The 57,671-nt window shown below is 75.8% G+C and carries 49 protein-coding genes (2 of these 49 only partly in view); 37 read left to right on the top strand and 12 right to left on the bottom strand.

The genetic code is table 11. The features are described from left to right. The 3 genes in view from BMW27_RS05830 to BMW27_RS05820 are tightly spaced (each overlapping or abutting the next) and all read right to left on the bottom strand, a layout consistent with a single transcriptional unit that may run on beyond the window. Nucleotides 1–135 carry the start of a phytoene desaturase family protein gene (locus BMW27_RS05830; protein WP_091440502.1) on the bottom strand. The gene continues 1,503 nt to the left of window position 1, outside the view, so the window shows 135 of its 1,638 coding nt (coding positions 1–135); its start codon is at nucleotides 133–135; its stop codon lies off the left edge, out of view. Then, nucleotides 132–719 (bottom strand): GNAT family N-acetyltransferase, encoded by a 588-nt coding sequence (locus tag BMW27_RS05825; protein ID WP_091440500.1) that lies wholly within the window; start codon nucleotides 717–719, stop codon nucleotides 132–134. Before BMW27_RS05825 ends, BMW27_RS05830 begins: the two co-directional genes overlap by 4 nt. Then, nucleotides 716–1,231 carry a YbaK/EbsC family protein gene (locus tag BMW27_RS05820; RefSeq protein ID WP_091440499.1) on the bottom strand — a complete coding sequence of 172 codons (516 nt, stop codon included), beginning with the start codon at nucleotides 1,229–1,231 and terminating at the stop codon, nucleotides 716–718. Before BMW27_RS05820 ends, BMW27_RS05825 begins: the two co-directional genes overlap by 4 nt. A gap of 239 nt (nucleotides 1,232–1,470) precedes the next feature. Between BMW27_RS05820 and BMW27_RS05815 the strand changes: the two genes are divergently transcribed. From BMW27_RS05815 to BMW27_RS05785, 7 genes are all read left to right on the top strand, one after another. Continuing rightward, complete coding sequence (locus tag BMW27_RS05815) at nucleotides 1,471–1,797, top strand: DUF6504 family protein (RefSeq protein ID WP_091440498.1); 327 nt, start codon at nucleotides 1,471–1,473, stop codon at nucleotides 1,795–1,797. Beyond that, nucleotides 1,797–2,282, top strand: coding sequence for an SAV_6107 family HEPN domain-containing protein (locus tag BMW27_RS05810; RefSeq protein WP_091440497.1), 486 nt, complete (start codon nucleotides 1,797–1,799; stop codon nucleotides 2,280–2,282). The genes BMW27_RS05815 and BMW27_RS05810 overlap by 1 nt, the downstream gene beginning before the upstream one ends. Further along, on the top strand, nucleotides 2,279–6,088 hold the full coding sequence (locus BMW27_RS05805; protein ID WP_091440496.1) for a DNA polymerase III subunit alpha: 3,810 nt from the start codon (nucleotides 2,279–2,281) through the stop codon (nucleotides 6,086–6,088). Before BMW27_RS05810 ends, BMW27_RS05805 begins: the two co-directional genes overlap by 4 nt. A 181-nt stretch (nucleotides 6,089–6,269) precedes the next feature. Continuing rightward, a complete protein-coding gene (locus BMW27_RS05800; protein ID WP_091440495.1) occupies nucleotides 6,270–6,749 on the top strand; it encodes a VOC family protein in 480 nt (159 codons plus the stop codon). A gap of 139 nt (nucleotides 6,750–6,888) precedes the next feature. Beyond that, entirely contained in the window at nucleotides 6,889–7,647 is a 759-nt protein-coding gene (locus BMW27_RS05795) for a class I SAM-dependent methyltransferase (protein ID WP_091440494.1), read from the top strand. 179 nt (nucleotides 7,648–7,826) lie between these two features. After that, a complete protein-coding gene (locus BMW27_RS05790; RefSeq protein ID WP_245743326.1) occupies nucleotides 7,827–8,903 on the top strand; it encodes an alkaline phosphatase family protein in 1,077 nt (358 codons plus the stop codon). 101 nt (nucleotides 8,904–9,004) lie between these two features. Then, nucleotides 9,005–10,249, top strand: coding sequence for a serine hydrolase domain-containing protein (locus BMW27_RS05785; protein ID WP_091440491.1), 1,245 nt, complete (start codon nucleotides 9,005–9,007; stop codon nucleotides 10,247–10,249). A gap of 12 nt (nucleotides 10,250–10,261) precedes the next feature. Here the strand turns inward: BMW27_RS05785 and BMW27_RS05780 are convergent, their stop codons facing one another. From BMW27_RS05780 to BMW27_RS23250, 3 genes are all read right to left on the bottom strand, one after another. Next, the gene (locus BMW27_RS05780) at nucleotides 10,262–11,203 is read right to left on the bottom strand and encodes a ferredoxin family protein (RefSeq protein ID WP_091440489.1); all 942 of its coding nucleotides are present in this window, start codon (nucleotides 11,201–11,203) and stop codon (nucleotides 10,262–10,264) included. Between the two features lie 43 nt (nucleotides 11,204–11,246). Continuing rightward, nucleotides 11,247–12,245, bottom strand: a complete 999-nt coding sequence (locus BMW27_RS05775) for a cupin domain-containing protein (protein WP_342707420.1) — start codon at nucleotides 12,243–12,245, stop codon at nucleotides 11,247–11,249. A 308-nt stretch (nucleotides 12,246–12,553) separates the two neighbouring features. Further along, nucleotides 12,554–12,832 (bottom strand): BatC protein, encoded by a 279-nt coding sequence (locus BMW27_RS23250; RefSeq protein WP_091441461.1) that lies wholly within the window; start codon nucleotides 12,830–12,832, stop codon nucleotides 12,554–12,556. Between the two features lie 215 nt (nucleotides 12,833–13,047). On the opposite strand from BMW27_RS23250, the gene dinB reads away from it, so the two are divergent. From dinB to BMW27_RS23245, 3 genes are all read left to right on the top strand, one after another. Continuing rightward, a complete protein-coding gene (gene dinB, locus BMW27_RS05765) occupies nucleotides 13,048–14,256 on the top strand; it encodes a DNA polymerase IV (protein WP_091440488.1) in 1,209 nt (402 codons plus the stop codon). A 173-nt stretch (nucleotides 14,257–14,429) separates the two neighbouring features. Beyond that, a complete protein-coding gene (locus tag BMW27_RS05760; RefSeq protein ID WP_245743325.1) occupies nucleotides 14,430–14,906 on the top strand; it encodes a DUF3040 domain-containing protein in 477 nt (158 codons plus the stop codon). A gap of 90 nt (nucleotides 14,907–14,996) precedes the next feature. After that, the gene (locus BMW27_RS23245) at nucleotides 14,997–15,332 is read left to right on the top strand and encodes a DUF2750 domain-containing protein (RefSeq protein ID WP_091440486.1); all 336 of its coding nucleotides are present in this window, start codon (nucleotides 14,997–14,999) and stop codon (nucleotides 15,330–15,332) included. A gap of 87 nt (nucleotides 15,333–15,419) precedes the next feature. On the opposite strand, the gene BMW27_RS05750 is transcribed toward BMW27_RS23245, so the two are convergent. From BMW27_RS05750 to BMW27_RS05740, 3 genes are read right to left on the bottom strand one after another with little or no spacing between them, the layout of a single operon-like run. After that, complete coding sequence (locus BMW27_RS05750) at nucleotides 15,420–17,798, bottom strand: transglutaminase-like domain-containing protein (protein ID WP_091440485.1); 2,379 nt, start codon at nucleotides 17,796–17,798, stop codon at nucleotides 15,420–15,422. After that, nucleotides 17,795–19,156, bottom strand: a complete 1,362-nt coding sequence (locus tag BMW27_RS05745; RefSeq protein ID WP_091440483.1) for a DUF58 domain-containing protein — start codon at nucleotides 19,154–19,156, stop codon at nucleotides 17,795–17,797. Before BMW27_RS05745 ends, BMW27_RS05750 begins: the two co-directional genes overlap by 4 nt. Nucleotide 19,157: 1 nt before the next feature. Continuing rightward, on the bottom strand, nucleotides 19,158–20,138 hold the full coding sequence (locus BMW27_RS05740) for an AAA family ATPase (RefSeq protein WP_091440482.1): 981 nt from the start codon (nucleotides 20,136–20,138) through the stop codon (nucleotides 19,158–19,160). Nucleotides 20,139–20,598: 460 nt separating this feature from the next. Between BMW27_RS05740 and mraZ the strand changes: the two genes are divergently transcribed. The 19 genes from mraZ (at nucleotide 20,599) to BMW27_RS05645 (ending at nucleotide 41,384) form a co-directional block, all read left to right on the top strand. After that, nucleotides 20,599–21,033 carry a division/cell wall cluster transcriptional repressor MraZ gene (gene mraZ / locus BMW27_RS05735; RefSeq protein WP_091440481.1) on the top strand — a complete coding sequence of 145 codons (435 nt, stop codon included), beginning with the start codon at nucleotides 20,599–20,601 and terminating at the stop codon, nucleotides 21,031–21,033. 499 nt (nucleotides 21,034–21,532) lie between these two features. Continuing rightward, complete coding sequence (gene rsmH, locus BMW27_RS05730) at nucleotides 21,533–22,525, top strand: 16S rRNA (cytosine(1402)-N(4))-methyltransferase RsmH (RefSeq protein WP_091440480.1); 993 nt, start codon at nucleotides 21,533–21,535, stop codon at nucleotides 22,523–22,525. Nucleotides 22,526–22,973: 448 nt separating this feature from the next. Further along, complete coding sequence (gene ftsL, locus BMW27_RS05725; RefSeq protein ID WP_139206831.1) at nucleotides 22,974–23,393, top strand: cell division protein FtsL; 420 nt, start codon at nucleotides 22,974–22,976, stop codon at nucleotides 23,391–23,393. Nucleotides 23,394–23,395: 2 nt separating this feature from the next. Further along, a complete protein-coding gene (locus BMW27_RS05720) occupies nucleotides 23,396–25,216 on the top strand; it encodes a peptidoglycan D,D-transpeptidase FtsI family protein (protein WP_091440478.1) in 1,821 nt (606 codons plus the stop codon). A gap of 191 nt (nucleotides 25,217–25,407) precedes the next feature. Next, entirely contained in the window at nucleotides 25,408–26,979 is a 1,572-nt protein-coding gene (locus BMW27_RS05715) for a UDP-N-acetylmuramoyl-L-alanyl-D-glutamate--2,6-diaminopimelate ligase (RefSeq protein ID WP_091440477.1), read from the top strand. Nucleotides 26,980–26,984: 5 nt separating this feature from the next. Then, nucleotides 26,985–28,385 (top strand): UDP-N-acetylmuramoyl-tripeptide--D-alanyl-D-alanine ligase, encoded by a 1,401-nt coding sequence (locus BMW27_RS05710; RefSeq protein WP_245743356.1) that lies wholly within the window; start codon nucleotides 26,985–26,987, stop codon nucleotides 28,383–28,385. Next, on the top strand, nucleotides 28,382–29,461 hold the full coding sequence (gene mraY, locus BMW27_RS05705; RefSeq protein WP_091440474.1) for a phospho-N-acetylmuramoyl-pentapeptide-transferase: 1,080 nt from the start codon (nucleotides 28,382–28,384) through the stop codon (nucleotides 29,459–29,461). The genes BMW27_RS05710 and mraY overlap by 4 nt, the downstream gene beginning before the upstream one ends. Nucleotides 29,462–29,529: 68 nt before the next feature. Further along, nucleotides 29,530–31,068, top strand: coding sequence for a putative lipid II flippase FtsW (ftsW, locus tag BMW27_RS05700; protein ID WP_245743324.1), 1,539 nt, complete (start codon nucleotides 29,530–29,532; stop codon nucleotides 31,066–31,068). Further along, on the top strand, nucleotides 31,065–32,162 hold the full coding sequence (murG, locus tag BMW27_RS05695; protein WP_091440469.1) for an undecaprenyldiphospho-muramoylpentapeptide beta-N-acetylglucosaminyltransferase: 1,098 nt from the start codon (nucleotides 31,065–31,067) through the stop codon (nucleotides 32,160–32,162). Before ftsW ends, murG begins: the two co-directional genes overlap by 4 nt. After that, the gene (gene murC, locus BMW27_RS05690) at nucleotides 32,159–33,628 is read left to right on the top strand and encodes a UDP-N-acetylmuramate--L-alanine ligase (RefSeq protein WP_091440466.1); all 1,470 of its coding nucleotides are present in this window, start codon (nucleotides 32,159–32,161) and stop codon (nucleotides 33,626–33,628) included. The genes murG and murC overlap by 4 nt, the downstream gene beginning before the upstream one ends. Further along, nucleotides 33,625–34,428 (top strand): cell division protein FtsQ/DivIB, encoded by an 804-nt coding sequence (locus tag BMW27_RS05685; protein ID WP_245743323.1) that lies wholly within the window; start codon nucleotides 33,625–33,627, stop codon nucleotides 34,426–34,428. The genes murC and BMW27_RS05685 overlap by 4 nt, the downstream gene beginning before the upstream one ends. Before the next feature lie 104 nt (nucleotides 34,429–34,532). After that, on the top strand, nucleotides 34,533–35,117 hold the full coding sequence (locus BMW27_RS05680; protein ID WP_091440464.1) for a peroxidase-related enzyme: 585 nt from the start codon (nucleotides 34,533–34,535) through the stop codon (nucleotides 35,115–35,117). Between the two features lie 358 nt (nucleotides 35,118–35,475). Next, nucleotides 35,476–36,768, top strand: a complete 1,293-nt coding sequence (ftsZ, locus tag BMW27_RS05675; protein ID WP_091440460.1) for a cell division protein FtsZ — start codon at nucleotides 35,476–35,478, stop codon at nucleotides 36,766–36,768. Between the two features lie 89 nt (nucleotides 36,769–36,857). Beyond that, the gene (gene pgeF / locus BMW27_RS05670) at nucleotides 36,858–37,589 is read left to right on the top strand and encodes a peptidoglycan editing factor PgeF (RefSeq protein WP_217638050.1); all 732 of its coding nucleotides are present in this window, start codon (nucleotides 36,858–36,860) and stop codon (nucleotides 37,587–37,589) included. Nucleotides 37,590–37,702: 113 nt separating this feature from the next. After that, entirely contained in the window at nucleotides 37,703–38,443 is a 741-nt protein-coding gene (locus tag BMW27_RS05665) for a YggS family pyridoxal phosphate-dependent enzyme (protein WP_091440457.1), read from the top strand. Between the two features lie 31 nt (nucleotides 38,444–38,474). Further along, entirely contained in the window at nucleotides 38,475–39,272 is a 798-nt protein-coding gene (locus tag BMW27_RS24270) for a cell division protein SepF (protein WP_091440454.1), read from the top strand. Between the two features lie 46 nt (nucleotides 39,273–39,318). Beyond that, the gene (locus BMW27_RS05655) at nucleotides 39,319–39,618 is read left to right on the top strand and encodes a YggT family protein (RefSeq protein WP_012949290.1); all 300 of its coding nucleotides are present in this window, start codon (nucleotides 39,319–39,321) and stop codon (nucleotides 39,616–39,618) included. A gap of 103 nt (nucleotides 39,619–39,721) precedes the next feature. Next, nucleotides 39,722–40,450, top strand: coding sequence for a DivIVA-like cell division protein Wag31 (wag31, locus tag BMW27_RS05650; protein ID WP_091440450.1), 729 nt, complete (start codon nucleotides 39,722–39,724; stop codon nucleotides 40,448–40,450). 148 nt (nucleotides 40,451–40,598) lie between these two features. Continuing rightward, complete coding sequence (locus tag BMW27_RS05645; RefSeq protein WP_091440447.1) at nucleotides 40,599–41,384, top strand: hypothetical protein; 786 nt, start codon at nucleotides 40,599–40,601, stop codon at nucleotides 41,382–41,384. A 68-nt stretch (nucleotides 41,385–41,452) separates the two neighbouring features. Here BMW27_RS05645 and ileS read toward each other — a convergent pair whose 3' ends face one another. Then, nucleotides 41,453–44,623, bottom strand: coding sequence for an isoleucine--tRNA ligase (ileS, locus tag BMW27_RS05640; protein WP_091440445.1), 3,171 nt, complete (start codon nucleotides 44,621–44,623; stop codon nucleotides 41,453–41,455). 130 nt (nucleotides 44,624–44,753) lie between these two features. Between ileS and BMW27_RS05635 the strand changes: the two genes are divergently transcribed. Beyond that, nucleotides 44,754–46,265 carry a potassium/proton antiporter gene (locus tag BMW27_RS05635; protein WP_091440443.1) on the top strand — a complete coding sequence of 504 codons (1,512 nt, stop codon included), beginning with the start codon at nucleotides 44,754–44,756 and terminating at the stop codon, nucleotides 46,263–46,265. A 162-nt stretch (nucleotides 46,266–46,427) separates the two neighbouring features. Here the strand turns inward: BMW27_RS05635 and mqo are convergent, their stop codons facing one another. Further along, a complete protein-coding gene (mqo, locus tag BMW27_RS05630; protein WP_091440440.1) occupies nucleotides 46,428–47,921 on the bottom strand; it encodes a malate dehydrogenase (quinone) in 1,494 nt (497 codons plus the stop codon). Nucleotides 47,922–48,026: 105 nt separating this feature from the next. On the opposite strand from mqo, the gene lspA reads away from it, so the two are divergent. From lspA to BMW27_RS05600, 6 genes are all read left to right on the top strand, one after another. Further along, nucleotides 48,027–48,764, top strand: coding sequence for a signal peptidase II (lspA, locus tag BMW27_RS05625; protein ID WP_245743322.1), 738 nt, complete (start codon nucleotides 48,027–48,029; stop codon nucleotides 48,762–48,764). 168 nt (nucleotides 48,765–48,932) lie between these two features. Next, entirely contained in the window at nucleotides 48,933–49,880 is a 948-nt protein-coding gene (locus BMW27_RS05620) for an RluA family pseudouridine synthase (protein ID WP_091440438.1), read from the top strand. Nucleotides 49,881–49,911: 31 nt separating this feature from the next. Further along, a complete protein-coding gene (locus BMW27_RS05615; protein ID WP_091440437.1) occupies nucleotides 49,912–50,706 on the top strand; it encodes a CPBP family intramembrane glutamic endopeptidase in 795 nt (264 codons plus the stop codon). Further along, on the top strand, nucleotides 50,703–51,128 hold the full coding sequence (locus tag BMW27_RS05610; RefSeq protein ID WP_091440436.1) for a GNAT family N-acetyltransferase: 426 nt from the start codon (nucleotides 50,703–50,705) through the stop codon (nucleotides 51,126–51,128). The genes BMW27_RS05615 and BMW27_RS05610 overlap by 4 nt, the downstream gene beginning before the upstream one ends. A gap of 184 nt (nucleotides 51,129–51,312) precedes the next feature. Beyond that, nucleotides 51,313–54,870 (top strand): DNA polymerase III subunit alpha, encoded by a 3,558-nt coding sequence (gene dnaE, locus BMW27_RS05605; protein WP_217638049.1) that lies wholly within the window; start codon nucleotides 51,313–51,315, stop codon nucleotides 54,868–54,870. 181 nt (nucleotides 54,871–55,051) lie between these two features. Beyond that, nucleotides 55,052–55,735 (top strand): hypothetical protein, encoded by a 684-nt coding sequence (locus tag BMW27_RS05600; protein ID WP_091440435.1) that lies wholly within the window; start codon nucleotides 55,052–55,054, stop codon nucleotides 55,733–55,735. Here BMW27_RS05600 and BMW27_RS05595 read toward each other — a convergent pair. After that, nucleotides 55,732–56,529: an LON peptidase substrate-binding domain-containing protein gene (locus tag BMW27_RS05595; protein ID WP_091440432.1), complete on the bottom strand. Its 798-nt coding sequence runs from the start codon at nucleotides 56,527–56,529 to the stop codon at nucleotides 55,732–55,734. The genes BMW27_RS05600 and BMW27_RS05595 overlap by 4 nt on opposite strands. 108 nt (nucleotides 56,530–56,637) lie before the next feature. On the opposite strand from BMW27_RS05595, the gene hisD reads away from it, so the two are divergent. Beyond that, nucleotides 56,638–57,671: the 5' portion of a histidinol dehydrogenase gene (gene hisD / locus BMW27_RS05590; protein WP_091440430.1), read on the top strand. The gene runs 271 nt beyond the window's last position; only the first 1,034 of its 1,305 coding nucleotides appear in the window; its start codon is at nucleotides 56,638–56,640; the stop codon falls past the right edge of the window.

Raw genomic sequence — 57,671 nt, 5'->3', positions numbered from 1 at the left:
CGCACCGCCGAGCACCTCGTCGCGCTCGAGGACCTCCACCCGCAGCCCGGCGCGGGCCAGGTAGCAGGCGGCGACCAGCCCGTTGTGCCCGGCGCCGACGACGACCGCGTCGACGGAGGTGTGACCGTCGTTCACGCGCGGTCGGACCGGGGTGCAGGGGGCGCGAGCGGCAGGGGGGCGCCGAGGATCGCGAAGGGGCGCGAGTCGCCGGGGAAGCGGTGGTTGCGGGCCAGGTCGACGAAGCCGTCGGCGTGGTACAGCCGGAAGGCCTTGGTGTCGTTGTCCGGGGTCGACAGCAGCGCTGCCGGGTAGGGCAGGCCGGCCACCAGGGCGTGCAGCAGCTGGCGGCCCAGCCCGCGGCTCTGGTGGTCGGGGTGCACGTGCAGCTCGCAGACCTCGAAGGCGCCGGGCAGCCAGCGCTTCGCCGTCCGCCGGTCGAGTGCGGCGCGCACCTGGTCGTGCCACCACTGGCCGGGGGCGATGAGGTAGCCGTAGCCGAACCCGACGAGGACCTCGCCGTCGCGGGTCTGCAGGAAGGCGCCGACCGCGCGGAAGCCGGGGCGCTCGGTGTGCTGGATGGCGTAGCCGTACCGGCCGGCGACCACCGAGGGGCTGTAGCCCATCGCCTCGCCGTAGATGGCCAGGGCCTCGTGCATGTGGTCGCGCAGCCACCCGGTGGGCAGCTCGGTGACCCGCGCCGCGGGCGTCGTGCCGGTCATCGGGCCTCCACCGTCTCGGGCCGGACCTGCGGGCCCTCGCCGACCTCCGCGGCGGTCCCGCCGGTCAGCCGCAGCAGCTCCTCGTAGCTGGTCGGGAAGACCGCGTGCGGGTGGCCGGCGGCGGCCCAGACCCGGTCGTGCCGGGCCAGTTCGACGTCGACCAGCGTGCCGATCGGCTCCGGGTGGCCGATCGGCGCGACGCCGCCGATGGGCTGGCCGGTGTGCCGGCGCACGGAGTCGGCCGACGCCGGGCGCACGGCGCGGACGCCGAGCAGCGCGGCCACCTTGGCGACGTCGACCCGGTGCGCGCCGCTGGTGAGGACCAGCAGGGGCGCGCCGTCGACGTCGAACAGCAGGCTGTTGGCGATGGCCCCGATCGGGACGCCGAGCTCTCCGGCCGCCTCGGCGGCGGTGCGGGCGCTGCCGGTGAGCTCGAGCACCTGACCGGCCACGCCGGCCTCGGCCAGGAGCGAGGAGACGGCGGCCACCCGCGGGTGCTCGGGTCGGCTCATGCACCGATCCTGCCACCGGCCCGGACGGTCCGCTCCCGACCCCGGGCTCCCCGGAGGGCCCGGAGGCCACCCCGCACACCGATCGCGCGCCCGCTTGACGCCGTCGGTGCCGTCGGGTGTACTCGACGCTGTTCGAACAGGCGTTCGAACACGTCGGCCTCCCGCCGCACCCGGGTCCTTCCCCACCCGGTGCGGCGGGCCGGGGCCGGTGGGGCGGCGCAGCGGGTGGGGAGTCTGTCATGAGCCGGGTGCTGAGCGGGGTCGGCGGGCGGGTCGGCGAGGAGGTGCAGGTCGAGCGCGGGCCGCTCGGGCCGGCGCAGTTCTGGCGCGGGCAGTCGCGGTACGTCGTCGGTGAGCTGCTCGACTCCTGGGTGGAGACCGTCCCGTGGTGGCAGCGCGGTGCCGGGGTGACCGGTGGCGCCTCCGCCGAGCTGGTCGCCGGCCGCGAGGTGTGGCGGGTCGAGGCGGTCCGGGCCGGCCGGTCGCGGATGAGCTTCGCCGGCGTCTTCGACCTCAGCTGGGAGTCGGCGGACAACCGCTGGTCGCTCGTGCGGGTGCACGACTGATGGGAGCCGTCCGCGTCATGGCCGACCAGCTGCCCCTGCCCCCGCCGCTGCCGCAGGCCGCCCGCCAGCTGCTCGACCAGGCATCCCGGGCGCTGACCGAGGCGGCGGCGAGCACCGACGCCCGGCAGCGCTACGCCACCGCCCACCTCGGCGCGCTGCGCGCCGCCGCCGCGGTGCTGGCCGCGCGCACCCGGCCGGAGTCCGGGCGGCGCCGCCCGCGCAGCGCCTGGGTCCTGCTCGGCCAGGTCGCGCCCGAGCTGGGCGAGTGGGCCACCTTCTTCGCCGCCGGCGCCGCCAAGCGGGCCGCCGCCGAGGCCGGGCTGTCCCACGCCGTCACCGACCGCGAGGCCGACGACCTGGTCCGCGACGTGCGCTCCTTCCTCGACGTCGTGGAGAGCACCCTGGGCAGCGCGCCACCGCCGGAGTCGCCCCGGCGCGCGCGTCCCCGGGTGGTCGGCGGGTCCGAGCACCGGAACGGGCGGTGAGGGCCGACCCCTTCGTCCACCTCCACGTCGCCTCGGGCTACTCCATGCAGTACGGGGCCAACCACCCGGCCGACCTGGTCGAGCGGGCGGCCGAGCACGGCATGCGGGCCCTGGCGCTCACCGACCGCGACGGGCTCTACGGCGCGGTGAAGTTCGCGCTGGCCTGCCGCGCGGCCGACCTGCGCCCGCTGTTCGGGGTGGACCTGGCGGTGACGCCCTCGGTGGACACGGCCGTGCCGCCGGCCCTCGCCCCCGTGGTCGGCGGTGCGCACTCGGCGCAGCGCGCACGGGCTCGCCGGCCGGGGGCGCCGGACGACGCACCCGGCCGCGCCGGACGCCGGTCGCCGGCCCGTGGCGGGGCCAGCGTCGACCCGCGGCTGCCCCGGGTCACCTTCCTCGCCCGGGACGGTGCCGGCTGGCGGTCGCTGTGCCGGCTGACCAGTGCCACCCACCTGCGCAGCACGCGCGGGGAACCGGTGAGCTCGCTGGCGCTGGCCGCCGAGCACGCGCCCGGGCTGGTGGCCCTGCTCGGTCCCGACTCCCCGGTGGGCCGGGCGCTGGCAGCCGGCCGGGCCGACGTGGCCTCCGCCCGGCTGGCCGCCTGGCGCGCGGTGTTCGGTCCCGGCTCGCTGGTGCTCGAGGTCGTGCACCACCGCGGCCGGGGCGACCGCTCCCGGGCGCAGGCGCTGCTGCGCTTCGCCGCCGCGGAGGGGGTTCCGGCGGTGCTGACCAACGCCGTCCGCTACGTCGACGCCCTGGACGCGCCCACGGCCGACGTCCTGGACGCGGCCCGCCGGCTGGTCCCGCTGGACGCCCGGCACGTCGACCGGCGCACCGCCGAGGGTCACCTGAAGTCGGGCAAGGAGATGGCCGAGGTCGCCGAGGACCTCGTCGGCCCCGACCGGGACGCGGCGCTGCAGCTGCTGGAGCGCACCGCCCGGCTCGCCGAGCAGTGCGTGGTCGACGTCCGGGCCGACCTCGGCGTCGGCACCGTGCGCTACCCCGAGCTGGACGTGGTGACCACCCCGGCCGAGCAGGGGATGGACCCGTCGGCGGTGCTGCGCGCCCGCTGCGAGGCCGGGCTGGGCCGGCGCGGGATGCCCCGCACCGCGGAGGTGGCCCGGCGACTCGACGACGAGCTGGCGGTCATCGACGTCCTCGGCTACCCGTCCTACTTCCTCACCGTCGCCGACGTGGTCGACCTCATCAAGAGCCTGAGGGTCCGGGCCGCAGCGCGGGGGTCGGGCGCCGGCAGCCTGGTCACCTACCTGCTGGGCATCTCCGACGTCGACCCGATCCGGTACGGGCTGCTGATGGAGCGCTTCCTCTCCCCGCTGCGCCACCAGCTGCCCGACGTCGACATCGACGTGGAGTCCGCCCGCCGGATGGAGGTGTACGACGCGGTCCTCGACCGCTTCGGCGTCCACCGGGTCAGCTGCATCTCGATGCTGGACACCTACCGGGTGCGGCACGCCATCCGCGACGTCGGGGCCGCGCTCGGGCTGCCGCCCGCCGAGGTCGACGCGGTCGCCAAGGCCTTCCCGCACATCCGGGCCAACCAGGTGCACGCCGCGCTCAAGGACCTCCCGGAGCTGCGGGCCAGCCGGCTGGGCTCCGAGCGGGGCGGCGGCACCGGCGACCTCGACCTGCTCTTCGACCTGGTCGCCCGGCTCGACGGGCTGCCCCGGCACATCGCGCTGCACCCGTGCGGCGTGCTGCTCTCCGACGCCACGCTGCTCGACCGCACCCCGGTGGAGAACAGCTACCTGGGCTATCCGATGAGCCAGTTCGACAAGGACGACGTCGAGGAGCTCGGGCTGCTCAAGCTCGACCTGCTCGGCATCCGGATGCAGTCGGCGATCGCGCACGCCCTCGACGAGGTGGTCCGGGTCGACGGGGAGACCGTCGACATCGACGCCGTCCCGCGCGACGACCCGACGACGTTCGAGCTGATCCGCTCGACCCGCACGCTCGGCATGTTCCAGATCGAGTCGCCGGGGCAGCGGGAGCTGGTCGGCAAGTTCGGGCCGGAGACGTTCGAGGACATCGTCATCGACATCTCGCTGTTCCGGCCCGGCCCGGTGAAGAGCGACATGGTCACCCCGTTCCTGCTGGCCCGGAACGGCTGGCGCGCGCCGGTCTACCCGCACCCCGACCTCGCCCCGTACCTGGAGCAGACCGCCGGGGTGGTCGTCTTCCACGAGCAGGTGCTGCAGATCGTCGCCCAGATGACCGGCTGCGACCTGGCCCAGGCCGACGAGGCGCGCCGCGCGCTGGGCGACCGGGAGCTGCACCCGGAGGTGCGGGCCTGGTTCATGCCCGAGGCGGTGCAGCGCTACCCGGTGGAGGTGGTCGAGCAGGTGTGGGAGGTGCTGGTCGCCTTCGGCTCCTTCGGCTTCTGCAAGGCCCACGCCGCGGCGTTCGCGCTGCCCACCTACCAGTCGGCATGGCTGAAGACCCACCACCCGGCGGCCTTCCTCGCCGGGGTGCTCACCCACGACCCGGGCATGTACCCGAAGCGGCTGATCCTCGACGACGCCCGCAACTTCGGCGTCCGGGTGCTGGGCCTGGACGTCAACGCCTCGGCCGGCACCTACCGGGTCGAGCGCCTCGGCACCGACCCTGACGCTCCACCTGAGGTCGAGACCGAGGACGGGTGGGCGCGGCCGGACTGGATGCCGGCGGCGATGCCCGACCCGTCCCGCTACGGCATCCGGCTGTCCCTGGCCGACGTGAAGGGCATCTCCACCGAGGAGGTGGAGCGGGTCGTCGCCGGGCAGCCCTACCGCTCGCTCACCGACTTCTGGCACCGGGCGTCGGTGTCCCGGCCGGTGGTGGAGCGGCTGGTGCTGGCCGGCGGCTTCGACTCCCTCTACGGCTTCGGGGTCCGCGACCGCGAGGCCGGCCGGCCCACCCGCGGCCGCCGGCAGGTCACCCGCCGCGACCTGCTGCTGCAGATCGGCGAGCTGGACCGGTGGAGCCGCAGCGGCGGGGAGGCCGCCACGACCGGGCAGCTCAGCCTCGACCTCATGGGCCTCGAGATGGAGGGCACGGAGCTGCCCGGCGAGGGGGAGGCAGAGGAGCCGGGGCTGGACTGGGCCGAGGGCAGCGGGCTGCCGGAGTTCACCGACGCCGAGCTGGTGCGCGCCGAGCTGGAGGTGCTGGGCCTGGACGCCAGCCGGCACGTCGTCGACTTCTACCGGCCGTTCCTCGCCGCGATCGGCGCGGTCCCGGCCGGCGAGCTGCTCGGCAGTCGCAGCGGAGCCGAGGTGCTGGTCGCCGGGGTCAAGGTGGCCACCCAGACGCCGCCGATCCGCTCCGGCCGCCGGGTGGTCTTCGTGACCCTCGACGACGGCACCGGCTGCACCGACTCCACCTTCTTCGAGGACGCCCAGGGTCCCTACGCCTCGACGGTCTTCCACTCGTGGCTGCTGGTGGTCCGCGGGGTGCTGCGGCGCACCGGCCCCCGCGGGGTCTCCCTGCGGGCCACCGGCGCGTGGGAGCTGCCGGCGCTGTACGAGGCCTGGGAGACCGGCGGGCTGGAGGCGGTGGCCGAGCAGATGGCCGCTCCTGGCGGCTACACCGAGGAGGCGATCGCCGGTGCGGCGGCCTCGCGCGGCTCGCGGCCGGTGGTGGTCAAGCCGGTGCTGGTGCACCCCACGGGGTTCCGGATGTCGCCCTACGCCGACATCAAGCCGGCGGGGGAGGACGCCATGACCGTGGCGCGTCGCGACGCCACCCGCCGGGGGACGTCGTCGGCGCCGCGCAAGCTCTGGCACTCCAGCCCGGGCAGCCCCGGCCACTGAGGAAGGACCCCGTCCTCCTCACCGCTCGCAGGCTCGCGGTGAGCCTCTGGACGGGGCCGGCCCGGGCCGACACCGCGGTCGCAGCCCAACCCGCGCGGCGGCGACCGATGACCTGCGGGCCGGACGGCGGTCTACTCCTCGGCACCCGCACCGGCCGCCCCGCCCACGAGAGGACACCCCGATGCCCAAGCAGATCCCGTGCCTGTGGTTCGACGGCGCGGCCGAGGAGGCCGCCGGCCACTACACCTCGATCTTCCCGAACTCCGCGATCGGCGAGGTCACCCGCTACGGGCCCGGCATGCCGATGCCCGAGGGCACCGCGATGACCGTCTCGTTCACCCTCGACGGCCAGGAGTACGTCGGCCTCAACGGCGGACCGCAGTTCCCGTTCACCGAGGCCATCTCCTTCCAGATCATGTGCGCGGACCAGGAGGAGGCCGACCACTACTGGACCCGGCTGACCGACGGTGGCGAGGAGAGCATGTGCGGCTGGCTCAAGGACCGCTTCGGCGTCTCCTGGCAGGTCGTGCCCACCGAGCTGACCACCCTGCTCAACGACCCCGACCCCGGTCGCGCCCGTCGCGCGACCGAGGCGATGCTCCAGATGCGCCGCATCGACATCGAGGAGATCAAGCGGGCGGCCGACGGGGTCTCGGCCTGAGGAAGGACCTCTGCCCCCATCGCTCGCAGGCTCGCGGCGGGCCCGGGACGGGGCCGCGTGGTGCCCGGGTACACCGCCGTCCGGCGTCCTCCCGTGAACGGACCGGTGCGCGGCACCGACCGCCACTAGGCTCCGACGGGTGCCGCCGTCTGCCCCCACCTCGTCCGCCGCGGACCAGCTGCCCACCCGCGCGGTCGCCGTCTGGGCCGCGCTCGACCCGCTCGTCGCGGCCGGCCGTCGGCTGCAGGTCCTCGACGTCGGTGGCGGCAGCGGCAACTTCGCCGTCCCGCTGGCCCGGCTCGGCCACGACGTCACCGTGGTCGACCCCAGCGCCGACGCGCTGGCCACGCTGAGCCGGCGGGCCGAGAACGCCGGCGTCGGGGCGCGGGTCCGCGGCGTGCAGGGCGACGGCGACCAGCTGCACCAGGTCGTGCCCGCGGGCGAGACCGGCGGGGGCAGCTACGACCTCGCCCTGTGCCACTCGGTGCTCGAGGTCGTCGACGACCCCGCCACCACGCTGCGCGAGCTCGCCCGCGCGCTGCGCCCCGGCGGCACCGCCAGCGTGGCCTCGGCCAACCGCGCCGGCGCGGTGCTGGCCCGGGCGGTCGCCGGCCACCCGGTCGAGGCCCTCGCCCTGCTCGAGGACCGCGACCCCGCGCCGCGCCGTGCCCGCCGCCCCGCCCGTCGCCGGTTCAGCCCCGACGACCTGATCGCCCTGGTCGAGGCCGCCGGGCTGCAGCCGGGCACCTGGCGCGGCGTCTCCGTCGTGAGCGACCTGCTCGACGTCACCTCCGGCGCCGATCCCGACGCGGTCCGCCGGCTGGAGCTGGCGCTGGCCGGCAGCTCGCCCTACCGCGACGTCGCCGCCGGCCTGCACCTGCTCGCGACCCGCCCCTGATGGCCCTGCCCGCTCGGCCCCGTCCCGGGTCCCGCCCTGAGCCCGCGAGCGGGAGGGGGGCAGGGGGTCCTTCCACGGACGGGGTCCGCCGACTCCCCGACGACCTGGTCCGCCCCGGCTACGGAACGGCCAGCCTCGCCGACGTCCTGCCGGGCGTCGCCACCGCGCTCGGCGTCCCGGTGCAGCGCGGCGACCTGCCGCCCGACCCGCTCGGCCTCAGCGCCGCGCTGGCCGGCGCCCGCCGGGTCGCCGTCCTGCTGGTCGACGGGCTGGGCGCCGACCTGGTCCGCGCGCACGCGGACCTCGCCCCCACCCTCGCCGGGCTCGCCACCCCGGCCGGGGACCTCTCCGCTCCCTGCCCGAGCACCACCCCGGTCAGCCTCACCACCCTGGGCACCGGCCTGCCGCCGGGCAGCCACGGCGTCCTCGGCTTCGTCACGGCGGTGCCGGGGGAGGACCGCACGCTCAACCACGTCCAGTGGGCCGACGACCCCGACCCGGCCGTGTGGATGTCGCGGCGCAGCGTCTTCGAGCAGGCCGCCGACGCGGGGGTCGAGGTCAGCGCCGTGGCGCCCTACGCGTTCCGCGGGTCGGGGCTGTCGAACGCCGCCTACCGCGGCGCGCGCTACACCGGCACCGTCGGCGCCGGTGACCTGGCCGCCGTCCTGCTCGAGTCGCTGGCCGCCGCGCCGCGCACCCTCGTCTACGGCTACACCGCCGAGCTCGACCTCACCGGCCACGTGCGCGGCGTCGACTCGGCCAGCTGGCGCGCCCAGCTGGCCCTCGTCGACCGGCTCGTCGAGCAGGTCGTCGACGGGCTGCCGGACGACGCCGCGCTGCTGGTCACCGCCGACCACGGCATGCTCGACGTCCCGGCCGGCACCCGGCTCGACCTGGACGCCACCCCGGAGCTCACCGAGGACGTCCGGCTGCTGGCGGGGGAGCCGCGGGCGCGCTACCTGCACGCCGTGCCCGGGGCCGAGGCCGACCTGCTCGCACGGTGGCGGGAGGTCCTCGGCGAGCGGGCCTGGGTCGCCGGCCGCGACGAGGCCATCGCCAGCGGCGTCTTCGGTCCGGTGGACGACGACCTGGCGGGGCGCATCGGCGACGTCGTGGCGCTGGCCCGCGGCACCTGGGCGCTGGTCGCGACCGAGCAGGAGCCCGGCCCGAGCCGGCTGGTCGGCTACCACGGCTCACTCACCGCGACCGAGCTGGCCATCCCGCTGCTCGCCGCGCGGGGCCGCGCCCTCGCCTGACCGCGGGGACGGCGGCGTTCGTTGACCCCTGGGGCGGTGGGGACGACAGTGCCCCGGCGACCGGCGCTCGACGTGCCGATCCCGGCAGGGCGGAGTCCCCGATGACCGTCAGACCAGCACGATCCGTCCCCACGGCCCTCGCGGCGGCGGTGCTGACGACCGTCCTGTTCGCCCCCGGTGCCGCAGCGGCCCCGCCCGCCGCACCGGTGGCAGCGGACGTCGGCGCCGACCCGGCCCTGGTGGCGGCACTGCGGGGCGACCTGGAGGAGTACCTGGGGGCGCGCGGGGCGGTCGAGCACGTCTCGGCCGCCGGGTTGAGCGTCAGCCTCCCGGACCGGCTGGAGACGATCGACGTCAGCGCCGGGACCACCGAGTTCGGCGGGTCGGTGCCGGTGCAGCCGGACGCCCTCTGGCAGATCGGCAGCAACACCAAGGCGTTCACCTCGGTGCTGCTGCTGCAGCTCGAGGCGGAGCGCCGCCTCTCGATCGACGACCCCGTCAGCCGGTGGTTGCCGCAGTACCCGCAGTGGCACGACGTCCCCATCCGGCGGCTGCTGGACATGACCAGCGGCATCCCCACCTACGACGACCAGCCGGCCTTCCTGACTGCGCAGGCCGCCGACCCGCTCCGGGAGTTCACCCCGGCGGAGCTGGTCGGCTACGCGGTCGAGGCCCCGGCCACCTCCGGGTACAGCTACTCGAACACCAACTACGTGCTGGCCGAGATGATCGTCGAACGGGTGACCGGGACCGGCTACGCCAACCAGCTCTCCGCCCGGCTCCTGGTCCCGTTGGGACTCCGGGACACGTACTACCGCTCGCACCTCTACCCCCCGGCGATCGCCGACCGCATGCCGGCCGGCTACTACACCCGGACCGACGAGCCGGAGCTGTCCCCGCTGAGGGGACGGGACGTCAGCCGGATCTCGCCGTCCTGGGCGCGCGGCGCAGGCGCCATCGTGAGCACGACGGCCGACATGACCCGGTGGCAGCGAGCCCTGTACGACGGGTGGCTGCTGCCGCCGCAGCAGCAGGCCGAGCTGCTGAGCCTGGTCTCGACGGCGACGGGGGAGCCCATCGAGGCGACGGGCCCCGACGACCCGAGGGGCTTCGGCCTGGGGGTCGCCCAGATGACCGACGCCCTGGGCACCTTCTGGTTCTACGAGGGCGAGACCCTCGGCTTCCGCCTCCTGCACGCCTACTTCCCGGAGTCCGGGCTGATCGTCGACATCGGCTTGAACAGCAGACCCGACGAGGACCAGCTCGGGGCGCTGGCGTCGCGGGTGTACGAGACGCTGGTCGCGCAGGGGGCCCTCGGGCCCGCCCCGGGCGGCGCCGGGGCCTGACTCCGGGGGGACTCAGACGCCGGGGAGCAGCCGGACGTGCCAGGTGTGGCCGTGCGCGGGGTGCGTCGCCCGGCAGGTCAGCGGCGCCGACTCCTCCGACGGGCGGCTCTCGACCTCGGTGACCACGTCGCCGTCCGGCCCGGCCAGGGTGACCACCCACCGCTCGACGTCCACCCCGGCAGGGGTCAGCCGGCGCACGTCACGCGGCGGCAGGTCGTCGACGCCGAGCAGCGCGAGCTCCGCGCGGACGGTGTGCTGGGCCGCCTGCACCGGCGCGGGCACCCCCGACCGGCCCCGCAGCCAGGGCAGCGCGACCCGGCCGGCGGCGTGCGCGGCGACCAGCTCGGCGCCGTCGTCGGGCACCTGCCCGTAGTAGAAGCCGTGCGGCAGCACGAGCACGTTGCTGGCGAACCGGCAGCCGCCCAGGTGGCTGCACTCCCAGACGTCGTCGGTGGGCATCGTCCGGGCCAGCGGCCGGCCGCGCAGCGCACAGCACGCGTCGTGCCCGCCGTGAGCGCACACCAGGTAGAGCGGGTCGTCGGTGCGCGTCCCCACCGACCCGTCCCAGGGGACGTCGACGAGCTGGGTGTCGGTGTCGCGGACCGACCACCACACGCCCTCGGCGCCGGGCCGGCCGTCGACGTAGGCCCAGCGCCGCTGCGAGTCGGCCAGCCGGTCGCCGGGACGGCGGACCAGCAGCACCCGCACGCCCTCGGCCCGCGCCCGGTGCGCCAGCCGTGGCGCGGCAGCCGGGTCGAAGCGCGACTGCGTCAAAGCGTCCATGCCCCACGGACCCGGCTGCTCGACCAGCAGCCAGCGCTGCGCCGGGGACGCGGTGGCCACGCCGGAGTCCCCGCGGACCAGCGCCTGCACCGAGCAGCGGTCCGGGTCGAGCCGTCCCGCGGGGAGTCCGGGCGCTGCCGCGACCTGGCAGAAGTCGGCCGGAGCGCTCACGGGAGGGGACGCCGGAGCACCCGCGCCCGGGAGCCCGGCCGGCTCACGATCCGTTCCCGGGCGCGCGCTCACGCCCCCCATGGTCCTCCGCGGTCGCACCGGGCACGGTCGCGATCGACTCGGTCACCAGCCGCCGGGCCAGGGTGAGCTGGTCGGCGGCGTCGAGCCCGGGCAGGTCGGCGACCTTCAGCTCGCCGGCGGCCAGCAGCCCGGCCACCGCCGGCCGGGTCTCGGCGGGCAGCTCCAGGGACCGCCGTCCGGCGACCAGGGTGACCCGTCCGTCGGCGGCCTCGCGGAGCTGGCAGCGCAGCCGGCGGCGCAGCCGGAGCATGGTGTCGGGGGAGAGGCCGGCCGCCGCGGTCGCCTGGGCCAGCGGGGCCACCGGCTCCGGGCGGACCTGCGACCAGGTGCGGGCCCGCAGCCGGTCGGCGACCTCGGCGGGATCGACCCGGTCCAGCCAGCCCTTGAGCGCGGTCACAACCGTCGCGACGTCGTCGGCGACCGCGGCCGGGTCGGCGAGGTCGACGCCCAGCGGCAGCGAGCGGCGCAGCTCCGGGTCCTCGGTGGCGAGCACGCGGACCAGGTCCAGGGCGGACTCCGCGGCCGCCCACCGGGTCACCGAGTGGATGCCGATGGTCAGGTGCGCGCTGATCGCGCCGAGCGCGGTCGCCGAGTGCAGGTAGCCGCGCGGCAGGTAGAGGGCGTCGCCGGGGCGCAGCACCGCGTCGATCACCGGCTCGCGCTCGGCGGCTGCGGCCACCGCGGCGGCCCGGTCGTTCCACGGCTGGGTGCGCAGCGGGTCGGGCAGTACCGGCTCGTGGATGCGCCAGTGCTTCTCACCGGCCACCTGCAGGACGAAGACGTCGTGGACGTCGTAGTGGGGGGAGAAGCCGCGCGAGGACGGCGGCGTGATGTAGGCGTTGACCTGCGTCGGGTGGCCGAGGTCGGCGGCCAGCTGGTCGGCGAACTCGATCAGCGGCGGCCACAGCCGGTGCAGCCCCTGCAGGACGACGGTGCTGCCGTCGGCGAACAGCCGCAGCACCGCGTCGGACGAGACCTGGTCGGCGACCTCGGCGCCGGCGCCGCCGGACGTGGTGAAGCGCTTGGGGTCGACGACCGCGCCGTCCTTGGCGATCCGCAGGAACGGGGTGCGCAGCCCACGGCGGGACAGCAGCTCGTCGACCGCGGCGAGGTCGAGCAGGTCGTCGAAGGAGCCGCCCGTCTCCTCGGCGCGCGTCAGCAGCGGCCGGCGGGCCCAGTGGTCCTCGGCGAAGACCTGCGGGTCGAGTGCGGTGCACCGACGCAGGGCCGGCCGGGGATCCGGCCGGCCCTGGGCGGTGTGGTCCTCGGTCAGGCGGAACCGTCCGCGCCGCCGTCCGCGCCACCGTCGGCACCGCCGTCCGCGCCGCCATCGGCCCCGCCGTCCGCGCCGCCATCGGCCCCGCCGTCCGCGCCGCCGGCGGCACCGCCATCGGAACCGCCGCCGGCGGCACCGCCGTCGGCCGGGCCGTGGCCGGCGCCGCTGTCGGCGCCGCCGTCCGCGCCACCGTCGGAACCGCCGCCGGCGGCACCGCCGTCGGCCGGGCCGTGGCCCTCGGTGCTGGTCATGTCGTCGTCGTCGAGAGCCATGGGGTCTCCCCATCACGTCGGGTCCGGGCCGCCGGCCGGCGGCCCTCCGGGGGGTGCTGTACCTCGGCCATCCTGCTCTCACACACCTGCCCCGACCAGCGGTGACGGCAGCCGGGCAACAGCTCGGTCACGGTGCCGCGTCGAGGTGCCGCGGTGGCGCCCGGGGCGTTAGCGTCCCCCTCGGGTCGAACACGCGTTCGAGGTCGGGAGGGTCGGTGTCGTCGGGGTCGTCGTCCCGTGCCGCGGGCTGCACCGTGCTGCACGTCGACATGGACGCCTTCTTCGCCAGCGTCGAGGTGCGCCGCCGGCCGGAGCTGGCCGGGACGCCGGTGATCGTGGGCGGGGCCGGCAACCGCGGTGTGGTCACCTCGGCCACGTACGAGGCACGCCGATACGGGGTGCACGCGGCGATGCCCACCTCCCGCGCGCTGCGGCTGTGCCCCACGGCGACGGTGCTGCCGGGGGACGTGGCGCTCTACGCCGAGGTGTCCCGCTCGGTCATGGCGCTGTTCCGCTCGATCACACCGCTGGTCGAGCCGCTGAGCCTGGACGAGGCGTTCCTCGACGTCTCGGGTGCGGGGCGGCGGCTGGGCGACGCGGTCGCGATCGGTGAGTACCTGCGCGCCCGCGTCTTCGACGAGCAGGGCATCACCTGCTCGGTCGGCGTGGCCGGCACCAAGTTCGTGGCCAAGCTCGCCTCGACCGCCGCCAAGCCCGACGGGCTGCTGGTCGTCCGGCCGGCCGAGGTCATGGCGTTCCTGCACCCGCTGCCGGTCGGCGCGCTGTGGGGGGTGGGCGCCAAGACCGAGGAGGTGCTGCTGCGGCTGGGGCTGCGCACCGTCGGCGACCTGGCGCACGTGCCGGTCCGCACCCTGCAACGGGCGGTGGGCCCGGCGGCCGGCGCGCACCTGCACGAGCTGTCCTGGGGGCGCGACCCGCGACGGGTGGTGCCCGACGAGCCGGAGCGGTCGACCGGGCACGAGGAGACCTTCGGCACGGACGTCGACGACCCCGCCGTCATCCACCGGGAGCTGCTGCGGCTCTCCGAGCGGACGGCGGGCCGGCTGCGCTCGGGCGGCTGGCTGGCCCGCACGGTGACGATCAAGGTCCGCTTCGCCGACTTCACCACGATCACCCGCAGCCGCACCCTCGACGTCGCCACCGACGTCGGGCAGGACGTCTACGACACCGCCCGCGCCCTCTTCGACGCCCTCGGCCTGGACCGTGCCCGCATCCGGCTGATCGGCGTGCGCGCCGAGCGCCTGGTGCGGGCCGGGTCGACCCCGCGGCAGCTGGAGCTGGGCGCCCGGGAGCACGGCCGCCGGGAGGCCGAGCTGGCCGCCGACCGCGCCGCCCGCCGGTTCGGCGCCGGTGCGGTCCGCCCGGCGACGCTGCTGCGACGGGACGGGCAGCGCGCTCCCTGACCCGCCGCACCGCCGGTGCGCGGCACCCGACGAGGTGGCCTCCGACCGGGTGGCGGGAACTCCGGCCGCACCCCGTTCGTCTCCCCGCCGAGGCCGTGGGCCACCCACCGGGGTGATCGCGGCGAGCCCGGGGCGGCTCGCCTTTCGCACCCCGCGGAGGGCTCGTATCCTCGGTGTCACCGACGGCGGGCACCGCCGTCGGGTTCTTGGCTTTGGCCCACGTGGAGGTCGACGTGCCGCTCTCCGAGCACGAGCAGCGACTGCTGGAGCAGATCGAGCGCGCCCTCGTCGATGACGATCCCAAGTTCGCCTCGTCGGTCCGCAGCGGTGACCGCCGCGGCAAGGCGCGTCGCAAGCTGCAGCTGGGCTTCCTGCTGTCCGTCGTCGGCATGGCCGCCCTCATCGGCGGTGCGGTGATCCCGTCGGTGCCACTGGGCGCCCTCGGTTTCCTCGTCGCGTTCGGCGGGCTGGCGCTCGCCGTCCTGAACTACCGCTCGGCCACCGGCGTGGTCGAGGCCGGCCCCGGCGGACCGGCTGGTGGCTCGGCTCCCGGCCGCGGCGGCCGGGCCGGGCGCGGCGGTGGCAAGGTCCGCCGCCAGCCGCTGAAGAACCGGCTCGAGGAGCGCTTCCGCCGCCGCTACGACCAGTAGCCCGGCAGTCCCCGACTCCGCATGACAGCCGCCGTCCCTCCCGGACGGCGGCTGTCGGCGTCTGGGGCCCCGATCGACGCAGGAGGCACCGTGACCGACCCCGACCCGTCCGCCGTCTGGGACGAGCTCGCCGCCTCCGGGGGGCTGTGGGCCTGGGGCGACGAGGACGGCGTGGCCCCGTGGACCGACGGCGGACACGACGTCCTCCCGCTGTGGACCGGCGCGGACCGGGCCGAGGCCGAGTCGCTCGCCGACGCCGAGCCCGGTGAGGGGCCGGTGTTCCTCGACGTCGACGCCCTGCTCGAGGCGATCCCGGAGTGGGTCGCCGCCGGGGTCGAGGCGGCGGGGCTGGAGTCCGAGGGCGGGCGGTTCCTGCTCACCGTGCCGATGGCCGAGTTCACCGAGCGCCTGCTGCGCCTGCAGTAGGAGGACCCCAGGAGGACCCCGGCCTCCTCACCGCTCGCAGGCTCGCGGCGAGCCTCTGGACGGGGCCGGGTGGGGAGCGGGTCCCTCTCAGCCGCGCAGCGGCGTCCGGCGGCCCCACCGCGGGCGGGCCAGGGTGTCGCGCAGCCCGGCCAGCAGGGACGGCGGCCACAGCAGCGCGCGCAGCCGGGCTCCCCGGGGTGCCGCGGCCAGCAGCCCACGGCGGGCGGTGGCCAGGTCGGCCCGCAGTTCCGGGCCGACGGCGGGGACGCTGCCCGGGCGGGCGTAGCTGGCCGCCTCCTCGGCCCGCGCCAGCCGGGTGACCGCCTGGGCCACCCCGGACGCCGGGACCTGCCGGCGGTGCTGCCGGTGCGCGCCGCCGCCGGGCTCGGCCGCCTCGGTCAGCTGCTCGGCCACCTGCCGCGGCGTCCGCGCAGGGTCGGCGGTCCGGCCCAGGTCGAGCGCGGTGGCGGCGAGCTCGTCCCACAGCGCCGCCGGGCTCCCGGTCGCCAGCCGGCGCCGGCGCTGCAGCACCCGCAGCCCGGCCGGCGCCCCGGCCAGCGCCAGCACGGCGAGGACGGCGCCCGCGCCCCGCAGCACCGGCGCCCACGAGCCGGCCTGCTGGGGCGCGGTCTGCGGCAGCGGGACGTCCTGCGGCGCCGGCTGCTGCTGCGGCCCCTGGGGCGTGGGCGCGGGGAGCGGCGCGGAGGTCGGGTCGGTGCGCGGGTCGACCTCCAGGTCCTGCGGCCGGGGCGCCCAGGGCAGCTCCACCGCGCGGTCGGTGTCGATCGGCGTCGGGTCGTAGGGGACCCAGCCCAGGTCGTCGAAGTAGACCTCCACCCAGGCGTGCGCGTCGTCGCTGGTGACCAGCCGGCTGCCGTCGGGCTGCGACGTCCCGGGGGTGTAGCCGAGCACCACCCGCGCCGGGACGCCGGCCGCCCGGACCAGCGCCGCCATCGCGCCGGCGTACTGCTCGCAGTAGCCCTGCCGCAGCCGCAGGAAGTCGGCCAGGTCGTCGCCGCCGGTCCCCGGCGCGGTGGTCAGCGAGTACTCGTAGTCGTTGGCCGGGTCGGTGAAGTGCCCGTAGACCGCCTGCACCCGCTCGTAGGGCGTCTGCGCGCCGGCGGTCAGCGTGGCGACCAGCTCGTCGACGCTCGGGTCGAGGTCGGGCAGCGCGGTGTAGCGCTGCACCAGCGGCAGCTCCGGGGGCAGCGGACCGGCCGTGGCCAGCTCCTCCGGCGTGGGCCGCGGCTCCACCGCCGCCACCGTCCAGGTCTGCCCGGCCGTGGACACGTCGCGGCCGAACACCGTGCCGGTGCCCGGGTCGAAGCGCCACTGCGCCGGCTCGGCCACGTCCACCGACTGGGGCGCGTAGAACAGCGGGAGGAAGCGGTCCTCGTGGCCGAGGGCGGTGACCAGCGCGTCGACCGGCCGGCCGCCGCGCCGTCCGGGGAGGCTGGCCAGCTCGTCCTCGTCGGCGACCGCGGTCTCGCCGTCCAGGTTGCCGAGCGTCCAGCCCTCCGCGGCGTCGTAGACGTCCAGCGCCACGACGCGCAGGTACCCGGGGTCGGGCACCGAGGCGTTGACCTGCAGCAGGTCGACCGGCTCGTCGAGGGTCAGCTGGCCCTGCAGCGCCGCGGCCGGGTCGAGGGCGGTCCCGGTGGAGCCGCCGCCCCCGCCGCGGCCGAAGCCGCCGGAGAAGGTGCCCTCGGTCAGCGTGGGGACGACGGCGCCGACCACCAGCCCCAGCACCACGGCCACCGCCCCGGTCCGGACGGCGGTGAGCGTGCCGGCCCCCAGCAGCGGGCGCCGTCCCTCCGGTGACCGCCGGCCCAGCCGCCGGTGCTGGTCGGCGAAGAGCAGCAGCGCGAGCCCCGCCGCCGGGGCGGCCACCGGCAGCACGCCGATCGTGCCGGTCACCGTGCTGACCGGCACGCAGAACAGGACCAGCAGCCCCAACCCGGCCAGCGCCGGCTGGCGGGCGCCGACCGCCACCAGGTCCACGACGACCGCGACCAGGCCGGCCAGCAGCGTGGTCAGCGTGACCAGCCCGGTCAGCGGCAGCGCGGGCGTGGACTGCTCGGCCAGCTCCACCGTCCCCTCGGCCATCACCGTGCCGAGGTCGGCCAGGCTGCCGCTGGTCGGCAGCCAGCCGCCCCAGGCCTGCTCCGGGGCGAACAGCGCGGTGAGCACGCAGGCCAGCACGACGAGCTGGCCGGAGGGGACGGCGACGGCGACGAGCGCGGTCCACCAGCCGGGCGCCGTGCGGTCCCCGGCGAGCGCGGCGCCGCCGACCCGCAGCAGCAGGCCGCCCGCGGCGACGGCGACGACCGCGGCGAGCACCGGGGGCAGCCAGTCGCCGTCGGTGAAGACCGGCACCAGTGCGAGGGTGCCCAGGGCGGTCGCGACGGCGGCGGCCACCGTCGTCCCGGTGTCGCGCAGCAGGCCCCGCGCCGTCTCGCCGGTCACCGGGCACCCCCCTGCAGGACGCCGGGCCGGGCGACCTGCGCCCACACGTCGGCCACCGGGTCCCCGGCGCCCGCGAGGGCCACCTGCCAGCCGCCGGCGCGCAGCAGGTCCGCCGCCGCCTCCTGCTGGCGGGTCAGCTCGGCACGCGCGGCGGCGCCGACCGGCCGGCGGCGGCGGGCGGCGTCGACCTCGGCCCAACTGCCGATGTCGGCGAGGACGGCGACGTCGGCGGCCGGGCCGGAACGCACCCGCACCAGCTCGGCGGCCTCGTCGGGGCCCACGGCCCCCAGCAGCGCCACGACCGGCCCCTCGCCGGCCGCGCGGGTCAGCAGCCCGAGGCCCGGGGCCAGCCCCGCCAGCCGGGAGGGCGCCACCCCGGCCAGCCGGTCCAGCAGCTCCTCGGGGCCGAGCCCCGCGCCGCGCTCGACGGCGGTCAGCTCGGCGCCCTCGGTCACCACCCGGAGCGATGCACCGCGGGCGATCAGCTCGGTGCCGATGCTCGCCGCCGCCTCCACCAGCCACTCGAGGCTGTCGGCCGGGGGCGCGTCGGGGCCGGTGGTGGCGACGGCGCGGCGGTCGGCGGGGGTGGGGCGGGCGATGAGGTGGGCGCGGGAGCGGGTGTCCAGCAGCAGGGTCGCCTGTGCGCGCCAGGGCCGCTCCTCCAGCCGCACCACCAGCTCGCCGGCGCGGGCGGTGGCCCGCCAGTGCACCTTGCGCAGGTCGTCACCCTGCCGGTACGGCCGGGTGCTCACGTCGTCCTCGCCGTGGACGGCGATCGAGCGGTGCGCGCCGGAGCCCCCGCCGCCCTGCCCGCCACCCGGACCCCCGGGGCCCAGTGGCACGACGCGGGGGACGACGACGAGCGCGGCGGTGTCGGCGCCGACGACGCTGCGCAGCACCAGGCCGAAGGGGTCGACCAGTCGCAGCCGCAGCGGGCCGAGCCGGTAGCGGCCCCGGCGTCCGCCGTGCACCCGGTAGTGCAGCGTCGTCGACCGGCCGCCGGGCAGCCGGTCCACGACGAACTGCGGGGCCGGCCCGAGCTCCACCGGCAGGGTCTCGGCCAGCAGCCACAGCCCGCCGGCGCCGCGGCCGGCGTTGCCGAGCTCCAGCCGCACGTCGGCGTCCCGCCCGCGCGGCACGCGCGCGGGGGTGACGGTGCGGCGGGTGGCGACCCGGAAGCGGTGCCGGGCCACGGCCACGGCCGACAGCAGGGGCAGCGCCAGCACGAAGACCGCCACCTGCACCAGGGGCGTCTCGCCCAGGAGCACGCCGAGCAGGAGCAGGGTGAGCCCGGCGGCGACCAGGCAGCGGCCGCGCAGCGTCAGGCTCGCCAGTGCGGTGGCGACCGGACCGGCCACCTCAGCGCCTGCGGAGGACGGGGACGGTCCTGAGCAGGTCGGCGACCACCTGCTCGGCGGTGCGGCGGGAAGCCGCGGCGTCCGGGGTCAGCAGCAGGCGGTGGGCGAGGACCGGAACGGCCATCGTCTGCACGTCGTCGGGGAGCACGTGGTCGCGACCGGCCAGCGCCGCGGTGGCGCGGGCGGTGCGCAGCAGCTGCAGCCCCGCACGCGGCGAGGCGCCCAGCCGCAGGTCGGGGGAGCGGCGGGTGGCCTCGACCAGGGCCACGACGTAGCGGCGCACCGCCTCGGAGACGTGCAGCCGCCCGACGGCGGCGACCAGCGCGCGCACCCCCGCCGCGTCGGTGGCCGGCGTCAGCGTGGTCAGCGGGTCGGTGGTCACCAGGTCGTCGAGCATGGCCAGCTCGGCCTCGCGGTCGGGGTAGCCCATGGAGACCCGCGCGGTGAACCGGTCGCGCTGGGCCTCGGGGAGGGGGTAGGTCCCCTCCATCTCGATCGGGTTCTGGGTGGCCATCACGAGGAAGGGCCGGGCCAGCTCGTAGCTGACGCCGTCCACGGTGACCTGCCGCTCGGCCATGCACTCCAGCAGCGCCGACTGCGTCTTGGGGGAGGCGCGGTTGATCTCGTCGGCCACGACGATGTTGGCGAAGACCGCGCCCGGCTTGAACTCGAACTCCCGGGTCTCCTGGTCGTAGATCGACACCCCGGTGACGTCGCTGGGCAGCAGGTCGGGCGTGAACTGGATGCGGCGCACGCTCGCGTCGACCGAGCCCGCCAGCGCCTTGGCCAGGGTGGTCTTGCCGACGCCCGGCACGTCCTCGACCAGCAGGTGGCCCTCGGCCAGCAGCACGACCAGCGCCAGGTGGACGACGTCGGGCTTGCCGTGGACGACGCGGGCCATGTTCGCCGCGATGCGGGCGCCCTCCGCCGCGACGTCGACCGGGGCCTCGGTCCCTGCGGCGGTCGGCGTCACCTCGGTCACGCGTCCTCCTCGCTGTCCCCCGCAAGCGCGAGGTGCTCCCCACCCGTCGGCCGCCGGCCCGACGGTGCGCTGCCCGTACGTGACCTCGCGATCTCGGTCACGTCTCAACCGTACGTGGCCGACCGCGTCCCGGGAGTGTCGTCGGCCACGGGGCGAGCCCCTCCACCGCGCCCTGCCCGGAGCCCCCACCGGCGCCCTCCACGAGCCCGCGACGGGCCCTGCCGGACGACGTCCGCGGTGGGGCGGGGTGGGACGGCACCCCACCGGGCCCCACCGCCCGGCGAGGACCCGTCGCCGGGCCGCTGACCTGCGCGAGCGGGGGTGGGGAGGACCGATCACGACATGGTGTCGAGTGGTGTCCGGTGGGGCGTAGTGGGTTACTGTGTGGCCCGGTGGGGAGGTACGGCCCGTCCCGGGGGCGCCCCGGAGCGCGAGGAGGACCGATGGGGGAGGTGATCCGGTGTTCGTCGGCAGCTATCCGTTGCGCCTCGACGAGAAGGGCCGGCTCGCACTCCCCGTCCGTTTCCGCGAGCAGGTGGCCGACGGCATGGTGATCAAGAAGGGTCAGGAGCGCTGCGTCTACGGCCTCACCATGGCCCGGGTCGCCGAGCAGAGCGCCGCGGCCGCCGCGATGGCGCCCTCCGACACCGCCGCGGCCCGCATGCGCGCCCGCATGAGCTTCGGGTCGATGGTCGAGGTCGAGCCGGACAAGACCGGCCGCATCACCATCCCCGCCAACCTGCGCGAGTACGCCGGCCTCGACCGCGACGTGGTCGTCGTCGGCGTCGACACCCGCTTCGAGATCTGGGACGCCGCCACCTGGGACGCCTACGTGGCCGAGCAGGAGGCCAGCTACGCCGACATGGAGAGCGAGGGGATGCCCACCCTCTCCTGATCCCGACGTCCCGTTCCGCCGACCCTCCGGGCCCTCCCGCCGACCGAGCCGACTTCCCCGCGGCTCGACCGGAGCGGCCCGAGCCACCTTCCCCGCGGCTCGGTCCCAACGGCACCGGAGGAGACGCACCGCCCACCGGGCACGCCGCCGGCCCCCACCGGCGCGGGCCCGCCCGTCCCCGCGGGGCTCCACCTGACGTACTTCCCCGACGCCAGGCGGACCCCGCGGGGGGCGGGCCGGGCGCCTGCCGTGGGCCGGAACCCCACCCCGCTCCACGCCCCCCACCCCACCCCACCGCCCGGCCGGCCCCACCCACCCCGTCCCGCCCTCCCGCCCGGCCACACCCACCCCGTCCCGCCCTCCCGCACCGGGCGCCCCAGGAGCGTCCCCGAGGACCGGCGACTCGCCGCTGCGCTCCGCCCCCCGACCGCCGTTCGGCCCCACCATGGACGGGCCTCCGCGCCCGAGGGCGCCCCGACCCGTTCAGGAGCCGCCGACGATGAGCAGCACCGAGCCGGCGCTGGGAGGGCGGGACTCGCCCCCGGCGCACGTGCCCGTGCTGCTCGACCGGGTCACCGAACTGCTCGCCCCTGCCTGCGCGGCCGACGGCGCCGTCCTCGTCGACGCCACCCTCGGCCTGGCCGGGCACTCGCTGGCCCTGCTGCGCGCCCACCCGGGGCTGCGGCTGGTCGGCCTCGACCGCGACCCCGACGCCCGCGCCGAGGCCACCCGCCGGCTCACCGACGCCGGCGTCGCCGACCGGGCCACCGTCGTCCCCGCCGTCTTCGACGAACTGCCCGAGGTGCTCGACCGGCTCGGCCTGGCCGAGGTGCAGGCGGTCCTGTTCGACCTCGGCGTCTCCTCGCTGCAGCTCGACCGGCCCGACCGTGGCTTCAGCTACGCCGCCGACGCCCCGCTGGACATGCGGATGGACCCGTCGGCGCCGCGCACCGCCGCCGACGTCGTCAACGGCTATCCCACCGACCGGCTCGCCCGGGTGCTGCGCGTCTACGGCGAGGAGCGCTTCGCCACCCGCATCGCCCAGGCCATCACCCGCGAACGGGAGCGCGCGCCGTTCACGCACACCGAGCGGCTGGCGCACCTGGTGCGCGACTCGATCCCCGCCGCCACGCGCCGGACCGGGGGGCACCCGGCCAAGCGCACCTTCCAGGCGCTGCGCATCGAGGTCAACGACGAGCTCGGCGTGCTCGAGCGGGCGCTGCCGGCCGCGCTCGACGCGCTCACCGTCGGCGGCCGGATCGCCGTCATCACCTTCCACTCCCTCGAGGACCGCATCGTCAAGCAGACCCTCGCGGCCGGTGCGGTGGACCGGACGCCGCCCGGGTTGCCGGTGCCGCTGCCCGAGATGGGCCCGACGCTGCGGCTGCTGACCCGCGGCGGCGAGGCGCCGTCGGAGGCGGAGGTCGCGGCCAACCCCCGGTCGGCCTCGGCCCGCGTGCGGGCCGCCGAGCGCATCCGGCGGGCCGCGTGAGCGCCACGGGGACGACGGCGGGCCGGACGATGCCGCCCACGACGACGCACGGGCCGCGGACGCGGCCGACCAGCGACCGTGAGGAGGCCGCATGAGCGCCACCGCACGCGCGGCAGGGAGCCCGGCCGAGGGCCCTCCCGGCCGCCGGACCGCGCCCCCGCTGGAGGAGGGCGCCCCCCTCCTCCCGGGGGCTCGTCGCAGCCCCCGCTCGGGCAGGCCCCGTCCCGAGCCCCACCGCGAGCCCGCGAGCGGTGAGCGGGACGCGGTCCTCCTCCGGAGGGTGGAGAGGACGGCGTCCTCCCCGGAGCCGCCGGCGCGCGCCACGGGCAGCACCGCGCGGGCGGCCGGCCCGGCTCCGGCCCGGTCGGGCCGCGCGCACACCGCCCCGGTGCGCGTGGGCGCGCCGCGGAGCCGCCCGGCGGCCCGGCCCGCGGCGTCCACCGGCCCGGTGAGCCGCACGGCGGCCGGCTCACCGGTGTCCCGCCTGCGCACCACCGTCGGGGACCACCGCGCGCCCGTCGTGCTGCTCGTCGTGACCCTGCTGGTGGCGACCGCGCTGGGGCTGCTGTTCCTCAACACCGCCATCGCGGTCAACTCGCTGAAGGCGACCCAGCTGGCGGCCGCGAACGAGGACCGCGCCCAGCAGCTGCAGCGCCTGGAGCAGCAGGTCGTGTCCGGTGGCACGCCCGCCGAGCTCGCACGCGAGGCACGCGCCGCCGGCATGGTCCCCGCCGGTGCGGCCGCCTACCTGGTCGTCGGGGAGGACGGCACCGTCACCCTCCGCGGCGAGGCCGTCCCGGCCGAGGAGCCGGAGCCGGCCGAGGTCCCGGCGATCCCGCCGCCGCCCGTGGCCGGGGGTGGGGACTGACCGTGGCCCGTCCACCTCGTCCGCCCGCGCCCCGCCGGCGTCCCGCGCCGCCGCTGCGCGACGGGGGCGGCGCCTTCACCTCCCGCCGCGCGCCCGGCAGCCGCCGGCTGGCCGGCGCGCTCCAGGTCAGCCGTCGGCGCTACAGCATCGGCTTCGTCCTCGTCGTCGTCCCGCTGCTGGTGATCACCGGCAAGCTGTGGCTGCTGCAGGGCGTCGACAGCGGGCAGTACGCCCTCGCCGCCACCCAGGACCGCATCCGGGTCCAGGACATCGCCCCGCTGCGCGGCGCGGTGGTCGACCGCGACGGCGACCCCCTAGCCTACACCGTCGCGGCCTCCCGGATCACCGCCGACCCGACGCTCGTCGACGACCCCGCGCGCACGGCGCTGGCGCTCACCACGCTGCTCGACGTCCCGAGCTCCGAGCTGACCGACCGGCTCTCCCGCGACGGCCGGTACGTCGTCCTGGCCTCGCAGGTGTCGCCGGAGACGGTCGACGAGATCGAGGAGCTGGGGCTGCCCGGCGTCTTCTCGGAGGACGACCCGGTGCGGCTCTACCCGGCGGGGTCGGTCGCCGGACAGGTCGTCGGCTTCACCGGCCGGGAGGGGCACGGGCTGGCCGGCATCGAGCAGAGCCTCGACGAGCAGCTGGCCGGCACGCCGGGGGAGCGGCGGGTCGAGGTCGGCAGCGGCGGGCACCCGATCCCCTCCGGCATCGACGACTCCACCCCCGCCGTCGACGGCAGCACCGTCGAGCTCACCCTCGACTCCGACCTGCAGTTCGTCACCGAGCAGCGGCTGCAGGAGGCCTGCCAGGACGGCGCCACGACGCGCGCCTCGGCCGTCGTCCTCGACGTGCACACCGGTCAGGTCGCCGCCATGGGCTCCTGCCCGGGCTACGACCCCGGCAACTACTCGCGGACCGACCCCGAGCTGCTGGGCAACCCGATCGTCTCCAGCGTCTTCGAGCCCGGCTCGGTGCTCAAGGCGGTCACGCTGGCCGCGGCGATCGAGGAGGGCAAGGCGACGCCGGAGACCGTGCTCAGCGTGAACGGGCGCATCGACGCCGGGGACAGGATCGTGCGCGACGCCCACGACCACCCGCCGATCGACTGGACGGTCACCGGCATCCTCGCCAAGTCCAGCAACGTCGGCACGATCATGCTGGCCCGCGAGGTCGGCGACGCGAAGCTGGAGGAGTACCTGCGGGCCTTCGGCCTCGGCCGCACCACCGGGATCGAGCTGCCCGGCGAGAGCGCCGGCATCCTCCAGGACTCCGCGGAGTGGACCGAGAGCCGGGCAGCCAACGTGCCGATCGGGCAGGGCGTCTCGGTGACCACCCTGCAGATGGCGTCGGTCTACCAGGCGATCGCCAACGACGGGGTGCGCATCGAGCCGCGCATCGTCTCCTCGGTCGGCGGCGAGTCGGCGCCCGTGCCGGAGAGCACCCGGGTGCTGAGCGAGTCCACCGCCGACGACGTCGCCTACATGCTCGAGGCCGTCGTCGGCCCGGGTGGCACCGCGCCGCTGGCGCAGGTCGACGGGTTCCGGGTGGCCGGCAAGACCGGCACCGCGCAGCGGGCCAACCCCGAGTGCGGCTGCTACGACGGCGGCGGCTACGTGACGACGTTCGTCGGGTTCGCCCCGGCCGACGACCCGCAGTACGTCGTCGCGGTCGACCTCGAGCGGCCCACGAGCAACGAGGAGGGCGGCCAGGTCGCCGCCCCGGTGTTCGCCGACATCCTGCGCCAGGCACTGACCGCCGACGGCATCGTGCCGTCCGGGACGCCCCGGCCGGACTTCGTGCTGACCGGCCCGGAGTAGGAGAAGGACCCTCCTGCCCCCACCGCTCGCAGGCTCGCGGCGGGACCCTGCAGGAGGGCCGGTCCAGCACCTCACCGGGCTCGCGGCGGGACCCTGCAGCAGGGCCGTTCCAGCGCGTCACCAGTGGCGGTGGCGCGCCCACCGCGTGTGGGCGGCGGGCCGCAGGAGGCCCGCCGGTAGATTGGAGTCCCGTGAGCCAGAGCGGGAGGAGGACGGCGTCCCGGCCGACGGGGACCGGTCCCCTGACCCTCGCCGACCTCGCCGACCTGCTGGGCGCGCCCGTCCAGGGTGACGCCGGCACCGCCGTCGGCGGCGTGACGCTGGCCTCCGGGGAGGTCGGGCCCGGAGACCTCTACGCCGCCCTGCCCGGCGCCCGCACGCACGGCGCCCGGTACGCCGCCGACGCGGCGGCGCGCGGTGCGGCCGCCGTCCTCACCGACCCGACCGGCCGCGAGGAGGCCGCCGCCACCGGCCTGCCGGTGTGCGTCGTCGACGACCCGCGCGGCCTGCTCGGCGCGGTGGCGGCGCGGGTCTACGGCGAGCCGGCCCGGCGGCTGCAGGTCATCGGGATCACCGGCACCAACGGCAAGACGACGACGAGCTACCTGGTCGAGGCGGGCCTGGCCGCCGCCGGCCGCGGCACCGGCCTGGTCGGCACCGTCGAGACGCGCACCCGCGGTCGCGCGGCCGACGGCACGCCGACGGTCACCACCCTGCCCAGCGTGCGGACGACACCGGAGGCGCCGGCCCTGCACGCGCTGCTGGCCCGGATGGCGGACTCCGGCGTGCAGACGGTCGTCATGGAGGTGTCCAGCCACGCGCTGGTGCTCGGCCGGGTGGGCGGCATCCCGTTCGCCGCGGCCGGCTTCACCAACCTCGGCCGCGACCACCTGGACTTCCACACCGACATCGAGGACTACTTCCTCGCCAAGGCGCGGCTGTTCGACGGCCGGGCCGCCGTCGAGGTGGTCGACGTCGACGACCCGTACGGGCGGCGGCTGGCCGGCATGCTCGGCGACCGCCGCGCGGTCACCGTCTCCGGCCAGGGCGCCGACGCCGACTGGACGGCGACCGGCCTGGCCCCCGCCCCCGGCGGCGGGACGGCGTTCACCCTCACCGGCCCGGGCGGGCGCAGCTGGCCGGCGCGGGTGCGGCTGCCCGGGGCGTTCAACGTCGCCAACGCCGTCCTGGCCGTGGCGCTGCTCGACGCGGTCGGCGTGCCGGTGGAGACGGCGCTGACCGGGCTGGCCGAGACGGTCGTGCCCGGCCGGATGGAGCCGGTGGACGCCGGCCAGCCGTTCGTCGCCGTCGTCGACTACGCGCACACCCCCGACGCCGTCGCCACCGCGCTCGCCGCGCTGCGCGCCGACACCTCCGGCCGCGTCCTCACCGTGCTCGGCTGCGGCGGCGACCGCGACCCCGGCAAGCGGGCGGCGATGGGGGAGGCCGCGGCGCGCGGCAGCGACCTGCTCGTCGTCACCGACGACAACCCCCGCTCGGAGGACCCGGCCGCCATCCGCGCGGCGGTGCTCGCCGGCGTCCCGGCCGACCGGCGCGGCGACGTGGTCGAGATCGGCGACCGGCGCGCCGCGATCACCGAGGCGGTCGCCCGCGCCCGGCCCGGCGACGCCGTCCTGGTGGCCGGCAAGGGCCACGAGACCGGCCAGGACGTGGCCGGCACCCTGCACCCCTTCGACGACCGCGCCGTGCTGCGCGAGGCCCTGGCGCAGCGTGCGCCGGCCGGAGTGGAGCCCAGAGCGTGATCGAGATGAGCCTGGCCGAGGTGGCCGGGGCGGTGGGTGGCCGGCTGACGCCGGACACCACCGGCACCGTCCGCGGGAAGGTCACCGTCGACTCCCGTGCCGTGGCCCCCGGCGACCTGTTCGTCGCCGTGCCGGGGGAGCGGGTCGACGGGCACGACTTCCTGGCCGCCGCCGCGGACGCCGGTGCGGTCGCCGCGCTGACCACCCGTCCCGACGGCGCGCTGCCCTGCGTGGTCGTCGAGGAGCCGGTGGCCGCGCTCGGCCGGCTGGCCGCGGCGGTGCACGCCCGGCTGACGGCCGGGCGCCCGGGGACGGGCGGGCTGGTCACCATCGGCATCACCGGGTCCTCGGGCAAGACCAGCACCAAGGACCTGCTCGGCCAGGTGCTGGCCGCCGCCGGCGCCACGGTCAGCCCGCCCGGCTCGTACAACAACGACATCGGCCTGCCGCTCACCGTGCTCGACGCCGACGAGGACACCCGCTTCCTCGTGCTGGAGATGGGCTCGCGCGGGCGGGGGCACATCGCCCGCCTGTGCCGGGTGGCCCGGCCCGACGTCGGCGTGGTGCTCAACGTCGGCTCGGCGCACCTGGGCGAGTTCGGCTCCGCCGACGGGATCGCCGTGGCCAAGGGCGAGCTGGTGGAGGCGCTGCCGGCCGAGGGCACCGCCGTCCTCAACGCCGACGACCCCCGGGTGATCGGCATGGCGCCGCGCACGCGGGCCCGGGTCGTCACCACCGGCCGGTCGGCAGGCGCCGACGTGCGTGCCGAGGACGTCGTCCTCGACGAGGCCGGCCGGGCCGGCTTCACGCTGGTCACCGGCGGGGCGCGTGCCAGGGTGCGGCTGCAGGTGGTCGGCGAGCACCAGGTCGCCAACGCGCTCTCGGCCGCCGGAGCCGCGCTGGCCGCCGGGATGGCGCCCGACGCGGTCGCCGCCGCGCTGTCGGCCGCCGTGCCGCGCAGCCGCTGGCGGATGGAGGTGACCCGCCGGGACGACGGCGTCATCGTCGTCAACGACGCCTACAACGCCAACCCCGAGTCCATGCGGGCCGCGCTGGCCGCGCTGGCCGGGCTGCCGGCGCGGCGGCGGATCGCCGTCCTCGGCGCGATGGCCGAGCTCGGCCCCGGTGCCGCCGACGAGCACGAGCGGCTGGGCCGCGACGCCGTGGCCGCCGGGGTGGACCTGGTCGTGGCCGTCGGACCGGATGCTGTAGGGATAGCCGACGGGGCGCTCGCCGCGGGTGCCCGCGACCGCGAGGGCGCGGTGCGCGTGCCCGACCGGGCGGCTGCCCGGGAACTGCTGACGGAGGTGCTGGTGCCCGGTGACGTCGTGCTGGTGAAGGCCAGCCGGTCCTACGGGCTCGAGGTGCTCGCCGCCGACCTCCTCGCCGCCGGGGCAGGCGCGTGAGGTCGATCCTGATCGCGGCCGCGTTCGGCCTGGTGATCTCCATCCTGGCCACACCGGTCGCCGTGCACCTGTTCCGCCGCAAGGGCTTCGGGCAGGAGATCCGGGACGACGGCCCCGAGAGCCACCTGGCGAAGAAGGGCACGCCCACCATGGGCGGCACCGTCATCGTCGGGGCGACGGTCGGCGGCTACCTGATCGCCCACCTGTTCCTGCTCAACCAGCCCGGCCGCGGGGTGACCGCCAGCGGCCTGCTGGTGCTCCTGCTCATGGTGGGCCTGGGCACCGTCGGCTTCCTCGACGACTACCTGAAGATCCGCTTCCGCCGCAGCCTGGGGCTGAACAAGACCGCCAAGCTGGTCGGCCAGCTGGTGGTCGGGGTGGCCTTCGCCGTCCTGGCGCTGAACTTCCCCGACGAGGCCGGCATCACCCCGGCCTCGGAGTTCGTCTCCTACGTGCGCGACATCGACCCGCTGTTCCTCGGGTCGGTGGGCTTCGTGGTCCTGGCCTACCTGTTCATCGCCGGGTTCTCCAACGCGGTCAACCTCACCGACGGCCTCGACGGGCTGGCGGCCGGCTGCTCGGCGATGGTCTGCGGCGCCTACACGATCATCTCGTTCTGGCAGTTCACCCACGACTGCACCAGCGAGCTGCTCGAGGGCTGCTACATCGTCCGCGACCCGCTCGACGTCACGCTGGTCGCGGCCGCCGGGCTGGGCGCGTGCCTGGGCTTCCTGTGGTGGAACACCAGCCCGGCCCGGATATTCATGGGCGACACCGGCTCGCTCGCCCTCGGCGGGCTGCTGGCCGGGCTGGCCGTCGTCACCCGCACCGAGCTGCTGCTGGTCGTGCTCGGCGGGCTGTTCGTCGCGGTGACGCTGTCGGTGGTCATCCAGGTGGCCTTCTTCCGGGCCACCCGCCGCCGGGTGTTCCGGATGGCCCCGCTGCACCACCACTTCGAGCTCGCCGGCTGGACCGAGAACACGGTGATCGTCCGCTTCTGGCTGGTGACCGGGATGTCGGTCGCCTTCGGGCTGGGCCTGTTCTACGCCGACTGGCTGGCGATCGCCGGACTGTGAGGGACAGGCTGCTGCGACACGCCCCGACGGTCCGCCGGGAGACCCGCCCCGGCGGCCACGATGGCCGGATGGAGTCCACCGGCGTCCCGACCGCACCCGGGCGGCGCCGGACCGGGCCGGCCGGGCGCCGGACGCCGGTCCGCCGGTTCGCGGCACCGGCCTGGCTCGACGGTCCCATGACCAGCTGCCAGCTGGTGATGGGCGCGGCCGGCATGCTCCTGGCCATCGGCCTGGTCATGGTCTTCTCCGCCTCGGCGATCGAGGCCGCGCTCAACGACCAGCCGGCCTGGCGGCCCGGTGTCGACCAGGTCGTCTTCGCCGTCATCGGCCTGGTCGCGCTGCTGGTGGCGGTGCGGCTGCCGGTCGGCCTGGTGCGCCGCTGGGCGCCGATCGGCCTGCTCGTCGCCGCGGCGCTGCTGGTCGCGGTGCTCGTGCCGGGCATCGGCATGGAGCTCAACGGGTCCCGGGCCTGGATCGACCTGGGCTTCACCAACTTCCAGCCCTCCGAGCTGGCCAAGCTGGTCTTCGCCCTGTGGGGCGCGCACATCCTGGCGGTGCGCGACCGCTTCCTCACCGTCAGGACGCTGCTGGTCCCGCTGCTGCCGGTGTTCGGCGTCCTGTCGTTCCTGCTCTACCTGGAGCCGGACTTCGGCGGGGTCGTCAGCCTCGGCCTGGTGCTGGTCGGCCTGCTGTGGGCCGGCGGCCTGCCGCCCCGCTGGTTCGCCGGCTTCCTCGCCGTGGGCGTGGCCGCCGTGGTGCTCATGGTCGCCGTCGCCCCGTACCGCATGGAGCGGGTCACCTCGTTCCTCGACCCGTTCGCCGACCCGTCGGACAGCGGCTTCCAGGCCATCCGCGGCTTCTACGCGCTGGCGACCGGCGGGCTGTGGGGTGTCGGGCTGGGCAACAGCGCGATGAAGTGGAACCTGCTGCCCGAGGCGGAGTCGGACTACATCTTCGCGATCCTCGGCGAGGAGCTCGGCTTCCTCGGCTGCCTGGTCGTGGTCACCCTCTACGGACTGCTCGCCCACGCCGGTTTCCGCATCGCCCGCCGCACGGCCGACCGCTTCGTGCAGCTGGCCTGCGTGGCGATCACGGTGTGGCTGGTCGGGCAGGCGGCCCTGAACATGGGCTACGTGGTGGGTCTGCTGCCGGTCACCGGCCTCACGCTGCCGCTGGTCTCCGCCGGTGGCACCTCGCTGGTGCTCACCCTGTTCATCGTGGGGCTGCTCATCCGCTTCGCCCGCTCCGAGCCCGAGGCCGTCGAGCACCTGCGCCGGGCCGACCGCAACCGGCTGTCCCGCTGGCTGCTGCCGGTGCCCGAGCAGCCCGTCGACCCGCTGCGCCCGCGCCGCGCCCGCCGTCCCGCGGGGCCGGGCGAGGACTCCGGCCGCGCGCCCGAGCGGCTCGCGCGTCCCTCCGCCGTCCCCGGTGCCCGCACCGTCGCCCGCGTCGTCCCGGTCCCGCCGGGGGAGCGCACCCCGCGCGAGCGGGTGCCGGCCCGCGAGCGGCGGACGACGGACGGCCGCGGCCGGGTCCCCGAGGCCCGCCGGCAGCCGCCGCCCCGGGCCCGTTCCACCACCCCCGAGCAGCTGCGGCGGCCGCGGTGAGCGTCAGCGTCGTCCTGGCCGGCGGCGGCACCGGCGGCCACATCGAGCCGATGCTCGCCCTCGCCGACGCCCTGCTGCGCCGCGGCGCGATCGAGGGGGGCCTGCGGATCACCTGCCTCGGCACCGCCCGCGGCCTGGAGACCCGGCTGGTCCCCGCCCGCGGCTACGACCTGCGGCTGATCCCGCCCGTGCCGCTGCCGCGCAAGCCCACCCTCGACCTGCTGCGGGTGCCCGGCCGGGTGGCCCGCTCGGTGTCCGAGACCAGGGCGCTGCTGCGCGAGCTGTCCGCCGACGTCGTCGTCGGCTTCGGCGGCTACGTGGCGCTGCCGGCCTACCTGGCCGCCCGCCGCGAGCAGGTGCCTGTCGTCGTGCACGAGCAGAACGCGCTGCCCGGCCTCGCCAACCGCGTCGGTGCGCGGATCGCCGAGCGGGTCGCCGTCACCGTGCCCGGCACGCCGCTGCGCGGCGCCGCGCACGTCGGCATGCCGCTGCGGACGGCGATCAGCACGCTGGACCGCCCCGTCCGGCGCGCCGAGGCCCGGGCGACCTTCGGCCTGGACCCCGGCCGGCCCACGCTGCTGGTCTTCGGCGGGTCGCAGGGCGCGGCCTCGCTGAACCGCGCCGCGGTCGGCGCGGCCGACGCGCTCACCGCCGCCGGGGTGCAGGTGCTGCACGCCCGCGGCCCCAAGAACATCGACGTCACCGTCCCCCCGCGGGCACCCGGGCAGGCGCCCTACGTCGTCGTCGACTACCTCGAGCGCATGGACCTCGCCTACGCCGCGGCCGACCTGGCCCTGTGCCGGTCGGGCGCGGTCACGGTGGCCGAGCTGTCCGCGGTCGGGCTGCCGGCGGTGTTCGTGCCGTTGCCCATCGGCAACGGCGAGCAGCGGCGCAACGCCCTGCCCGTGGTGGAGGCCGGGGGAGGACTGCTGGTGGACGACGCGGACCTGTCGCCGTCCTGGATCGAGGAGCACGTCATCCCGATGGTCACCGACCCGGCCACGCTGGCCCGGTACGCCGAGCACGCCGCGGCCGCCGGCGCCCGGGACGCCGACGAGCGCCTGGCCGACATCGTGCTGGAGGTGGCCCGGTGAGCGCGGCTGCGGTGGCGGCCTGGACCGACCCGGTGCCGAGCCTCGAGGAGCTCGGCGCAGTGCACTTCGTCGGCATCGGCGGCGCCGGGATGAGCGGCATCGCCCGCATCCTGCTGGCCCGCGGCGTGCCGGTCTCCGGCAGCGACCGCCGCGACACCCCGACCCTGCTGGCGCTGCGCGCGCTCGGTGCCCGGGTGGAGCTCGGCCACGACCCCGCGCACCTGGGCGACGCCGCCACCGTCGTCGTCTCCACCGCCATCCGCGAGGACAACCCCGAACTCGCCGCCGCCCGCGAGCGGGGTCTGCGGGTGCTGCCGCGTGCGGTGGCGCTGGCCGCGGTGATGGCGGGCAAGCGCAGCGTCGCGGTGGCCGGCACGCACGGGAAGACCTCGACCACCTCGATGCTCACCGTCGCGGTGCAGGCGTGCGGCGTGGACCCCTCCTTCGCCATCGGCGGCGACCTCAACGAGTCGGGCAGCAACGCGCACGCCGGCGGGGGCGACGTCTTCGTCGCCGAGGCCGACGAGAGCGACCGCTCCTTCCTGCTGCTGGCCCCGCACGGCGCGATCGTCACCAACGTCGAGGCCGACCACCTGGACAACTACGGCGACCTGGCCGCGGTCGAGGCCGCCTTCGACCGGTTCGTGCAGACGCTGGACCCGGCCGGCTTCGTCGTCCTGTGTGCCGACGACCCGGGCTCGGCGCGGCTGCGCACCGTGCCGACCCCGGCCCGCGTGCGGACCTACGGCACCGCCGAGGACAGCGACCTGCGGCTGGTCGACGTCGAGGTGAGCCCGGAGACCACCGCCTGGACCGCCGTCCTCGACGGCGACGTGCTGGGCCGGGTGTCGATCCGGGTGCCGGGCGAGCACATGGCCCGCAACAGCGCCGCCGCGCTGCTGGCTGGGCTGGAGCTCGGCCTGCCCGCCGAGGGGCTGATCACCGGCCTGGGCCGCTTCGGCGGGGTGCACCGCCGCTTCGAGCTCAAGGGCACCGTCGGCGGGGTGCGGGTCTACGACGACTACGCCCACCACCCGACCGAGGTGGAGGCGCAGCTGCGCGCCGCGCGGGCGGTCGCCGGCTCCGGTCGGGTGGTCGTGGCCTTCCAGCCGCACCTGTACAGCCGCACGCGGGAGTTCGCCGCCGCCTTCGGTGCGGCCCTCGGCCTGGCCGACGAGGTCGTGGTCATGGACGTCTACGGCGCCCGTGAGGACCCGGTCCCCGGCGTCACCGGCGCCATGGTCGCCGACGCGGTCGCCCTGCCGGCCGAGCGGGTGCACTTCGAGCCGTCCTGGTCCGCCGCGGCCCCGGCGCTGGCCGACCGGGCCGGCCCCGGCGACCTGGTGATCACCATGGGTGCCGGCAACGTGTCCATGGTCGGCCCGGAGGTCCTCGAGGCGTTGCGGGCCCGGCTGGCGCCGCCCGGCTCGCCGGACGGCGGCGACCCGGGGGGTCCTCCGCGGTGAGCCGCTCGGGGACCACCACCAGCGACCGCGCAGGCGGGGGGTCCTCGCGGGCCGGTGTCGAGCGCCGCCGTCCGGCCGCCCGGCGGAGGCCGCGCCGGGACACCCCGGCCGATCGGCGACGACGGCTGCTCCTCCGCGGCGCGGTCGCCACCGCGGTGCTCGGCCTGCTGGCCTGGCTGCTGTGGGCAGGTCCCGTGCTCGCCGTGGCCGACGTGCGGGTCGACGGCGCGGGCACGCTGACCGCCGCCGAGGTCCTCGACGTGGCGGGCATCGCCGAGGGGACACCCCTGCTGCAGGTCGACGTCGACGCTGCCGAGACCCGTGTCGCCCGGCTGCCGCAGGTGGCCGGCGTGGAGGTGACCCGCGGCTGGCCGCGCAGCGTCGTGGTCACCGTGGTCGAGCGGGTGCCGGTCGCGGTGGTCGACGTGTCCGGCACCCGCTCGCTGGTCGACGCCGACGGCGTGCTGTTCGACACGGTCACCGGCGACCCGCCGGCCGGGGTGGTGCCCCTCGACGTCGACGACCCCGGACCCGAGGACCGCGCGACCCGCGCGGCGCTGACCGCCCTGGTCGCGCTGCCCGAGGACGTCCGCGGCGACGTGGCCGACGCCCAGGCGGACAGCGCCGAGGACGTCACGCTCACCCTCGAGGACGGCACCACCGTGCTGTGGGGGAGCGCGGAGGAGGCCGGCGCGAAGGCCGACGCGCTCGTCGCGCTGCTCGGCCAGCTGCGGGCCGGGACCCTCGCGGCGGCCGACACCATCGACGTCAGCACCCCGTCGGCGGTCGTCCTCCGATGACAGGAGGACCCGTCCTCCTCACCGCTCGCCCGCTCGCGGTGAGCCGCTGGACGAGGCCGCCGTGGAGGGTGGCCGCGGCAGGTCCGGTGGGAGAGGGTGGCGGGGTGAGCACCGGGCCGGTCAGCCGCTTCCCCGTCCCCCCGCGCGACGAGCTGCCCGAGCAGCTGCGCGAGCGCTACGCCGAGGTGGAGGAGCGTTCGGGCTTCCTGCCCAACGTCTTCGCCGCGCTCGCCTGGCGCCCGGCCGAGGCGGCGGCCTTCTTCGCCATGCACGACGCGCTCATGGACAAGGACACCCCGGCGCTGTCCACGGCCGACCGCGAGCTGGTCGTGGTCGCCACCAGCGCGGCCAACGACTGCCTGTACTGCGTCGTCGCCCACGGGGCCATCGCCCGGATCCGCGCCCGCGACCCGTACCTCGCCGACCAGGTCGCCGTCGACTGGCGCAAGGCGCCGGTGTCCGACCGGCTGCGCGCCGTCCTCGAGGTCGCCGTCCGGCTGGCGGTGGACCCCGCCGCGGTCACCGCCGCCGACCTCGACCGGCTGCGCGACCACGGCCTGACCGAGGACGACGTGTGGGACGTCGGCGCCATCGTGTCGTTGTTCGCGCTGTCCAACCGGTTGGCGCACTGGGCCGCGATCCCGCCGAACGAGGAGTTCTTCCTGTTGGGCCGCGTCCCCCGCCGGTAGCCGGGACTGCACTGGGTCGCCGACCGGCGCCGCACCGTGTCCGGCGCCCACCCGTGGCGACACGCGCGGGTCCGCGACACGCCCGACACCGCAGATCACTTAGGCGAGTTCCCGATACGGGCATGTCACGGCCCTCGACCTGCACCTGAGACGGTTCCCGCGCGGGTCGTCACCCCTGGTGGTGCGGGTGTGACCACTGCGTCGCGCGAGATCGATGGGGAGCCGCGTGTCCGACACGCCGGGCCCGGGTCGGTGCTTGTAGCGCCTGCGAGCACCCACCTAACTTCGTGCGCGTCGACCTAGTTGACATAACTATAAGGCTTTACTTGAGGATGAGGGTCGAGGTCGGGAGCCCCACATGACACCTCCGCACAACTACCTCGCGGTCATCAAGGTCGTCGGCATCGGCGGCGGCGGGGTGAACGCGGTCAACCGCATGATCGAGGTCGGCCTCAAGGGGGTCGAGTTCATCGCCATCAACACCGACGCGCAGGCGCTGTTGATGAGCGACGCCGACGTCAAGCTCGACGTCGGCCGTGAGCTCACCCGCGGGCTCGGCGCCGGCGCCCAGCCCGACGTCGGCCGGCAGGCCGCCGAGGACCACCGCGAGGAGATCGAAGAGGTGCTCAAGGGCGCCGACATGGTCTTCGTGACCGCCGGCGAGGGCGGTGGCACCGGCACCGGTGGTGCGCCGGTCGTCGCCTCGATCGCCCGCAAGCTCGGCGCGCTGACCATCGGCGTGGTCACCCGCCCGTTCTCCTTCGAGGGGAAGCGGCGGGCCGTGCAGGCCGAGTCGGGCATCGAGGAGCTGCGCAACGAGTGCGACACGCTCATCGTCATCCCCAACGACCGGCTGCTGCAGCTGGGCGACCGCAACGTCAGCGTCATGGACGCCTTCCGGACCGCCGACCAGGTGCTGCTGTCCGGTGTCCAGGGCATCACCGACCTGATCACCACGCCCGGCCTGATCAACCTGGACTTCGCCGACGTCAAGTCGGTCATGTCCGGCGCCGGGTCGGCCCTCATGGGCATCGGCAGCGCGCGCGGTGACAACCGGGCGCTGCTGGCCGCCGAGCAGGCGATCGCCAGCCCGCTGCTGGAGGCCTCGATGGAGGGCGCCCACGGCGTGCTGCTGTCGATCTCCGGCGGCTCGGACCTCGGGCTGTTCGAGATCAACGAGGCCGCCTCGCTGGTCTCCGACGCCGCGCACGCCGACGCCAACATCATCTTCGGTGCGGTCATCGATGACGCCCTCGGGGACGAGGTGCGGGTGACCGTCATCGCCGCCGGCTTCGACGGCGGCAAGCCGCAGGGTCGCAAGGAGGCCGGCACCGCCTCGGTCCCGGCTGCCGCCCCGGTGGCCCCGCCGACCGCCCCCCGGATGCCGGTGCAGCACCCGCAGCCGGTGGGCGGCGTCCCGACGAGGGAGCGGCTGGTCACCTCGGCCCAGCCCCAGGCGCCGCAGGCGCAGCCGAACCCGCCGTCGACCTCGCAGCTGCCGGGCCGCGCGGCCGCGGGTGGCGGCGGGATCACCGTGCCGCCACTGCCGCCGGTCCCCGGCGCCAACGCGAACGCCGCCGCGGGCCGGCGTCCGCTGTCCAACGAGGACTTCGAGGAGGAGCTCGACATCCCGGAGTTCCTCCGTCAGTAGAAGGACCCCCGTGCCCCCCACCACTCGGAGGAGAAGGATCCCGTCCTCCTCATCCCTCGCAGGCTCGGGATGAGCCTCTGGACGGAGCCGTGAGCTCGGTTCCGGCCGCCTCGCGGGCGGTGCGACCCCGACGGGTCGTCACCGACCGGCGGGGCGGCCGGTCCGTGTCCCCGTACGACTCGTTCAACCTCGGCGTCCACGTCGAGGACGACCCGGTCGCCGTGGCCGCCAACCGGGAGCGGCTGGCCCGCGAGCTCGGCGTCGCCGCCGACCGGCTGGTGTGGATGGACCAGGTCCACGGCACGCGGGTCGCCGTCGTCGACGGGCCGGTCGACGGCCCGCTGGCCGGGACCGACGCCGTGGTCACGAGCACGCCGGGGCTGGTGCTCTGCGTGCTCGTCGCCGACTGCGTGCCGGTGCTGTTCGCCGACTCCGTCGCCGGCGTGGTCGCCGCCGTGCACGCCGGGCGGGAGGGCGTCCGGCACGGCGTCGTCCCCGCGACGCTGGCCGCGATGGCGCGGCTGGGCAGCCGCCCCGGCGACGTCACCGCCCTGCTCGGCCCGGCCGTCTGCGGCGCCTGCTACGAGGTGCCGCGGGCGATGCAGGCCGAGGTGGCCGGCGTCGTGCCGGCCGCGGCGGTCCGCACCCGCCGGGGGACGCCGGGACTCGACCTGCGGGCCGGGCTCGCCGAGGTGCTGCGCGGCGCCGGCGTCGGGCAGGTCGTGCACGACCCCCGGTGCACCGTCGAGGACCGCTTCCTCTTCTCCCACCGCCGCGACGGCACCACGGGCCGCCAGGCCGGGGTCGTCTGGCTCGGGTGAAGGGCCCTCCTGCGCCCCGCCGCTCGCAGGCTCGTGGCGGCACCCTGCAGGAGGGCCGTCCCGGCACGTCACCGGGCGCCGCGGACGTGTACGGGCGGGGGAGGATCGCCCTCGTGACCTCCCCGGCCGACCGCCTGCAGGCCGTCCGCGACCGCATCGCCGCCGCGGCCCGCGCCGCCGGTCGCGATCCCGCCGCGGTGCGCCTGCTCGCGGTGAGCAAGACCTGGCCGGCGGGCGCCGTCCGCGAGCTCGCGGCACTCGGACAGGCCGACTTCGGGGAGAACCGCGCCCAGGAGCTCACCGGCAAGGCCGCGGCGCTGGCCGACCTGCCGCTCCGGTGGCACTTCATCGGCCAGTTGCAGCGCAACAAGGCCGCCGCCGTCGCCCGGCTCGGCGCCGTCGTCCACTCGGTCGACCGGCTCTCGCTGGCCCGCGCCCTCGCCCGGGTCGGCGTCGGGACCGGACGGCCGGTCGAGGTCTTCCTGCAGGTCGACCTCGGCGGCCCCGAGGGGGAGCTCGCCGCCCGCGGCGGGGCCCACCCGGCCGAGGTCCCGGCGCTGGCCGACGCGGTCGCCGCCGAGGAGGGGCTCGTGCTCCGCGGGCTGATGGCGGTGGCCCCGCGCGGAGCGGCGCCCGGACCCGCCTTCGCCCGCCTCGCGGCGCTCGCCGAGCGGGTCCGCGCCGACCACCCCGAGGCGCGTGACCTCTCCGCCGGCATGAGCGCCGACCTCGAGGAGGCCGTGGCCGCCGGCAGCACGCTCCTGCGTGTCGGAACCGCGCTGTTCGGGACGCGGCCCCTAGCCTCCGGACAGGACGAGTCACACCAGTCACACGGGTCCCAGCAGCCCGGGTGACCACGCGCGCGGACGAAGAGGGGCAGGGCTGATGGCCGGAGCCATGCGGAAGATGGGCATCTACCTCGGGCTGGTGGAGGACGACGACGCCCGGGCCTACGGCCGGTACGACGCCCGCGATGGGGACGCCGACCGCTACGACCGCCTCGAGGAGCGCCGGTACTCGCGGTACGCCGCCGAGGAGGGCTACGACGACCGCTACGACGTCGGGGAGCGCTACGACTCCGACTACCGGGGTGACGGCTACCGCGACGGCGCCTACCGGGCCGACGACCGCTTCGCCGACCTCCCGGCCGACCTGCCGCCGGCGCCGGACCCCGAGCCGCTGGCGCTGCCCCGCCGCCCCGCCGCCAACCGCAACCTCGGCCTGGCGCCCAGTCCCGGTGGCTCCAGCGCCGCCCGCCTCGGTGGACTGGCCGGTGCCGGGTCGGTGCCCAGCCCGGCGACCGCCGTGTCCGGTCCCGTGGGGGCCGCCGGCCTCGCCGTCCGTGAGCCGGTCGCGGTCGCGCCGGAGCCGGAGCCGGCGCCCGCCCCGGCGCCCCAGCCGTACCGGATCACCACGCTGCACCCGCGCACCTACAACGAGGCGCGCCAGATCGGCGAGAGCTTCCGCGACGGCAAGCCGGTGATCATGAACCTCACCGAGATGGACGACGCCGACGCCAAGCGGCTCGTGGACTTCGCTGCAGGTCTGTCGTTCGGGCTGCGCGGTAGCATCGAGCGCGTCACGAACAAGGTGTTCCTGCTGAGCCCGCAGGACGTCGACGTGACGGCCGAGGACAAGGCGCGGATCCGCGAGGGTGGTTTCGCAGCCCGTCCCGAGGCCTGACACAGGACCGACCGGCACCCCGGGTGCCCTGGGACGAGCGAGGACCGTGGCACTCTTCTGGAACATCCTCTCGTCGGTCCTGCTCGTCTTCCTCGTGCTGCTCTTCGCACGGTTCGTCGTCGACTGGGTGATGGTCCTGGCGCGCAGCTGGCGTCCGTCGGGGCTGGTGGCGGCGGGTCTGGAGGTCGTGTACGCCACGACGGATCCGCCGCTCAAGGCGATCCGGAAGGTGATCCCGCCCCTGAACCTGGGGTCGATCCGCCTGGACCTCGCGTTTATGGTGCTCCTGATCGCCGTGTACATCCTGCGTGGCATCGTGAACAGCCTCGCGATCGCCGCCGCGTGACCGCTGTCCCCACCAGGGGCGGGGGTCCCGGTGGCCGGCCGGGGCCGTCCGCCGCCCGTCCGCCGTCGTCCCTGTCCCCGTTGTCCGACCCGAGGTGAAGTCGATGCCACTCACGCCTGCCGACGTGCACAACGTCGTCTTCAAGAAGCCGCCGATCGGGAAGCGGGGCTACGACGAGGACGAGGTGGATGCGTTCCTCGACGTGGTGGAGGCCGAGCTGGCCCGGCTGATCGAGGAGAACAACGAGCTGCGCTCGGGCTCTGCGACCGGCCGCACCCCACGCGCCGTCGAGGTGCCGGAGCCCCCGGCGCCCGCGCCCGTCGCCGCGCCGCCGCCCCCGCCGGCGCCCGTGCGCGAGGACGACAGCGCCCGCGCGTCGCGGATGCTGGCACTGGCGACCGAGACCGCCGACAAGTACGTCAACGAGGCCAAGGCGCAGGCCGACCAGATGGTCGTCTCGGCCAAGACCAACAGCGAGCGCATGGTCAGCGAGGCGCGGGCCAAGAGCGAGCAGATGGTCAGCGAGGCCAAGATGCGCGCGGACTCGATGGTCGGTGACGCGCGCACCCGCGCCGACACGATGGAGCGCGAGGCCCGCGCCAAGGCCGCCGCCCTCGACCAGGACGCCGAGCGCCGCCACGCCGAGGTCATGGGCTCGCTGGAGGAGAAGCGCAGCAGCCTGGAGCGCAAGATCGAGGAGCTGCGCACCTTCGAGCGCGAGTACCGCACCCGGCTGCGCTCCTACCTCGAGTCGCACCTGCGCGACCTCGACAGCCGCGGCTCGGCTGAGCCGGCGTCGAACAGCCGGCAGAACCAGCACGCCAGCGCCTGAGCAAGGACTCCGTCCCCCCACCCTCGCAGGTTCAGGGCGGGACCCGGGACGGGGCCGCCGCAGGGCCCCCGGACACCCGTCCGGGGGCCCTGTCGCGTTCCCGGCCCGTGGAGGCGTCGACGGCTGTGGTCCCGGCTACAGTCGGCGGGTGATCCTGGCTGCGGGTCTGCTGGTCCTGCTGGGCCTGGGACTGTTCGTCGGCGGCATCGTCACCGGCCTCGTCGCCCTCTACTGGGGGTGCGTGGCGGCGTGCGGGCTCGCTGCCGTCCTGCTGGTGGTGGCCCGGCTGCGGACGGCCCGTGAGGCCGGCGACCCCGACCGGCGCGCGGCGGAGTCCGCGTCCGGAGCGGGGACGACGACGTCGGTCGCGGCGACCGACACGCCGCCGCCCGAGGCGCCCCGTACCCCGCCGCAGCCGGTCGTGGACCCCGAGCCCGCCGCCGCCGCACCGGCCGGCGCGACCGCAGTCCGGACGCCGGAGGCCGCGCCCGAGCCGGCCGGTGCGACGGCACTGCGGACACCGGAGCGCGGACCCGAGCCCGAGCAGGAGCGGTCCGTCGAGGAGCCGCCCACCACCGTCCCGCCGACCACCGCAGCGGCCAACGGTCACGCCGACGAGCACATCCCCGCGCGTCGCGGCGCCCACGAGCCCCGCGAGAGCCCCGCGGACGCGACGACGGGGGAGCCCGGTGAGGAGGACGTCGAGGTCACCGACCTGCTGCTCGTGGTCGACCTGGCCGACGAGGTGCTGGTCGTCGACGAGCACCCGCGCTACCACCTGCCCGGCTGCCCGCACCTCGAGGGCCGGGAGGACATCGGGCTGCCGATGGTCGAGGCCCGCGCCGACGGCTTCACGCCGTGCGGCACCTGCCGCCCGGTGCGGCACCTCGCCGGGATCGAGCGGTCCCGGCGGCGGGCCGCCCGCGGCAACTGAGGGAGGACCCCGTCCTCCCGAGCCTCCGCGAGCTCAGGCGGGGCCCGGGACGGGGCCGTCCCAGGACGTCACGAGGCGTCGGCGCGGGCCACCCAGAACCGCGAGCCGGCCGGGCCCTCGACGCCCTGGCCGTCCCCGGGCTGCTGCGCGTGCACGCGGACGGCGAGCACCTCGTCGGCCACCTGCGGGCCCTGCTCGGTGAGGGCCTGGGCCATCGCGCCGTCCGCCGTCCACCACAGCTCGATGCGGTCGCTGACGGCCAGCCCGCCGTTCTTGCGGGCCTCCTGCACCAGCCGCACGGCCTCGCGGACCAGGCCCGCCCGCTCCAGCTCCGGGGTCAGCGCCAGGTCCAGCGCCACGGTCAGCCCGCCCCCGCTGGCCACGGTCCAGCCCTCGCGCGGCGTCTCGGTGACGACCAGGTCGCCGTCCTGCAGCGGCACGGCCGCCCCGTCGACCTCGACCGAGGCCGTCCCGCCGCGGTAGGCGGCCACCAGGGCCGGCGCATCGGCGGCGGCGACCGCCCTGGCCACCGCCTGCACCTGCTTGCCCAGCCGACGGCCGACCGCGCGGAAGTCGACCTTGACGCTCACGTCGACCAGCTCGCCGCCGACCGCGGAGAGGTCCATCAGCTCGGCCACGTTGAGCTCGTCGGCGACCTCGGCCACCAGGTCGCGCGGCAGCTCCGCCCACCCTGGGGCGGCCACGACCGCGCGGGCCAGCGGCTGGCGGGTGCGCACCTTGGCCGACGTGCGCGCCGAGCGGCCCAGCTCGACCAGCCGGCGCACCAGCGCGACCTGCTCGACCAGCGCGGCGTCGCGGGCGTCCGCGTCCACCTGCGGCCAGGAGGCCAGGTGCACGCTGTCGACCGCGTCGGGCTGCCCCGGCGCCACCGCGCGCGCCCACACCTCCTCGGTGACGAACGGCGTGAACGGCGCCATCAGCCGGGTCAGCACGTCGAGCACCTCGTGCAGGGTGGCCAGCGCCGCGGGGTCGCCGTCCCAGAACCGCCGGCGCGAGCGGCGCACGTACCAGTTGGACAGGTCGTCGACGAACTGCGCGATCAGCCGGCCGGCGCCCTGGGTGTCGAAGTCCTCCAGCGCCGCGGTGACGCCCTCGGTGACCTCCGCCAGGGTGGCCAGCGCCCAGCGGTCCAGCAGCGGCCGCTCGGCCGGCGCCGGGGCGGGGCTCGCGGTCGCGTCCCAGCCGTTGGTCTCCGCGTACAGGGTGAAGAAGCTCGCGGTGTTCCAATAGGTGAGCAGCACCTTGCGGACCACCTCGGACAGCGTCTCGTGCCCGACCCGGCGGGCCGACCACGGCGAGCCGCCGGCCAGCATGAACCAGCGGACGGCGTCGGCGCCGTGCCGGTCCATCAGCGGGATCGGCTCGAGGATGTTGCCCAGATGCTTGCTCATCTTCCGGCCGTCCTCGGCCAGGATGTGGCCCAGGCACAGCACGTCCTGGTACGAGTTCTCCTCGAACACCAGCGTGCCGACGGCCATCAGCGAGTAGAACCAGCCGCGGGTCTGGTCGATCGCCTCGCAGATGAACTGCGCCGGGTAGGCGGCCTCGAACTCCGCCTGGTTGCGGTAGGGCGCGCCCCACTGCGCGAAGGGCATCGAGCCGGAGTCGTACCAGGCGTCGATGACCTGCGGCACCCGCCGGTAGGTGCCCTCCTCGCCGGGCAGCGTGAAGGTCACCTCGTCGATGAACGGCCGGTGCGGGTCGAGGTCGGACAGGTCGCGGCCGGTCAGCTCCGACAGCTCGGCCAGCGAGCCGACGACGACCATGCGGCTCGGGTCGGCGTCGTTGCGCCACACCGGCAGCGGCGTGCCCCAGTACCGGTCGCGGGACAGCGCCCAGTCGACGTTGTTGCGCAGCCAGTCGCCGTAGCGGCCCCACTGGATGTGCTCGGGGTGCCAGTTCGTCTTCTCGTTCTCGGCGAGCAGCTGGTCCTTGACCGCGCTGGTGCGGATGTACCAGGACGGCTGCGCGTAGTACATGAGCGGCGTGTGGCAGCGCCAGCAGTGCGGATAGCTGTGCTCGTAGCGCTGCTCGCGCCACAGCACGCCGCGCGCCTGCAGGTCCTCGACCAGCGCGGGGTCGGCGGCCTTGAAGAAGTGCCCGCCGACCAGCGGGACGTCGGCGAGGAAGTGCCCGGTCGCATCGATGGGGTTGACCACCGGCAGCCCGTAGCCCCGGCAGACGACGAGGTCGTCGGCGCCGAACGCGGGGGACTGGTGCACCAGCCCGGTGCCGTCGTCGGTGGTCACGTAGTCGGCCAGGACGACGAAGTGCGCGTCGACCTGCTGACCGTCGGGGCCCTCGGGGAAGTCCACCAGCTCGAACGGTCGCCGGTAGTGGACCCGCTCCCAGTCGCGGCCGCTGGTGCGGGCCAGCACCTCGACGTCGTCGGCCTCGCCGAACACCGCGGCGAGCAGCGGCTCGGCGACCACCAGGGTGTCCTCGCCGCGCCGGGCCACGACGTAGGTGACGTCGGGGTTGACGGCGACCGCGGTGTTGCTCGGCAGCGTCCACGGCGTCGTCGTCCAGATGAGCAGGTCGGCCTTCCCGGCCCACTCGCCGCTGGTGACCGGCAGTCGCACGTACACCGACGGGTCGGTGATCGACTCGTACCCCTGGGCGACCTCGTGGTCGGACAGGCCGGTGCCGCAGCGGGGGCAGTACGGCGCGACGCGGTGGTCCTCGACCAGCAGGCCCTTGTCGAAGATCTGCTTGAGCGACCACCAGACGCTCTCGATGTAGTGCGGGTCCATCGTCCAGTAGGCGGTGGAGAAGTCGACCCAGAAGCCCATCCGGCGGGTGAGGTCGCTGAAGGCGTCGACGTGCCGCATGACCGACTCGCGGCAGCGGGCGTTGAACTCGGCGATGCCGTAGCGCTCGATGTCGGGCTTGCCGGCGAAGCCCAGCTCCTGCTCGACGGCGATCTCCACCGGCAGCCCGTGGCAGTCCCAGCCGGCCCGGCGGGGCACGTGCCAGCCCTGCATGGTCTTGAAGCGCGGGAAGACGTCCTTGAACGCGCGCGCCTCGATGTGGTGGGTGCCGGGGCGGCCGTTGGCGGTCGGCGGGCCCTCGTAGACGTTCCACTGCGGCCGGCCGGCGGAGGCCTCCAGCGTGCGGGCGAAGACCTTGTCGGCCTCCCAGCGGCCCAGGACCTCGTGCTCCAGGGCGGGCAGGTCGACCTGAGGGGGCAGCGCGCGGAAGGGGCCGGGTGAGCTCACCCCTCCATCATCCCCGAGCCCGCCACCCGGTCCGGACGCCGTCCCCCCGGCGCCGGCCGGCCGCGGCCGGGTCGCCGGACGGCGCTGGCCTCGGCGTACGGGAGACTGCCGAGGTGGACAGGGGCGCGCGGTGAACACGACGGTCACCGTCGCGCTCGCCGCGGGCGCGGTCGTCGTCCTCGTGGCGGCCGTGGCGCTCCGCCTGGCGGATCGGCTGGGACTGCCCAGCCTGCTGCTGTACCTCGCCCTCGGAGTGGCCATCGGCGAGAGCGGCCTCGGCGTCCAGTTCGAGGACTACCGCCTCACCCACACGCTGGCGTACGCCGCCCTCGTCGTCATCCTGGCCGAGGGCGGCCTGACGACCCGGTGGGGCGACGTCCGCCGCGCGATCGGACCGGGGGTCGCGCTGTCCACCATCGGAGTCGCGGTCAGCGTGGGGGTGACTGCCGCCGTCGGCGTCCTGGTCCTCGGCTACGAGTGGGGCTTCGCCCTCCTGCTGGCCGCGGTCATCAGCTCGACCGACGCCGCCGCCGTCTTCGCGACCCTGCGGCGGCTGCCCCTCCCGCGGCGGATGGCCGCCTCCCTCGAGGCCGAGAGCGGCCTCAACGACGCCCCGGTCATCCTGCTCGTGACCGTGCTGGCCGAGTCGCTCACCGGAGCGACCACGCAGCCGTGGTGGCTGGTCGGCCTGGTGGTGGCTGCCGAGCTCGCCGGAGGCGCCGTCATCGGGGTCGGGATCGGCTTCGGGGGCGCCGCGCTGCTGCGCCGGGTGGCGCTCCCCGTGGCCGGCTTCTACCCCCTGGCGACCCTGGCGCTCTGCGTGCTCGCCTACTCATCGGCGTCATTGGCGCACACGTCGGGCTTCGTCGCCGTCTACCTCTGCGGCCTGGTGCTGGGCAACGCCACGCTGCCGCACCGGTCGGCCAGCATCGGGTTCGCCGAGGGCATGGCCTCGCTGGCGCAGATCGGCCTCTTCGTCCTGCTCGGTCTGCTCGTGTCGCCCGGCCGGTTGTCCGACGCCATCGGGCCGGCGCTCGTGGTGGGGGCCGCGCTGCTGCTGCTCGCCCGGCCGCTGTCGGTGGTGGCCAGCCTGGTGTGGTTCCGGTTCCCGTGGGGGCAGCAGGTGTTCATCTCCTGGGCGGGGCTGCGCGGAGCGGTGCCCATCGTCGCGGCCATCATCCCGCTGACCGCGCAGGTCCCCGGGGCGACGACCGTCTTCGACACGGTGTTCGTGCTGGTCGTCGTCTTCACGATCGTCCAGGGCTGGTCGCTACCGTGGCTCGCGCGGCGCCTGCGGATCGCCACCCCCGTCACGCCCCGTGACGTGCAGGTCGAGGCTGCGCCCCTGGAGGAGCTGGACGCCGAGCTGATGCAGCTGACCGTGCCGGAGGGATCCCGGCTGCACGGTGTCTACCTGCCGGAGCTGCGGCTGCCCGAGGACGCCGCGGTGGTGCTCATCGTGCGGGACGGCCGGTCGTTCGTGCCCGGCCCGACGACCCGGCTCATGCGCGGCGACCAGGCCCTGCTGGTGTCCGCGCGCGGATCGCGGGCGGAGGCCGAGCGGCGGCTGCGCGCGGTCAGCCGGGCGGGCCGGCTGGCCACCTGGCGCGGCGAGTCCGGCGCCGCCTCGGGAGCGGACTGAAGGAGGACCCCCGCCCCCCGCCACTCGCAGGCTCGCGGCGGGACCCTGCAGGGGCCGGCCGCTGCCCGTGTCCCGGTCGGGGGACCCCCCGGGCCCCGCGACCGGTCCACCCCCGGCCAGGTGCCGTCCCCGGCCGCCGTCGCGCCCCCCACGACGGACGGCTCAGCCGTTGAGCTCCAGGGTCTGCATCGTCTCGGCGCGGACCTCGGCCAGCAGCGCCGGGTCGTCGTTGAGCCGGCGGCCGTAGGAGGGGATCGCCTCCTGCAGCGTCGGGCGCCACGCGGCGATCCGGTCGGGGAAGCAGCGCTCGAGCACGGTGAGCATCGCCGAGACCGCCGTCGACGCGCCGGGGGAGGCGCCGAGCAGGCCGGCGATGGTCCCCTCCCCGCCGACGACCAGCTCGGTGCCGAACTGCAGCACACCGCGCCCGGTCGCCGGGTCGCGCTTGATCACCTGGACCCGCTGGCCGGCGGTGATCATGTCCCAGTCCGCCTGCTCGGCCAGCGGCACGAAGGCGGTGAGCGTCTCGTGCCGGGCCCGGCGCGACTGGAGCAGCTCGCCGATCAGGTAGCGGGTCAGCGCCAGCTCGGTGCGGGCCACGCCCAGCATCGAGCCCAGGTTGTTCGCCTTGACGCTCAGCGGCAGGTCGAAGACCGAGCCGGCCTTGAGGAACTTCGGCGAGAAGCCGGCGTACGGGCCGAACAGCAGCGAGTGGTCGCCGTCGATGAGGCGCAGGTCCAGGTGCGGCACCGACATGGGCGGAGCGCCGACGGCGGCCTGGCCGTAGACCTTCGCCTGGTGCGCGGAGACCAGCTCGGGCGAGTTGGTGCGCAGGAACATGCCGCTCACCGGGAAGCCGCCGAAGCCGCGGATCTCGGGGATGGCGGCCTTCTGCAGCAGCGGCAGTGCGCCGCCGCCGGCCCCGACGAACAGGAACCGGGTGCGGACGGTGCGCTCCTCACCGCTGACGGTGTCGCGCACGGTCACCGACCAGCGGCCGTCGTCCCGGCGCCCGACGTCGGTGACCCGCTGGTTGACGTGCACGTGCACACCGCGGTCCTCGGCGGCACCGAACAGCAGCCGGGTCAGCGACCCGAAGTCGACGTCGGTGCCCGCGGCCGAGCGGGTCGCGGCGACCACCTGGTCGACCGGGCGGCCGGCCATCACCAGCGGCACCCACTCGGCCAGCACGGCGGGGTCGTCGGTGTGCTCCAGGCCCTCGAACACCGGCTGCGCGGACATCGCCGCGTGGCGGGTGCGCATGTAGGAGCGGCCGGCCTCGCCGGTCACGAAGCTGACGTGCGGGACGGGGGTGATGAAGTCCTTGGGCGACCCGGTCAGCCCCGAGCGGACCAGGTGCGACCAGAACTGCCGCGACACGGCGAACTGCTCGTTGATCGTCACGGCCTTGGTGACGTCGACCGAGCCGTCCGGGCCGGCGGGCGTGTAGTTGAGCTCGCAGAGGGCCGCGTGGCCGGTCCCGGCGTTGTTCCACGGCCCGGAGCTCTCGCCGGCCACCGCAGGTCCGGACTCGAAGACGGTGACGCTCCAGTCCGGGGCGACGACGCCGAGCAGCGACGCGAGCGTCGCGCTCATGACGCCGCCACCCACGAGCACGACGTCGGGGTCGGTGGCTGGGGCGAGATCGGTGGACACGACGGCCTTCCGGCTCAGGGGGAGGGTGCTGCCTCTCCAACATCGACCAGCGGGCCTTCGAACATGTCACCCTCCGTGGTGAGATGCCTCGCACCCCGCCATGAGATGAGTCACACCGTCCCGGGTTGCGGGTCGCGGCGGACGGCGTCAGGAGCTCGTTCCGGCCGCCGCTATCGTCGGGCGGACGGCGCCCACCGGCCGCGCCGGCCACCGCCAGTCCCCTCGACCGAGGAGTCCTCCCTGCCCAGCCTCAGCGATGCCCCGGACGGACCGGGCGACCCCCAGGACGGCGCCGTCGCGGCCTCCGGGGGCACCCCGGCACGCCGTCCCCGCACCCGGCTGCTGCTCCTGCTCGCGCTGGTGGTGCTCGTCCTCGACCTGGGCACCAAGCTGCTCGTCGTCGCCACCGTCGAGCGCGGCGCGGACATCCGGTTGCTGGGCGGGGCGCTGTACCTGACCCACACCCGCAACACCGGGGCCGCGTTCTCCTTCGCCGAGGGCTTCACCGTCGTCTTCACGCTCATCGCGGTCGCCGTCGCCGTGGTCATCGTGCGCACCGCCCGCCGGCTGTTCGCCACCGGCTGGGCCGTCGCACTCGGCCTGGTGCTCGGCGGCGCGGTCGGCAACCTCGTCGACCGCGTCTTCCGGGAGCCGGGCTTCCTGCGGGGCGGCGTCGTCGACTTCATCTCGGTGTTCGCACCGGACGGCGAGTTCTACCCGGTCTTCAACGTCGCCGACTCGGCGATCGTGTGCGGCGGGGTCCTCGGCGTGGTGCTGGCGCTGCGCGGCGTCGAGTTCGACGGCACCCGCGGCACCGGGGGCGACGCCCCGGCGCGCGACTGAGGGAGGACCACCTCCTCCCCGCGCCCGCGAGCTCGGCCCCGGCCCCTGGAGGGCGGCCGTCCCGGTACGTCACCAGGCTGGCGGCGGGACCCTGCAGGGGGGCGGCACGCGGGTGCACGTGCCGTGTGCTGGCGGTGTTGCGCGGGACCCGTCGCCGCGGCGGTCAGAATGGACGCCGTGAGCACTCCCGCGGGCCAGCACCGGGCCCTCCCGGTGCCCGACGGGCTCGAGGGACAGCGCGTCGACCAGGCGCTGTCCCGGCTCTTCGGCCTCTCCCGCGGCGCGGCCGCCGACCTCGCCGACGCGGGTGCGGTGGTGGTCGACGGCCGGGTGCGCGGCAAGGGCGATCGGATCAGCGGCGGCAGCTGGCTGGAGGTCGAGCTGCCCTCGCCGCCGGGGGAGCCGGCCGCACCCGAGCCGGTCCCCGGGCTCACCGTCGTCCACGACGACGACGACATCGTGGTGGTGGACAAGCCCGTCGGCGTCGCCGCGCACCCCAGCCCCGGCTGGGAGGGGCCTACCGTCGTCGGCGGGCTGGCCGCGGCCGGCTACCGCATCTCGACCTCGGGGGCCGCCGAGCGGCAGGGCGTCGTCCACCGCCTGGACGCCGGGACGACGGGGCTGATGGTGGTGGCCAAGAGCGAGCGGGCCTACACCGCGCTCAAGGCCGCCTTCAAGCAGCGGACGGTCGAGAAGGGCTACGCCGCCCTCGTGCAGGGCCACCCCGACCCCTCCCGGGGCACCATCGACGCCCCGATCGACCGGCACCCCAAGCACGACTGGAAGTTCGCCGTCGTCCAGGGCGGGCGACCGTCGGTGACCCACTACGAGGTCGCCGAGGCCTTCCCGGCCGCCAGCCTGGTCGACATCCGGCTGGAGACCGGTCGCACCCACCAGATCCGGGTGCACTTCTCCGCGATGCGCCACCCCTGCGTCGGCGACACCACCTACGGCGCGGACCCGACCCTGGCCGCCCGGCTGGGCGTCTCGCGGCAGTGGCTGCACGCCGCGCGGCTGGGCATCCCGCACCCGGCCGACGGGTCCTGGATGGCGTTCACCAGCCCCTTCCCGCCCGACCTGGCCGGCGCGCTCGACGTCCTGCGCGCCGAGTCCTGACGCCCGTGCGAGCGGGCCGGCGAGCTCGGCCGTGACCACCCTCGGGCTGCCCGGCTCGCTCGCGGAGTGGGGCCCGGCCGCGCTGTCCGCCGTCGTCGTCGCCGGCTACCTGGTGGTCGGGGAGCCGTTCGTCGGCCACGTGCTGCACCGCCGTTTCGAGGGCCGGCTGCGCGCCGACGACGGCGCGCGCCGGTTCTTCTACGCCCGGCTGCTGGTGCTGGAGTGGGGCCTGGCGGTGGTCGCCCTGGTGGTCTGGCTGTCGGCACCCGGGGTGGACGCCGGTGCCGTGGGCCTGCGCTGGCCGCAGTCGTGGCCCGGCCCGCTGGCCGTCGCGGCCACCGTCGTCGTCCTCGGCTTCGTCGTCGTCTCCACCCGGGCGCTGCGCTCGGGTGCGCTGGCCCAGGCGGCGACCGAGCTGCGCCGGCCGGGGGAGGGGCGGCACGCCGAGCCGGCCGTGCACGCCACCCTGGCGCTGCTGCCGCGGACGACGGCGGAGCGGCGGTTGTTCACGCTGGTCGGGATCACCGCCGGCGTCTGCGAGGAGTGGCTCTACCGCGGCTTCTTCCTCGCCGTGCTGGGGGCGGTCGGCGGGGAGCTGTCGACGCCGGTGCTGGTGGGAGCCGGCGCGCTGGCGTTCGGGCTGGCGCACGCGTACCAGGGCGTCGCCGGCATCGTGACGACCGGCGTCCTGGGCGGCGTCATGGCCGGGCTGTACCTGGGCACCGGGTCGCTGCTGCTGCCCGTCGTCCTGCACGCGCTGATCGACCTGCGCTTCCTGCTGGTGCCGGCGTCCGCGCTGCCCGACGTCGTCCGGCGGCCGACGTGAGGGCCCGCCGGGCCACGGCGGCGGACTGGCCGGAGGTGGCCGCTCTGCGCACCCGCGTCTTCGTCGAGGAGCAGGGCGTGCCGGCCGAGGTCGAGCAGGACGCGCACGACGCCACCGCGGTGCACGCCGTCGCCGAGGACCCGGACGGTCGCGTGGTGGCCACCGGGCGGCTGCTGGTCCGCGACGGCCGGGCGGTGATCGGGCGGATGGCGGTCGACGCGCGGGCCCGCGGGCGTGGCCACGGGGCCGCCGTCCTCGCCGAGCTGCACCGGCAGGCCGCCGTGCTGGGCCTGGCCGAGGTCGAGCTGCACGCCCAGCTCACGGCCCGGGGCTTCTACGAGCGGGCCGGGTACACCGCTGTCGGCGACGTCTACGAGGAGGCCGGTATCGCGCACGTCACGATGCGGCGTCCGGTGGTGTGACGGATCGGTCCTCCGAGGGCGAGACACGTTCTGTCAGAGCCCCGGAGTAGACCTCCGGGGGTGCGAGGATCGGGTCGCCCCCGGCCCCCACCCCCGGACCACAGCACCGCCGGTCTTCCCCGCCGGTCGCCCGCCGGATCCCCGACGGCCGGGCACGCACGACCCGTGAGGAGCACCAACGAACGTGAGCACCCCGTCGTCCGACTCGTTCGTGCACCTGCACGTACACACCGAGTACTCGATGCTCGACGGAGCGGCCAAGCTGCCGGAGGTCACCAAGGCCGCCGCCGAGCAGGGGATGCCGGCGCTGGCGATGACCGACCACGGCAACGTCTTCGGCGCCTACGACTTCTACAAGCACGCCAAGGCCGCCGGCGTGAAGCCGATCATCGGCATGGAGGGGTACTACACCCCGGGCTCGCGCTTCGACCGGGCGCCGTTCGACTTCGGCGAGAACCTCATCGACGAGGACGGCGAGGGCGGCTCCTCGCGCGGCAAGGCCGCCTACACGCACATGACGCTGCTGGCCCGCACGACGGAGGGGATGCACAACCTCTTCCGCATCTCCTCGATGGCCAGCCTCGAGGGGCAGTACCGCAAGCCGCGGTTCGACCGCGACCTGCTGGAGCGCTACGGCACGGGGCTCATCGCCACCACCGGGTGCCCCTCCGGTGAGGTCAACATGTGGCTGCGGGCCGGCAAGCACGACAAGGCCCGGCAGGCCGCCGCCGACTTCCAGGACATCTTCGGCAAGGAGAACTTCTACGCCGAGGTGATGGACCACGGGCTGGCCATCGAGAAGAAGACCCGCCCGGCGCTGCTGGAGATCGCCCAGGAGCTCGGCATCCCGCTGCTGGGCACCAACGACCTGCACTACACCCACCGCGAGGACGCCGAGGCGCACGACGCGCTGCTGTGCATCCAGACCGGGTCGCGGCTCAACGAGACCAACCGCTTCAAGTTCAACGGCGACGGCTACTACCTGAAGTCGGCCGCGGAGATGCGCGCGCTGTTCAGCGAGCTGCCCGCGGCGTGCGACAACACGCTGCTGGTGGCCGAGCAGTGCGAGGTGGAGTTCACCGAGGGCGCCGACCTGATGCCCCGGTTCCCGCTGCCGCCGGGGGAGGACGAGACCTCCTGGTTCGTCAAGGAGGTCGAGCGCGGGCTGCACAAGCGCTGGCCGGGTGGCATCCCCGACCACGTGCGCAAGCAGGCCGACTACGAGGTCGGGATCATCACCCAGATGGGCTTCCCGGGGTACTTCCTCGTGGTCGCGGACTTCATCAACTGGGCCAAGGACAACGGCATCCGCGTCGGCCCGGGCCGTGGCTCGGCCGCGGGCTCGCTGGCCGCCTACGCCATGGGCATCACCGACCTCGACCCGCTGGCGCACGGGCTGATCTTCGAGCGGTTCCTCAACCCCGAGCGCGTCTCCATGCCCGACGTCGACATCGACTTCGACGACCGCCGCCGCGGCGAGGTCATCCAGTACGTCTCGCAGAAGTACGGCGAGGAGCGGGTCAGCCAGATCGTCACCTACGGCACCATCAAGGCCAAGGCCGCGATCAAGGACGCCGCCCGCGTGCTCGACCGGCCCTACTCGGTCGGCGACGAGCTCACCAAGCTGATGCCCCCGGACGTGATGGGCAAGGGCATCCCGCTGTCGGGGGTCTTCGACCCGGCCCACCCGCGCTACAAGGAGGCCGCGGAGTTCCGGGCCCGCTACGAGTCCGACCCCGGCGCGGCCGAGGTGGTCGACCAGGCGCGCAAGCTGGAGGGCCTGAAGCGGCAGTGGGGCGTGCACGCCGCCGGCGTCATCATCGGCCGCTACCCGCTGATCGACAGCATCCCGATCATGCGGCGCGAGGCCGACGGCGCGGTCATCACGCAGTTCGACTACCCGACCTGCGAGACGCTCGGCCTGCTGAAGATGGACTTCCTGGGCCTGCGCAACCTCACGGTCATCGACGACGCGCTGCGCAACATCGTCGCGAACGGCAAGGAGCCGATCGACCTCGACGAGATCAGCAAGGACCTCACCGACCCGGCCACCTACGCGCTGCTGGCCCGCGGTGACACCCTCGGCGTCTTCCAGTTCGACGGCGGCCCGATGCGCTCGCTGCTGCGGCTCATGCGGCCGGACAACTTCGAGGACATCTCCGCCGTCGGCGCGCTCTACCGGCCCGGCCCGATGGGTGCGAACTCGCACACCAACTACGCGCTGCGCAAGAACGGCCAGCAGGAGATCACGCCGATCCACCCGGAGCTGGCCGAGCCGCTGGAGGACATCCTCGGCACGACCTACGGCCTGATCGTCTACCAGGAGCAGGTCATGGCCATCGCGCAGAAGGTCGCCGGGTACTCCCTCGGCAAGGCCGACCTGCTGCGCCGTGCGATGGGCAAGAAGAAGAAGTCCGTCCTCGACGCGGAGTTCGTCGGCTTCGAGGCCGGCATGAAGGAGCGCGGCTACTCCGACGCGGCGATCAAGACGCTGTGGGACATCCTCGTCCCGTTCGCCGACTACGCCTTCAACAAGGCCCACTCGGCCGCCTACGGCCTGGTGTCCTACTGGACCGCCTACCTCAAGGCCAACTACCCGGCCGAGTACATGGCCGGGCTGCTGACCAGCGTCGGCGACGACAAGGACCGCCGGCCGATCTACCTGGCCGAGTGCCGGCGGATGGGCATCAAAGTGCTCCCCCCGGACGTCAACGAGTCGTCCTGGGACTTCACCGCCGTCGGCACCGACATCCGCTTCGGTCTGGCGTCGGTGCGCAACGTCGGGCACAACGTCGTCGACTCGATCCGCCGGGCCCGCGAGGAGAAGGGCGCGTTCAAGGACTTCCCCGACTTCATGCGCAAGATCGACACGGTGGCCTGCAACAAGAAGGTCATTGAGTCCCTGGCCAAGGCGGGGGCGTTCGACTCCCTCGGCCACTCCCGGCAGGGCATCGTCGCCGTCCACGCCCAGGCCGTGGACTCCGCGATGGCGCTCAAGCGCAAGGAGGCCGAGGGGCAGTTCGACCTGTTCGGCAGCTTCGGGGCCGAGGGCGGCGACGACCCGTTCAGCGGGGCGCTGGACATCGCGATCCCGACGGCGGACTGGTCGAAGTCCGAGCGGCTGGTCTTCGAGCGCGACATGCTCGGCCTCTACGTCTCCGACCACCCGCTGCACGGCGTGGAGCACGTGCTCGCGGCCAACGCGGACACGCCGATCGCGGAGATCAACGCCGGCGGCGTCGAGGACGGCGCGAACGTCACCATCGCCGGCATCCTCACCTCGGTCGCGCCGCGGACCAACAAGCAGGGCGCGCCGTGGGCCATCGCGACCCTCGAGGACCTCGAGTCCGGCATCGAGGTGCTGTTCTTCCCGAAGACCTGGGCGGAGGTCTCGGAGAAGGTCGTCCGCGACCAGATCGTCGTGGTCAAGGGGCGGATCAGCCGGCGTGACGACCAGCCCTCGCTGTTCGGCTCCGAGGTCACCATCCCCGAGCTCACCGAGGGCGCTCGCGGCCCGGTGCTCGTGTCGATGGCGGCGGCCCGCTGCACCCCGCCGGTGGTCGAGCGGCTCCGCGAGGTGCTGGGCAGCCACCCGGGCACCACCGAGGTGCAGCTGAAGCTGGTCAACGGCAGCCGGGAGACGGTGCTGCGGCTGGACCAGGGGCTGCGGGTGCGGCCGAGCACGGCGCTCATGGGAGACATCAAGGCGCTGCTCGGCCCGACCAGCGTCGCCCTGCTCTGAGGAGGGCCATCCCCCAACGCCTCGCATGCTCGGCGTGGGCCCCTGGAGGGTGGCCGTTCCACCACCTCACCGGGCTCGCGGCGAACCTCTGGGCGGGGCCGGGTCGGGGCGGGGCCGCGGGCTGGACGGGCACCCCGCCGGCCGGGATGAGACGCACAGCCCGGCGAGGTTGACTGGGGGCGTGGACAGCACCCGCGCACCCGCCTCCGCCGGGCCGCCGCCCGTCCGCCCTGCCCGGTGGGGTGCCGGTGCCCCCTGGCCGGGTCGCGCGGAGCTGCGCGCCGACCTGCGCAGCTCGCTGGTGCTGGCCGGCGTCCTGCTGCTGGCCGGGGTGCCGGCCGGGCTGCTGTGGTGGGGGCTGGCCCCGCGGGCGACCTTCCGGGTCAGCGCGGACGGCCCGGTCCCGGTCGGGCACCCCTCGGCCGAGCTGCTGGTCGCGGACGACGGCGTCTACACCCTCGTGGTGGCCGGCCTCGGTCTGGTGGCCGGGTCGGTCGCCTGGCGGCTGCGTCGCCGCCGCGGGGTCGCGACCGTGCTGGCCCTGGGCCTCGGGACGGTGCTGGCCTCCCTCGTCGCCTGGCAGCTCGGCGAGCTGCTGGGCGCCGGGCCCTCGCCGGTCGAGCTGGCCGCCATCGGCACCCGGATCACCACCCCGCTGCGGCTGGGCTCCCCGGCAGCGCTGGCCGTCGCCTCGTTCCTCGCCGTCCTCGTCTACGTGGTGTCCACGCTGCTGACCGCCGCCGAGGACCTCGACCGGCCCGACCCCGCGCCGGCAGCCGACGCGCCGCTGCGCCGTGAGGTCGGCCCCGTCCAGGGGCCCGCCCCGAGCGTGCGAGGGGTGGAGGGGACGGGGTCCTCCTCCTAGTTGACGCTGCGCGGGCCGGTGAAGCGCTGCAGCGGCGCCGGTACCGCGCCGATGGTCTCCAGCAGCGTCAGCTCGCGGCGCAGCAGCCGGGACTCGGTCTGCAGCCGCCGGCGGGTGGCGGACTCGGCCAGCAGCTCCTGCCGGTCCTCGGCGGTCAGCAGGGCGGCCGAGGCCACCAGGTAGGACAGCGCCCGGGGTTCCCCGGCGACGGCGTCCAGCAGGTCCGCGGTGTCGGGCTCCTCGCCGTCGACGTCCCCGGTCAACGTGGCCACGGCGGTGACGTAGCGGCCGAACAGGGCGCCCACCCCGCGCACCAGCACGTCCATCGAGCCGCGCGCCACCTCCGACACCAGGTCCTCGTGCTGGGGGTCGGCCGGCCAGCCGCCGGGCGCGGTCAGCCCCTCCTGGTCACCGGCGGCCTCCTCGGCTGCCTCCTCCTCGGCGAGCCACTCGACCTCCGCCTGCAGGTACGGCGGTTCCTCGGCGACCACGAGGTCGAGCAGCCGGAACCGGTCCCCGCCGACGGTGACGACGTGGAACCCGCCGTCGGGCTGGGGTCGCACGGTCTGCAGCCGGGCGGTGCAGCCGACGTCGTAGAGGGCCTCGGCCGGGGCGACGTGCTCGACCTCCCAGCCCTGTCGGATGGCCACGACGCCGAAGCAGCGGGCCGGACCCTCCGGCAGTTCCAGCAGGTCCCGCACCAGCCGGCGGTAGCGCGGCTCGAAGACCTGCAGCGGCAGGACCATCCCGGGGAAGAGCGGCGTCCCCAGCGGGAAGAGCGGGATGACGTCCACGGCAGGCGAGCCTACGGGTGGCCCGGGTCCCCGGACCGGGCAGCACGCCGGGCCGCGGACCCCCGACGGCTACCCTGGGTGTTCCGTCCCCGCCCCGGAGGTGTCCCCGTGCTCGCCCGCATCGACCTGCGTGGATCCGCCCTGCCGGGGGTGCGCGAGCTCGCCGGCCTGCTGCCCCGCGCCGCCACCGACATCGACTCGGTGCTGGCCACGGTCCGGCCGCTGTGCGAGGACGTGCGGGTGCGCGGCGCGCAGGCGGTCCGCGAGATCACCGCCCGACTCGACGGCGTCGACCTCGAGGACTTCGCCGTCCCGCAGGAGGCGATCGACGCCGCGCTGGCCGGGATCGACCCCGCCGTCCGCACCGCGCTCGAGGAGGCCATCGCGCGCGTCCGGAAGGTGCACGCCGACCAGCGCCGCACCGACGTCACCACCGAGGTCGTCCCCGGCGGCACGGTCACCGAGCGGTGGCTACCGGTGCGCCGCGTCGGCCTGTACGTGCCCGGCGGGCTGGCGCCGCTGCTGTCCAGCGTCGTCATGAACGTCGTCCCCGCGCAGATCGCGGGCGTGGAGTCGATCGCGGTCGCCTCCCCGCCGCAGCGCGACCACGGCGGCCTGCCCGACCCCGGCGTCCTGGCCGCGTGCGCGCTGCTCGGCGTCAGCGAGGTGTACGCCGTCGGCGGGGCGCAGGCCATCGCCGTCTTCGGCTACGGGGCCGGCTCCTGCGAGCCGGTCGACATGGTCACCGGCCCGGGCAACGTCTACGTGACGGCGGCCAAGCGGCTGCTGCGCGGGCTGATCGGCATCGACTCCGAGGCCGGCCCGACCGAGGTGGCGATCCTGGCCGACGAGACCGCCGACCCGGTGCACGTCGCCGCCGACCTGATCAGCCAGGCCGAGCACGACCCGCTGGCCGGCGCGGTGCTGGTCACCGACAGCGAGGCGCTCGCCGACGCCGTCCTGGACCTGGTGCCCGGGCAGGTCGCGGCCACCAAGCACTCCGACCGGATCACCACCGCGCTCGACGGCAGCCAGTCGGGCATCGTCCTGGTGGACGACGTCGACGCCGGGCTGCGCGTGGTCGACGCCTACGCCGCGGAGCACCTGGAGATCCAGACCCGGGACGCCCGCGAGGTGGCGAT

The sequence above is a fragment of the Geodermatophilus poikilotrophus genome, from assembly GCF_900111455.1.
GTDB lineage: Bacteria > Actinomycetota > Actinomycetes > Mycobacteriales > Geodermatophilaceae > Geodermatophilus > Geodermatophilus poikilotrophus.
This window is presented reverse-complemented; position numbering and strand designations above follow the sequence as displayed.

What these genes read in the sequence shown, in the direction of transcription:
- BMW27_RS05820 (WP_091440499.1), bottom strand. Translation starts at nt 1,231, where the DNA reads ATGAGCCGACCCGAGCACCCGCGGGTGGCCGCCGTCTCCTCGCTCCTG.
- BMW27_RS24270 (WP_091440454.1), top strand. Translation starts at nt 38,475, where the DNA reads ATGGCCGGAGCCATGCGGAAGATGGGCATCTACCTCGGGCTGGTGGAG.
- BMW27_RS05785 (WP_091440491.1), top strand. Translation starts at nt 9,005, where the DNA reads ATGACCGTCAGACCAGCACGATCCGTCCCCACGGCCCTCGCGGCGGCG.
- BMW27_RS23250 (WP_091441461.1), bottom strand. Translation starts at nt 12,832, where the DNA reads ATGGCTCTCGACGACGACGACATGACCAGCACCGAGGGCCACGGCCCG.
- BMW27_RS05620 (WP_091440438.1), top strand. Translation starts at nt 48,933, where the DNA reads ATGGACGCCGTGAGCACTCCCGCGGGCCAGCACCGGGCCCTCCCGGTG.
- BMW27_RS05815 (WP_091440498.1), top strand. Translation starts at nt 1,471, where the DNA reads ATGAGCCGGGTGCTGAGCGGGGTCGGCGGGCGGGTCGGCGAGGAGGTG.
- BMW27_RS05825 (WP_091440500.1), bottom strand. Translation starts at nt 719, where the DNA reads ATGACCGGCACGACGCCCGCGGCGCGGGTCACCGAGCTGCCCACCGGG.
- ftsW (WP_245743324.1), top strand. Translation starts at nt 29,530, where the DNA reads ATGGAGTCCACCGGCGTCCCGACCGCACCCGGGCGGCGCCGGACCGGG.
- rsmH (WP_091440480.1), top strand. Translation starts at nt 21,533, where the DNA reads ATGAGCAGCACCGAGCCGGCGCTGGGAGGGCGGGACTCGCCCCCGGCG.
- lspA (WP_245743322.1), top strand. Translation starts at nt 48,027, where the DNA reads ATGAGTCACACCGTCCCGGGTTGCGGGTCGCGGCGGACGGCGTCAGGA.
- BMW27_RS05800 (WP_091440495.1), top strand. Translation starts at nt 6,270, where the DNA reads ATGCCCAAGCAGATCCCGTGCCTGTGGTTCGACGGCGCGGCCGAGGAG.
- ftsZ (WP_091440460.1), top strand. Translation starts at nt 35,476, where the DNA reads ATGACACCTCCGCACAACTACCTCGCGGTCATCAAGGTCGTCGGCATC.
- BMW27_RS05810 (WP_091440497.1), top strand. Translation starts at nt 1,797, where the DNA reads ATGGGAGCCGTCCGCGTCATGGCCGACCAGCTGCCCCTGCCCCCGCCG.
- wag31 (WP_091440450.1), top strand. Translation starts at nt 39,722, where the DNA reads ATGCCACTCACGCCTGCCGACGTGCACAACGTCGTCTTCAAGAAGCCG.
- BMW27_RS05710 (WP_245743356.1), top strand. Translation starts at nt 26,985, where the DNA reads ATGAGCCTGGCCGAGGTGGCCGGGGCGGTGGGTGGCCGGCTGACGCCG.